At 63.1% G+C, this 56,577-nt stretch carries 53 protein-coding genes and 1 other RNA gene (1 of these 54 only partly in view); 15 read left to right on the forward strand and 39 right to left on the reverse strand.

Features of this window, described 5'->3' with window-relative positions:
* Positions 1–269 precede the first annotated feature (269 nt).
* The 23 genes from EOA13_RS22945 to mraZ all read right to left on the reverse strand — a co-directional run bounded on the left by EOA13_RS22945 (position 270) and on the right by mraZ (position 27,687).
* Entirely contained in the window at positions 270–566 is a 297-nt protein-coding gene (locus EOA13_RS22945) for an AzlD family protein (protein WP_127296001.1), read from the reverse strand.
* Positions 563–1,291: an AzlC family ABC transporter permease gene (locus EOA13_RS22950; protein WP_127296002.1), complete on the reverse strand. Its 729-nt coding sequence runs from the start codon at positions 1,289–1,291 to the stop codon at positions 563–565. Before EOA13_RS22950 ends, EOA13_RS22945 begins: the two co-directional genes overlap by 4 nt.
* Before the next feature lie 165 nt (positions 1,292–1,456).
* Positions 1,457–2,149, reverse strand: a complete 693-nt coding sequence (locus EOA13_RS22955; RefSeq protein ID WP_127296003.1) for a TIGR02453 family protein — start codon at positions 2,147–2,149, stop codon at positions 1,457–1,459.
* Positions 2,146–4,350 (reverse strand): NAD-dependent DNA ligase LigA, encoded by a 2,205-nt coding sequence (gene ligA, locus EOA13_RS22960; protein ID WP_127296004.1) that lies wholly within the window; start codon positions 4,348–4,350, stop codon positions 2,146–2,148. The genes EOA13_RS22955 and ligA overlap by 4 nt, the downstream gene beginning before the upstream one ends.
* Before the next feature lie 170 nt (positions 4,351–4,520).
* A complete protein-coding gene (recN, locus tag EOA13_RS22965; protein WP_127296005.1) occupies positions 4,521–6,194 on the reverse strand; it encodes a DNA repair protein RecN in 1,674 nt (557 codons plus the stop codon).
* Between the two features lie 219 nt (positions 6,195–6,413).
* Entirely contained in the window at positions 6,414–7,283 is an 870-nt protein-coding gene (locus EOA13_RS22970) for an outer membrane protein assembly factor BamD (protein WP_023813133.1), read from the reverse strand.
* Positions 7,284–7,546: 263 nt separating this feature from the next.
* Positions 7,547–8,497 carry a UDP-3-O-acyl-N-acetylglucosamine deacetylase gene (lpxC, locus tag EOA13_RS22975; RefSeq protein ID WP_023813134.1) on the reverse strand — a complete coding sequence of 317 codons (951 nt, stop codon included), beginning with the start codon at positions 8,495–8,497 and terminating at the stop codon, positions 7,547–7,549.
* A gap of 281 nt (positions 8,498–8,778) precedes the next feature.
* A complete protein-coding gene (gene ftsZ, locus EOA13_RS22980; protein WP_127296006.1) occupies positions 8,779–10,458 on the reverse strand; it encodes a cell division protein FtsZ in 1,680 nt (559 codons plus the stop codon).
* A 68-nt stretch (positions 10,459–10,526) separates the two neighbouring features.
* Entirely contained in the window at positions 10,527–11,834 is a 1,308-nt protein-coding gene (gene ftsA, locus EOA13_RS22985; RefSeq protein ID WP_023813136.1) for a cell division protein FtsA, read from the reverse strand.
* The gene (locus EOA13_RS22990) at positions 11,831–12,772 is read right to left on the reverse strand and encodes a cell division protein FtsQ/DivIB (RefSeq protein ID WP_127296007.1); all 942 of its coding nucleotides are present in this window, start codon (positions 12,770–12,772) and stop codon (positions 11,831–11,833) included. Before EOA13_RS22990 ends, ftsA begins: the two co-directional genes overlap by 4 nt.
* Positions 12,760–13,686 (reverse strand): D-alanine--D-alanine ligase, encoded by a 927-nt coding sequence (locus EOA13_RS22995; protein WP_127296008.1) that lies wholly within the window; start codon positions 13,684–13,686, stop codon positions 12,760–12,762. Before EOA13_RS22995 ends, EOA13_RS22990 begins: the two co-directional genes overlap by 13 nt.
* 312 nt (positions 13,687–13,998) lie before the next feature.
* Positions 13,999–14,964, reverse strand: a complete 966-nt coding sequence (murB, locus tag EOA13_RS23000) for a UDP-N-acetylmuramate dehydrogenase (RefSeq protein WP_127296009.1) — start codon at positions 14,962–14,964, stop codon at positions 13,999–14,001.
* Positions 14,961–16,367, reverse strand: a complete 1,407-nt coding sequence (gene murC, locus EOA13_RS23005; protein ID WP_127296010.1) for a UDP-N-acetylmuramate--L-alanine ligase — start codon at positions 16,365–16,367, stop codon at positions 14,961–14,963. Before murC ends, murB begins: the two co-directional genes overlap by 4 nt.
* Positions 16,364–17,491: an undecaprenyldiphospho-muramoylpentapeptide beta-N-acetylglucosaminyltransferase gene (gene murG / locus EOA13_RS23010; protein ID WP_127296011.1), complete on the reverse strand. Its 1,128-nt coding sequence runs from the start codon at positions 17,489–17,491 to the stop codon at positions 16,364–16,366. The genes murC and murG overlap by 4 nt, the downstream gene beginning before the upstream one ends.
* 1 nt (position 17,492) lies before the next feature.
* The gene (ftsW, locus tag EOA13_RS23015; protein WP_023813142.1) at positions 17,493–18,644 is read right to left on the reverse strand and encodes a putative lipid II flippase FtsW; all 1,152 of its coding nucleotides are present in this window, start codon (positions 18,642–18,644) and stop codon (positions 17,493–17,495) included.
* Entirely contained in the window at positions 18,644–20,044 is a 1,401-nt protein-coding gene (gene murD, locus EOA13_RS23020; protein WP_127296012.1) for a UDP-N-acetylmuramoyl-L-alanine--D-glutamate ligase, read from the reverse strand. Before murD ends, ftsW begins: the two co-directional genes overlap by 1 nt.
* An 8-nt stretch (positions 20,045–20,052) precedes the next feature.
* A complete protein-coding gene (gene mraY / locus EOA13_RS23025) occupies positions 20,053–21,135 on the reverse strand; it encodes a phospho-N-acetylmuramoyl-pentapeptide-transferase (protein ID WP_013530954.1) in 1,083 nt (360 codons plus the stop codon).
* An 18-nt stretch (positions 21,136–21,153) separates the two neighbouring features.
* Entirely contained in the window at positions 21,154–22,587 is a 1,434-nt protein-coding gene (locus EOA13_RS23030; RefSeq protein ID WP_127296013.1) for a UDP-N-acetylmuramoylalanyl-D-glutamyl-2,6-diaminopimelate--D-alanyl-D-alanine ligase, read from the reverse strand.
* The gene (locus EOA13_RS23035) at positions 22,584–24,038 is read right to left on the reverse strand and encodes a UDP-N-acetylmuramoyl-L-alanyl-D-glutamate--2,6-diaminopimelate ligase (RefSeq protein ID WP_127296014.1); all 1,455 of its coding nucleotides are present in this window, start codon (positions 24,036–24,038) and stop codon (positions 22,584–22,586) included. The genes EOA13_RS23030 and EOA13_RS23035 overlap by 4 nt, the downstream gene beginning before the upstream one ends.
* Positions 24,039–24,092: 54 nt before the next feature.
* Positions 24,093–25,802, reverse strand: coding sequence for a penicillin-binding protein 2 (locus EOA13_RS23040; protein ID WP_127296015.1), 1,710 nt, complete (start codon positions 25,800–25,802; stop codon positions 24,093–24,095).
* The gene (locus EOA13_RS23045; RefSeq protein ID WP_127296016.1) at positions 25,799–26,194 is read right to left on the reverse strand and encodes a hypothetical protein; all 396 of its coding nucleotides are present in this window, start codon (positions 26,192–26,194) and stop codon (positions 25,799–25,801) included. The genes EOA13_RS23040 and EOA13_RS23045 overlap by 4 nt, the downstream gene beginning before the upstream one ends.
* 3 nt (positions 26,195–26,197) lie before the next feature.
* Positions 26,198–27,232 (reverse strand): 16S rRNA (cytosine(1402)-N(4))-methyltransferase RsmH, encoded by a 1,035-nt coding sequence (gene rsmH, locus EOA13_RS23050; protein WP_127296017.1) that lies wholly within the window; start codon positions 27,230–27,232, stop codon positions 26,198–26,200.
* The gene (gene mraZ / locus EOA13_RS23055) at positions 27,229–27,687 is read right to left on the reverse strand and encodes a division/cell wall cluster transcriptional repressor MraZ (RefSeq protein WP_013530948.1); all 459 of its coding nucleotides are present in this window, start codon (positions 27,685–27,687) and stop codon (positions 27,229–27,231) included. The genes rsmH and mraZ overlap by 4 nt, the downstream gene beginning before the upstream one ends.
* A 410-nt stretch (positions 27,688–28,097) precedes the next feature.
* Between mraZ and EOA13_RS23060 the strand changes: the two genes are divergently transcribed.
* The gene (locus tag EOA13_RS23060; protein ID WP_127296018.1) at positions 28,098–29,213 is read left to right on the forward strand and encodes a cystathionine gamma-lyase; all 1,116 of its coding nucleotides are present in this window, start codon (positions 28,098–28,100) and stop codon (positions 29,211–29,213) included.
* Positions 29,214–29,430: 217 nt separating this feature from the next.
* Here EOA13_RS23060 and rnpB read toward each other — a convergent pair.
* The 5 genes from rnpB to EOA13_RS23090 all read right to left on the reverse strand — a co-directional run bounded on the left by rnpB (position 29,431) and on the right by EOA13_RS23090 (position 32,723).
* Positions 29,431–29,840, reverse strand: an RNA gene (gene rnpB, locus EOA13_RS23070) — RNase P RNA component class A.
* Positions 29,841–29,890: 50 nt separating this feature from the next.
* Positions 29,891–30,616 (reverse strand): lytic transglycosylase domain-containing protein, encoded by a 726-nt coding sequence (locus tag EOA13_RS23075; RefSeq protein WP_127296019.1) that lies wholly within the window; start codon positions 30,614–30,616, stop codon positions 29,891–29,893.
* 210 nt (positions 30,617–30,826) lie between these two features.
* Positions 30,827–31,582, reverse strand: coding sequence for an N-acetylmuramoyl-L-alanine amidase (locus tag EOA13_RS23080; protein WP_127296020.1), 756 nt, complete (start codon positions 31,580–31,582; stop codon positions 30,827–30,829).
* Positions 31,579–32,298: a DnaJ family molecular chaperone gene (locus EOA13_RS23085; RefSeq protein ID WP_023813154.1), complete on the reverse strand. Its 720-nt coding sequence runs from the start codon at positions 32,296–32,298 to the stop codon at positions 31,579–31,581. Before EOA13_RS23085 ends, EOA13_RS23080 begins: the two co-directional genes overlap by 4 nt.
* A 164-nt stretch (positions 32,299–32,462) precedes the next feature.
* Positions 32,463–32,723, reverse strand: a complete 261-nt coding sequence (locus EOA13_RS23090) for a hypothetical protein (RefSeq protein ID WP_081734943.1) — start codon at positions 32,721–32,723, stop codon at positions 32,463–32,465.
* A gap of 195 nt (positions 32,724–32,918) precedes the next feature.
* Between EOA13_RS23090 and EOA13_RS23095 the strand changes: the two genes are divergently transcribed.
* The 5 genes from EOA13_RS23095 (at position 32,919) to EOA13_RS23115 (ending at position 39,398) form a co-directional block, all read left to right on the forward strand.
* Complete coding sequence (locus tag EOA13_RS23095; RefSeq protein ID WP_127296021.1) at positions 32,919–36,662, forward strand: hydantoinase B/oxoprolinase family protein; 3,744 nt, start codon at positions 32,919–32,921, stop codon at positions 36,660–36,662.
* Positions 36,663–36,693: 31 nt separating this feature from the next.
* A complete protein-coding gene (locus EOA13_RS23100; RefSeq protein WP_127296022.1) occupies positions 36,694–37,992 on the forward strand; it encodes a DUF3419 family protein in 1,299 nt (432 codons plus the stop codon).
* Positions 37,989–38,672, forward strand: coding sequence for a class I SAM-dependent methyltransferase (locus EOA13_RS23105; RefSeq protein WP_127296023.1), 684 nt, complete (start codon positions 37,989–37,991; stop codon positions 38,670–38,672). Before EOA13_RS23100 ends, EOA13_RS23105 begins: the two co-directional genes overlap by 4 nt.
* Positions 38,673–38,783: 111 nt before the next feature.
* The gene (locus EOA13_RS23110) at positions 38,784–39,080 is read left to right on the forward strand and encodes a type II toxin-antitoxin system RelE/ParE family toxin (protein WP_127296024.1); all 297 of its coding nucleotides are present in this window, start codon (positions 38,784–38,786) and stop codon (positions 39,078–39,080) included.
* Positions 39,081–39,089: 9 nt separating this feature from the next.
* Positions 39,090–39,398, forward strand: coding sequence for a HigA family addiction module antitoxin (locus EOA13_RS23115; RefSeq protein ID WP_127296025.1), 309 nt, complete (start codon positions 39,090–39,092; stop codon positions 39,396–39,398).
* Positions 39,399–39,418: 20 nt separating this feature from the next.
* Here the strand turns inward: EOA13_RS23115 and EOA13_RS23120 are convergent, their stop codons facing one another.
* Entirely contained in the window at positions 39,419–40,798 is a 1,380-nt protein-coding gene (locus EOA13_RS23120; RefSeq protein ID WP_127296026.1) for a serine hydrolase, read from the reverse strand.
* A gap of 229 nt (positions 40,799–41,027) precedes the next feature.
* Here EOA13_RS23120 and EOA13_RS23125 point away from each other — a divergent pair, with 229 nt between their 5' ends.
* Together EOA13_RS23125 and EOA13_RS23130 are read left to right on the forward strand one after the other, a co-directional pair.
* Positions 41,028–41,828, forward strand: coding sequence for a GH25 family lysozyme (locus EOA13_RS23125; RefSeq protein ID WP_127296027.1), 801 nt, complete (start codon positions 41,028–41,030; stop codon positions 41,826–41,828).
* Between the two features lie 183 nt (positions 41,829–42,011).
* Positions 42,012–43,193 carry a lytic murein transglycosylase gene (locus tag EOA13_RS23130; RefSeq protein WP_127296028.1) on the forward strand — a complete coding sequence of 394 codons (1,182 nt, stop codon included), beginning with the start codon at positions 42,012–42,014 and terminating at the stop codon, positions 43,191–43,193.
* Positions 43,194–43,265: 72 nt separating this feature from the next.
* Here the strand turns inward: EOA13_RS23130 and EOA13_RS23135 are convergent, their stop codons facing one another.
* Entirely contained in the window at positions 43,266–44,486 is a 1,221-nt protein-coding gene (locus tag EOA13_RS23135) for an alanine racemase (RefSeq protein ID WP_013530936.1), read from the reverse strand.
* Positions 44,487–44,686: 200 nt separating this feature from the next.
* Here EOA13_RS23135 and EOA13_RS23140 point away from each other — a divergent pair, with 200 nt between their 5' ends.
* Complete coding sequence (locus tag EOA13_RS23140) at positions 44,687–45,604, forward strand: DMT family transporter (RefSeq protein WP_127296029.1); 918 nt, start codon at positions 44,687–44,689, stop codon at positions 45,602–45,604.
* Between the two features lie 471 nt (positions 45,605–46,075).
* Here the strand turns inward: EOA13_RS23140 and metF are convergent, their stop codons facing one another.
* Together metF and EOA13_RS23150 are read right to left on the reverse strand one after the other, a co-directional pair.
* Positions 46,076–46,993, reverse strand: coding sequence for a methylenetetrahydrofolate reductase [NAD(P)H] (metF, locus tag EOA13_RS23145; RefSeq protein WP_127296030.1), 918 nt, complete (start codon positions 46,991–46,993; stop codon positions 46,076–46,078).
* Positions 46,993–48,000 (reverse strand): metalloregulator ArsR/SmtB family transcription factor, encoded by a 1,008-nt coding sequence (locus tag EOA13_RS23150; RefSeq protein ID WP_127296031.1) that lies wholly within the window; start codon positions 47,998–48,000, stop codon positions 46,993–46,995. The genes metF and EOA13_RS23150 overlap by 1 nt, the downstream gene beginning before the upstream one ends.
* 203 nt (positions 48,001–48,203) lie before the next feature.
* Between EOA13_RS23150 and tsaA the strand changes: the two genes are divergently transcribed.
* A complete protein-coding gene (gene tsaA, locus EOA13_RS23155) occupies positions 48,204–48,710 on the forward strand; it encodes a tRNA (N6-threonylcarbamoyladenosine(37)-N6)-methyltransferase TrmO (protein WP_164780260.1) in 507 nt (168 codons plus the stop codon).
* Positions 48,707–49,021, forward strand: a complete 315-nt coding sequence (locus EOA13_RS23160) for a DUF2293 domain-containing protein (protein ID WP_127296032.1) — start codon at positions 48,707–48,709, stop codon at positions 49,019–49,021. Before tsaA ends, EOA13_RS23160 begins: the two co-directional genes overlap by 4 nt.
* A 5-nt stretch (positions 49,022–49,026) precedes the next feature.
* On the opposite strand, the gene EOA13_RS23165 is transcribed toward EOA13_RS23160, so the two are convergent.
* Positions 49,027–49,530 carry a hypothetical protein gene (locus EOA13_RS23165; protein ID WP_127296033.1) on the reverse strand — a complete coding sequence of 168 codons (504 nt, stop codon included), beginning with the start codon at positions 49,528–49,530 and terminating at the stop codon, positions 49,027–49,029.
* Positions 49,531–49,688: 158 nt separating this feature from the next.
* Between EOA13_RS23165 and EOA13_RS23170 the strand changes: the two genes are divergently transcribed.
* On the forward strand, positions 49,689–50,651 hold the full coding sequence (locus EOA13_RS23170) for a D-amino acid aminotransferase (RefSeq protein ID WP_127296034.1): 963 nt from the start codon (positions 49,689–49,691) through the stop codon (positions 50,649–50,651).
* Positions 50,652–50,783: 132 nt separating this feature from the next.
* A complete protein-coding gene (locus tag EOA13_RS23175) occupies positions 50,784–51,623 on the forward strand; it encodes an SDR family oxidoreductase (RefSeq protein ID WP_127296035.1) in 840 nt (279 codons plus the stop codon).
* A 173-nt stretch (positions 51,624–51,796) separates the two neighbouring features.
* Here EOA13_RS23175 and EOA13_RS23180 read toward each other — a convergent pair whose 3' ends face one another.
* Positions 51,797–52,480: an outer membrane protein gene (locus EOA13_RS23180; RefSeq protein WP_127296036.1), complete on the reverse strand. Its 684-nt coding sequence runs from the start codon at positions 52,478–52,480 to the stop codon at positions 51,797–51,799.
* A gap of 173 nt (positions 52,481–52,653) precedes the next feature.
* Positions 52,654–53,271, reverse strand: a complete 618-nt coding sequence (locus EOA13_RS23185; protein ID WP_127296037.1) for an MOSC domain-containing protein — start codon at positions 53,269–53,271, stop codon at positions 52,654–52,656.
* 197 nt (positions 53,272–53,468) lie between these two features.
* Between EOA13_RS23185 and EOA13_RS38850 the strand changes: the two genes are divergently transcribed.
* Together EOA13_RS38850 and EOA13_RS23190 are read left to right on the forward strand one after the other, a co-directional pair.
* The gene (locus tag EOA13_RS38850) at positions 53,469–53,639 is read left to right on the forward strand and encodes a hypothetical protein (RefSeq protein WP_245490453.1); all 171 of its coding nucleotides are present in this window, start codon (positions 53,469–53,471) and stop codon (positions 53,637–53,639) included.
* 19 nt (positions 53,640–53,658) lie between these two features.
* A complete protein-coding gene (locus tag EOA13_RS23190) occupies positions 53,659–54,030 on the forward strand; it encodes an isoprenylcysteine carboxylmethyltransferase family protein (RefSeq protein WP_245490454.1) in 372 nt (123 codons plus the stop codon).
* 10 nt (positions 54,031–54,040) lie between these two features.
* On the opposite strand, the gene EOA13_RS23195 is transcribed toward EOA13_RS23190, so the two are convergent.
* The 4 genes from EOA13_RS23195 to EOA13_RS23210 all read right to left on the reverse strand — a co-directional run.
* Entirely contained in the window at positions 54,041–55,162 is a 1,122-nt protein-coding gene (locus EOA13_RS23195) for a beta-ketoacyl-ACP synthase III (protein ID WP_127296038.1), read from the reverse strand.
* Positions 55,163–55,338: 176 nt separating this feature from the next.
* Positions 55,339–56,130, reverse strand: coding sequence for a trans-aconitate 2-methyltransferase (gene tam / locus EOA13_RS23200; RefSeq protein ID WP_127296039.1), 792 nt, complete (start codon positions 56,128–56,130; stop codon positions 55,339–55,341).
* Entirely contained in the window at positions 56,127–56,393 is a 267-nt protein-coding gene (locus tag EOA13_RS23205) for a type II toxin-antitoxin system RelE/ParE family toxin (RefSeq protein WP_127296040.1), read from the reverse strand. The genes tam and EOA13_RS23205 overlap by 4 nt, the downstream gene beginning before the upstream one ends.
* Positions 56,390–56,577, reverse strand: the 3' portion of a protein-coding gene (locus EOA13_RS23210) for a DUF6290 family protein (RefSeq protein ID WP_127296041.1). Its footprint extends 61 nt past the window's final position; 188 of the gene's 249 nt are visible here — the last part of the coding sequence; the start codon falls outside the window, past its right edge; the stop codon is at positions 56,390–56,392. The genes EOA13_RS23205 and EOA13_RS23210 overlap by 4 nt, the downstream gene beginning before the upstream one ends.

Raw genomic sequence — 56,577 nt, forward strand, 5'->3', positions numbered from 1 at the left:
CTGCCCGGCACGGACCCCCACCCCTAACCCCTCCCCACAAGGGGGAGGGAGACTTCCGTTGGCGCTGACCCAGGAGAATCGCCTGTCTTTTCGGCGCCAAGAAGAATTAAAGGCACGCGGCAGCGTTCCCTCCCCCTTGTGGGGAGGGTTAGGGTGGGGGTTCTTCTTCGCAAGAATCCATACGTGACAGCCCGGCCGCTTACGGGGAGAAGTGCCCGGCAGGGCAATAAAGGCGGCGCTAACGTCCAAACCGATTCGCGCTTAGAATTTTACCCCACGAACTGCCGCGCCAAAATCAGCACTGCCGCACCCGCCAGAAACATCGCCATCAACCCACCGCGCAGCGAAACCACGGCGGTGACCACCAGTGCGGCCCACTCCGCCGGCCCGGCGTTCAACAGTTCCGGCGCCACCAGCGTCGTCAGCACCGCCGCCGGCACGGCGTTGAGACCGGCCTCGACGCGCGGATGGATGGTTTCGAAGCGGGAGATGACCAGATGCCCGCCGATGCGCGTCAGGTAGGTCGCGATTGCGCCGGCGATGATGATCCAGAAGGTCGTGCTCATGGCCGTGCCTTTACACCGCTGTGATGGGGAGGCAGGATGACCGCCAGCAGCACACCGGCAACAGCGCCAATCGAGACATGCCAGGGCGACCCCACGGTCTTATAGGCGATGATCGAGGCGGCAGCGCTGGCAATGACCACCGGCAGCCACAGCGGCCGCTTGCGGAAGCCCAGCACGAGACCGAGGAAATAGATCGGCAGCAGGAAATCGATGCCCAGCGCATGCGTGTCGGGGATCAGCTTGCCGAACAGCGCGCCAAGCGCGCTTTCGACGATCCAGAACAGATAGACCGGCAGGCCAAGTCCCAGATACCAGGCAAAGCCGACCGTCTGGCCCGATTGCGCCCGCGCTTCGGCTACCGCGAATTGCGGATCGGTGAGGATGAAATAACCAAGTGCCTGCTGGATGACAGGCCAGTGCGCGATGCGCCGGCCGATGCCTGCGGAATAAAGCACGTGGCGGAAATTGACGGCGAAGATCGACAGCACGATCAGCCACGGCGCCACATGCTGCCCGAACAGCTGGATGCCGACCATCTGGCTGGCGCCGCCATAGACCAGCGCGCTCATCAGGAAGGCTTCCAGGACCGAGAAACCATTGTCGACGGCGAGCGCACCGAACAGCACCGCAAACGGCGCCGACGCCACCACGACAGGCATCGACAGCCGCACGCCCTGCCAGAAATCGCTTTTATCGCTGCTCTCGGAAATTACGTCCGTCGCCATCAACCACTCCTGATGCATGTGGTCCAAAAGTGCGTAGCAGGGATAACGACATGCACAACAACAAGGGAAGCGCGGTATGTAGGTGGCGCGCCTCGCCGTGTCACACGAATTCGCTTGAGCCAAACGATCAGCGGAAATGATCGCTGGATCGGCTGAGTTAGACGCTTATTCCTTCGGGATCTTGCCCTCAATCGCCCTGCCCCAGTCGAGCAGCGGCTTGGCGCGCAAGGTGAAATCGACGAGTTCATCGACCAGATCAGCCGTATGGATTCCGGCCGGATCGATGACATGCTGGACATAGAAATGCCGGTGGCGGATGGCGGCGACCAGATCGGGATCGCTGATTTCCTCGAAGCCGCGTGGCGTACGCTTCATACGGCCTTCGGCCTCGAGTTCAAGCCGGTTCTTCTTCAACGCCGCCACCAGGGCGCGAAACTTGTCCGGCTTCGTCGCGACGGCTTTGCGCATCGCCAGCAGCAGCGCAGGCTCCGGCTGCCACCAGGCGATGTCGGCAAAGCAGCGCTCAAGCCCGATATGCACGTAGAACACGCCCTGCTCTATCTTGGTGCCGTCGGGCGACAGGATGGCCGACAAATGCCTGTTGTAGGGCCGTTTATCTTTAGCGAAACGCACGTCGCGATTGATCCGGAACAGCGACTTCTTGCGGTCGCCGCGCAGGCCGAGACCTGCCTCCGCGAAGCGCTCGGTCAGCGTCTCGACGAGATCACCGAGCGGATCGCGCAACTCCTGTTCGAAGAGGTCGCGATTCTGCAGGAACCACTCGCCGCTCTGGTGGAAATCCAGCGCCTTGAGGAACGGAATGGCTTTGGGGCCGAAGCCGCTGAACGGTCCGGTCATGCCTTGCCGATCCGCACCAGCCAGGCATCCTCATCGATCACCTCGATGCCGAGTTCGCTGGCGAGCTTCAGCTTGGAGCCGGCACCTGGCCCGGCCACGACAAGATCGGTCTTCGCCGAAACCGAGCCCGCGACCTTGGCGCCGAGGCGCTCCGCCATCGCCTTGGCTTCGGAGCGTGTCATCTTCTCCAGCGAGCCCGTGAACACGACCGTCTTGCCGGCGACCTCGCTGTCGGCCGAGACGTTGACGATATACGGCTTCGGCTTGACTTGGCGGAGCAACGCGTCAAGCACGTCGTCATTGCGCTCATTGCCGAAGAAGTCGCGCAAAGCATCGATCACGGTATCGCCGATGCCGTTGACCGAGGGGAAAACCGTATGTGGATTCTCCGCTGCCGCTGTCTCCTTACCGACGCGGATCAGCTCCTCGATGGTCGAGAAGGTGCGGGCAAGCACGGCGGCCGTCGTTTCACCGATATGGCGGATGCCGAGCGCGAAGATGAAGCGGTCCAGCTCCGGCTCGCGGCGCGAATCGATGGCGGCGAACAGCTTGTCGAGGCCCTCATAGTTGCGATCCTCGACGCTGCGCACATTCTTGCGTGTCTTGCCCGATGCGGCCTCGCGCTGCCTTGCCTGCTCCTCACGGCGCTCGGCCAGCGCCCTGGTGACAGCCGGACGGCGGTCCCTGAGCGTGAAGATATCGGCGGCGGTCTTGATCAATCCCGCATTGAAGAAAGTGTCTATGTTTTCCGCGCCGAGCCCTTCGATGTCCAGGGCGCCGCGTGACACGAAGTGGCGCAATCCCTCCACCGCCTGCGCCGGGCAGATCAGTTCGCCGGTGCAGCGCCGGCGGGAATCTTCCTTGCCGGTCTTTTCGTTGATCTCGCGCGTCGCCGGCGAGCCGCAGATCGGGCAAGTGTGAGGGAACTCGTAAGGCACCGCATCAGCAGGCCGCTTGTCGATGACGACGCTGACGATCTGCGGAATGACATCGCCTGCCCGCTGGATCACGACCGTATCGCCGATGCGCACATCGATGCCATCTCGGATCGGCTCGCCGGTGCTGTCCAGGCCCTTGATGTAGTCCTCATTGTGCAGCGTGACGTTCTCGACCACGACGCCGCCGACAGTAACCGGCGCCAGCCGCGCAACCGGCGCCAGCGTACCGGTACGGCCGACCTGGATGTCGATCTTCTGCACGGTCGTCATCGCCTGTTCGGCCGGGAATTTGTGCGCGACCGCCCAGCGCGGTTCGCCGGTGACGAAGCCCCATCGGCGTTGCAATTCCAGCTGGTCGACCTTGTAGACGACACCGTCGATATCGTAGCCGAGCGCCGAGCGCTGCTCCTCGATCCGATGATAATGCGCGATCAACTCCTCGGCCGATTTCGCCCGCACCATCAGCGGACTGATCTTGAACCCCCACTCGGCGAATTTCTGTACCGAATCATATTGGGTCGGAGCGGGATCCGCCGAGGTGTAGCCCCAGGCATAGGCGAAGAATTTGAGGTTGCGGCTGGCGGTGACGGACGGATCCTTCTGGCGCAGCGACCCGGCCGCCGTATTGCGCGGATTGACATAGTCCTGGCCGCCGGCCGCTGCCGAGCGTTGCTTCAGCGCCTCGAATTCCGCATAGGTCATATAAACCTCGCCGCGGATCTCGATGGTTTCGGGCCAGCCCGAGCCTTTCAACTTCGCAGGGATGTCGGCGATAGTCTTCAAATTGGCGGTGATGTCCTCGCCGACGGCGCCGTTGCCACGCGTCGCGCCCTGCACGAACACACCGTTTTCGTAACGCAGCGAAGCCGACAGCCCGTCGATCTTCGGTTCGGCGGTGAAGGCGATATCGAGCTCCTTGTCGCGATCGAAGAATCGCCGCCCGCGTTCGATGAAATCCGTGACGTCATCGTCGGTATAGGCCTTGGCAAGGCTGAGCATCGGCACGGCGTGGCGCACCTTGGTAAAGCCTTCCGCGGGTGCTGCACCAACCCTCAGCGATGGCGAGTCCTCGCGAACCAGCGCAGGAAAGCGCTCCTCGATGGCAAGGTTGCGCCGTGCCAGCGCATCATATTCCGCATCGGTGATAACTGGCGCGTCTTCGGTATGGTAGCGCCGATCGTGCTCGGCGATCTCTTCCGCGAGGCGCTTCAGCTCAGCTTCGGCCTCGCTTTCGGTCAGGGCATCGACTGGTTTTTCGGACATGGTTTTGCACCTGGCTGCTGTTGGCCCGGGACAATAGATCAGGATTCGGATGGAAGGGAGCTGAATTCTGACAAAACCACGCCGAAACAGCAGGATGGAGCCATATGCTGACTCTGTTCGTGCGTCGAATTTCACCAGTTAGAGGCACCCCCGATCGGGAAGCAGCGCCATCAGGAAACGGCGGTATTCTCGCGCAGCAATCGCTCGGCGGCGGCGCGCGCCTCGTCGGTGATGGTGGCGCCGGCCAGCATGCGCGCGATCTCTTCCTGCCGCGCCGGACGGTCCATCTGGGCAATGCCGGTGGCGACACGGTCGGTGGTGCCGGATTTGGAGATCAGGAAATGCGTCGCCGCGCGCGCCGCCACTTGCGGCGCGTGCGTCACCGACAGCACCTGAACGCGCTTCGAGAGCCGCGCCAGCCGCTGGCCGATGGCGTCCGCCACGGCGCCGCCCACGCCGGTGTCGATTTCGTCGAAAACCAGCGTCGGCGCCGAGCCACGGTCGGCAAGCGCCACCTTCAGCGCCAGAAGGAAGCGCGAAAGCTCGCCGCCGGACGCGACCTTCATCATCGGCCCGGGCCGCGTGCCTGGATTGGTCCGCACCCAGAATTCGATCTGATCGATCCCCTCTTCCATGCGGCTTTCGACCTCGCTCTTCATTTCCACGATAAAGGCGGCGCGTTCGAGCTTCAGAGCCGGCAATTCCGCCATCACCGCCTTGGTCAGGCCGACCGCCGCCGCATGGCGAAGCGAGGACAGCTGCGCGGCGGCAATGTCATAGGTCTCGCGCGCGGCGGTGGCCTGCTTTTCCAACCCGTGCAGGCGCTCCTCGCCGGCATCGAGATCGGCGATATCGGCCGACATCGTGTCGCGCAGCTGCGCCAAATCGTCGACGGCGATACTGTGCTTGCGCGAGGCCGCGCGCAGCGAAAACAGCCGCTCCTCCGCTTTCTCCAGCCGCTGCGGATCATATTCGGTGGCGCGCAGTGCAGCCTCGACGCCCGATTGCGCCGCGTCGAGCGACAGCATCGCCTCATCGAGCGATTTGACGACATCGTCGAGCAGGCCGGGCGCCTCCGTCACCTTGCGCTGCAGCCGCCGCAGCAGGCTGGCCAGTTGCGGCAAGGGCGAGGACGGGCCGGACAGCACATCCTGCGCATCATGGATTTCGGAAGCGATCTTCTCCGCTCGCATCATCGACGCCCGCAGTTCGGCAAGGTCCGTCTCCTCGCCCGGCTGCGGATCGAGCTTCGTCAGTTCCGCCACCGCAGCCCGCAGATAGTCGGCCTCGCGCGCGGCCGCCGCCACCTTGGTGCGGTGGCGCGACAGCTCCTGCTCGCAGGCGCGCCAGTGCCGCCATGCCTCGCCCGTCGAACGGACGGCGCCGAGATGACCGCCGAAAGCGTCGAGCACCTCGCGGTGCGCACCGGGATCGACCAAAGCGCGTTCATCATGCTGGCCATGAATCTCGACCAGCGCGCGCCCGACATCGCGCATCAGGGTGACGCTTGAAGGCTGATCGTTGACGAAGACGCGGGTGCGGCCGTCCGCCGTCTGCAGGCGGCGCAGGATGATGTCGCCGTCATCCTCGATCGCATTGTCGGCAAGCAGCGTACGCGCCGGATGGTTACGCGGCACGTCGAAGACGGCGATGACCTGCCCCTGCGCCGCGCCATGGCGCACCAGCGAAGCATCGCCGCGCGCTCCGAGCGCCAGCGACAAGGCATCGAGCAGGATGGATTTTCCGGCACCGGTTTCGCCGGTCAGCACCGAAAGACCCGGCTGGAAGTCGATATCCAGCTTCTCGATCAGGACGATATCGCGGATCGACAGTCTGGAAAGCATCAGAACCCAAATCTAGAACGGCACGCGACCGTTTGGAGTCGCAGCGCCGCACTATCTTTTTGTTTGAGCACCGGATCAATCCGAAAAAGCGCACGCTTCGATCGGAGTGCTCCAGGCAGGTTCCGCAAAAGTGTCGTGCGGCTTTGCGGCTAGAACCCGCGACAAGCAACAAAACCAGGCAGACGGCGCGTTGGTGAAGCCTGCAACGTCTGCTTGGGATCAGGCGCCGGTGATCATCTTTCCGGCCTTGGATATCCACGACCCGGCATTTTCGCGCGGTGCAAGTCCATTGCTCTGCAAGAGCTTGTATGAATCCTTGTACCATGAACTGTCAGGGTAATTGGTGCCGAGCACGGCGGCGGCGGTCTGCGCCTCCGAGGTCAGACCCATCGCGTAATAGCTTTCGGTCAGGCGGGCGAGCGCCTCCTCGACATGGCGGGTGTTAGAATAGTTCTCGACCACGGTGCGGAAGCGCTTGACGGCGGCGATGTATTCACGCCGCTCGAGATAGTAGCGGCCGATCTGCATTTCCTTACCGGCCAGTTGATCGTTGGCGAAGCGGATCTTTTCCTTGGCGTCGTCGACATATTCCGATGTCGGCCAGCGCGTGACCAGATCCTGCATCGTCTGCACGGTCTGGCGCGCTTCCTTCTGGTCCTGCGTCACATCCTTGATCTGGCGGTAGTAGCTCAAGCCGATGATGTACTGCGCGTAGGCGGCGTCATCGGTTGACGGATAGAGCGTGAGATAGCGTTTGGCCGAGCCGATCGCCTCGTCATAATTGCCCTGGCGGTAATCGGCGAACGCGCCCATCACCATCGACTTGCGGGCCCACTCCGAATAGGGGTGCTGGCGGTCGACGGCGTCGAACTTCTTGCTCGCCTCCTGCAGGCGCCCGGCATTGAGATTGGCAAGGCCCTGATTGTAGAGAACATCGGCCGGCTCGGTCTGATCGACATAGGTCGACAGGTCGATATCTTTCTCCGACGACATGCAGGCCGACAGAAAGAGCGATGGAACAACTACTGAAAGCGCCAGGAAAACAGCCCTCTGCGGTGCTTTCAATTGACCAACTCGCTTGAAGAACATGATTGGATCTCGCCCTTTCGGCGCTATTTCAATGCCAGTTGCATGCCATTGTTTCAAAACTGGTCCCCACGTTTGAACGACATGCATTAATCGACGGCAGCAGCCATAAACCATAACCGCCTTGCCCGGCAACGCTATCTCCGGCCAATCGCACATTTTTGTGGCGGCCGGACGCAGCTTGGACGTCAATGCAATTTCACTGGCGAGTGGTGCATTCCTGCCACACGCGATACCGCCCATGGAAGCCGAAAAACCCCGGGAAATCAGATCATCCACGGCGCGTAGAGTGGCGCGTTGACGGCGTTCATCTCGGCGCTGCGGCCACGCTCACGGCGCGTCGTCTCGACGATCTCGAACGCCGTGCGGTCCGACAGCAGGCGGCGCAGGGCCGCGGCATTCATCCTGTGGCCGCCGCGATAGGAGCGGAAGCAGCCGATGAAGCGGGCGCCGGCCAGCGCCAGGTCGCCCATAGCGTCCAGCGTTTTATGGCGCACGAATTCGTTGGGATAGCGCAGGCCGCCCATATTGATGACGCGGTTGTCGTCGCCGATGACCAGCGAGTTCTCCAGCGAGGAGCCGAGCGCGTAGCCTGCAGCCCACAGCCGCTCGACATCCTTCATGAAGCCGAAGGTGCGGGCGCGCGCGATGTCGCGACGGAAAATATCGGCATTGAGGTCGGAGGCAAACAGCTGACGGCCGATCGCCGGACTTTCGAAGTCGATCTCGATCTCGAAACGGGTCCCGTCATAGGGGCGAAACTCCGCCCACGAGGCGCCGTTCTCGATACGGACCGGCTTGATGACCCTGATATAGCGCCGCTTGACCGAGAGCGTCTCGATACCCGCCTGGTCGATGGCTTCGACGAACGCCATGGCGCTGCCATCGAAGATAGGAACCTCGGAACCATCGATCTCGACAGCGACATTATCGATGCCGAGCCCAAACAGCGCCGCCATGATGTGCTCGACCGTGGCGATATGCTCGCCGGCGGGATCACCAAGCATGGTGCACAGGTCGGTAGCGCCGACTTCCGAAACCAGGGCACGAAACTCGCGGCCCTGCTCCGCACCGTTGAAAAGCTGGAAAACGATGCCGGTGTCGGCATCCGCGGGCACGAAGCTGATGGACACTTCCTTGCCGCTGTGGACGCCGGTGCCGGTAAGCGACGCGCGCGTCTTCAATGTCGTCTGATAGTCGTGCAAGACAATCCCCATAAGCCCGTAATGCCTAGGTCCGCTTCTCCAGCCCGAGGGCGCGGCTCTTGTGTGAATCGGCTGGCAGGGTGACTTCCCCCGAAATCCCGGCAAACCGATGATGGTAGGCAGCGAAGATAATGTCCCGTTAGGGAGACTCCAAATCACGGTTTCTTACTCTGTGTAACCGCAAAATAGAATGAGTACGAATTGGTAAGTCGTTGAAATCCCATCATTTAAAACGTTAACAGGCAAGCGATTCCTCGCTTGCCTGTTAACAAATGTTACAGTCCGTTTACCAATCAGTTGGCCTGGCGGCGCAGGAACGCCGGAATCTCCAGCTGATCGTCTTCCTGAGTCGTCCTCACCTGCGGCGTCAGGCGGCCCTGATCGTCGAGCTGGCCACGGCGCGGCGCATAGAGCTGCGCATCCTGGCTGGCGAGACGGCGCACTTCGGGCGCGGCCTGGCGCAGCTTGGGCTCGCGCGGCTGCGCCGGCTGCAGTCGTGCGGGTTCTTCCTCGCGGCGGGTCAGACCATTGGTCAGGCGCTTCAGCAGGCCCATCGGTCCGCTGTTGTTCTCGTGGTCGACTGGGCGGCTCTTGGCGTCCACCTCGGCCTTGACGACCGGCGGAAAGTCCTCGACGCGCGGCATACGCTGCGGCGCCATGGCAACCGGCTGCGGGGCTTCGCGCAGCATCTCGCGCGGCGGGGGGGCCGGCTGCATCTGCTGGACCACGGGATGCGGCATAGGCTGTGCTGGCGGCGCCTGGAAGATCTTGCTCTGCGGGCGGAAATCTTCAGCGTGGGCGACCGGAGCCGGGCGCGCCTGCGCCATGGCCGCGGCATTTGCTTCAGCCAGTTGAATGGCTTCCGCGACCGGGTCGACAGTGCGTGGCTCGTATGCCGCCTGCTGAACAGGCGCCGGACGAACCTCCGCGATCTGAGCCGCCGGGCGGCTGGCCGGCTTCGGAGGCGCCGTGCGGATCGAGATCGGCGCGGCGGCGATTTCAGCCGCCGACTTGTCGATGCCGGTGGCAACTACCGAGACGCGAATGACGCCTTCGAGTTCCTCGTCGAAGGTGGCGCCCAGGATGATGTTGGCGTCCTGGTCGACTTCCTCGCGGATACGGGTCGCGGCTTCGTCGACTTCAAACAGCGTCAGGTCGCGGCCGCCGGTGATCGAGATCAGCAGGCCCTTGGCCCCCTTCATCGAGGTCTCGTCGAGCAGCGGGTTGGCGATCGCCGCTTCGGCGGCGGCCATCGCGCGGCCCTCGCCAGAAGCCTCGCCGGTGCCCATCATCGCTTTGCCCATCTCGCGCATGACGGAACGGACGTCGGCGAAGTCGAGATTGATCAGGCCTTCCTTGACCATCAGGTCGGTGATGCAGGCGACACCGGAATAGAGCACCTGGTCGGCCATGGCGAAGGCGTCGGCGAAGGTGGTCTTGTCATTGGCCAGCCGGAACAGGTTCTGGTTGGGGATGACGATCAGCGTATCGACGCATTTCTGCAATTCCTCGATGCCGAAATCCGCGGTCTTCATGCGGCGCTGGCCTTCGAAGTGGAACGGCTTGGTGACGACGCCGACGGTGAGGATGCCCTTTTCGCGCGCAGCGCGGGCAACGACGGGAGCAGCACCGGTGCCGGTGCCGCCGCCCATGCCGGCGGTGACGAAGCACATATGGGTGTTGGTCAGGTGATCGAGGATTTCATCGATGCACTCTTCCGCCGCCGCACGGCCGACTTCCGGCTGCGAGCCGGCGCCAAGGCCTTCGGTGACATGCGCGCCGAGCTGGATTAGGCGGCCCGCCTTCGACATGGTCAGCGCCTGCGCGTCGGTGTTGGCCACCACGAACTCGACACCGCGCAAACCGGCGGTGATCATGTTGTTGACGGCATTGCCGCCACCGCCGCCGACACCGAACACGGTGATGCGCGGCTTAAGCTCGGTGATGTCCGGCTTTTGCAGATTGATGGTCATTGTCTCCGTCCTTTGCCTTTCACGCCGCTTCGCCGCCGCGGCCGCCTATGGGGCTGTCCCCGTCAATTTTAGAAACTGTCTCTCAACCACTGACTCATGCGATGCAGTTTTCCGCCCGTTCCGGTCATTTTGAGACCGGAAATTCCTTTCGCAGGATGGCTCTCGAAGCTCGCCATCTGCGGATAGATCAGAAGCCCCACCGCGGCCGAGAAGGCCGGCCCCTTCGCCGCTTCCGGCAGGCCGGCCACGCCGAGCGGGCGGCCGATGCGCACATTGCGTCCCAGGATGCGGCGCGCCGCCTCCGGCAGGCCGGCAAGCTGGCTGGCACCGCCGGTAAGAACCACACGCTTGCCCACTGCATTGCCATAGCCGGACCTGTTCAGCCGGTCGCGCAGCAGTTCGAGCGTCTCGTCGATGCGGGCGCGCACGATGCGCGTCATCACCGAGCGCGGGATCTGCAAGGGCACGTCGCCATCGTCGCCGATCGGCTGGATCGAGACCAGGTCGCGGTCGTCTGCGCTGCCCGGCAGCGCCGAGCCATGCATCACCTTCAGCCGTTCCGCGGCATCGAGCGAGGTCGACAGCCCCTTGGCCATGTCCAGCGTGACGTGGTTGCCGCCGATGGCGATGGCGTCGCCATGGACGAACTTGCCTTCCGAAAACACCGAAATCGTCGTCGTGCCGCCGCCCATGTCGATGCAGGCCGCACCCATTTCCAGCTCGTCGTCGACCAGGGCCGCCAAACCGCTGGCATAGGGCGTCGCCACCATGCGCTCGACCGACAGATGCGAACGGTTGATGGAAAGCTCCAGATTGCGCATCGGCGCGGCGTCGCCGGTCAGCACATGCATGTCGACGCCGAGTGCGTCGCCGACCATGCCGCGCGGATCGCGCACGCCGCGTTCGGCATCCAGCGAGAAGCCGACGGGAAGCGAATGGATCACCTCGCGCTCGGCCTTCAGCGCCTGCTTGGCGCCAGCACCGAGAACGCGCTTGATGTCGGCCTCGTCGGCCTCATGGCCGCCAAGATTGATGGTGGCGGAGAAGGCTTCGCTCTTGAGCCGGCCGGCCGTCATGTTGACGATCAGAGAATCGACCGTCAGCCCGGCCATGCGCTCGGCCGCGTCGACGGAAAGGCGGATGGCGTGCTCGGCGCGGTCGAGATCGACGATGACACCCGACTTCACGCCTTGCGACTTCTGGTGACCGATGCCGATCACCTGGATCCGGTGCGAGCGACCGCGCAGCAGCTTGCCGTCATCGCACGGCTTCAGCTTGGCCACCATGCAGCAGACCTTGCTCGAACCGACATCCAGCACCGTCAGGGTGCCGGACCGGCGCGACGCGGCATCGCCAGGACCGCCAAGCCAGTTCATATCTTCGTCTCCGGCTTGCGCTTCAGGCTCTTGGGTTTCTCGTTGAGGGCGGCTTCGCGCTGCGTCGCCGCTTCCGCCGTCAACTGCACGACCAGCCGGTCCGTCAGGCGCATGTCGACGGCGGCGATGTCGCGCGACAGCAAGCCGCTGTCATGATCCATCTTCACGAGTTCGGCGAGCGCCTGTTCCTCGTCATCCTCGGGAAGCTTGATGGTGATGCCATTGTCCAGCTTCAGGTCCCAGCGCCGCTCGCCGACGCGGATATACCCTTTGATCCGGCTCGCGAGCTCGGGATATTTTTCGACCTTGGCCAGGAAATCGGGCGCGCTCGCCGGCGCGCCGGTGCCGATCAGCAGCGGCAGAAGCACCTGCTTGCCGCCCGAGAACGGCGCGATCATGGCACCATTCCTCTCGATGACCGAAAGCTCGTCGCCCTGCTGCCAGAGCGCGAAAGCCTCGCGCTCCTCGACACGTACTTCCAGCGTGTGCGGGTAGACCTTGCGCACCGCCGCAACCTCGATCCACGGCAGGCCGGAGATCCGTTCGCGCGCTGCCTCGGCATTAAAGCCGATCAGCGACGTCCAGCCGTCGAGTTCAAGCCTGTCGAGTATATCGATTTCCGAGGTCTGGCGATTGCCGACCACCTTGACCTGATCGACGGCAAAGCCGGTACGGGCGGTGATGCTCTGCACGATACCGTCGACATGACCGCCGAGGTAGGCACCATAGGCACTGCTCGAGAAAATCAGCACGGCCGACATCATGACCGCGGAAAAGCGCGGCGCCTGGAATTCCCCGACGCCCAGGCGCGCCAGAATGCGCACCGGGCGGCGAAGCATGCGCGGCAGTACGAAATGGTCCAACGACAACGACAGGCCGAACAGCGCCGGCCCGGCCGCGCCCCTCTCCCTACCTTGTCCCCATTTCAACGCAGACACGAAGCGTCCTCCACCATCCAACTCAACAAATCGCCAAACGAGTGCCCGGCATGGGCGGCGATTTCAGGCACCAAAGACGTCGGCGTCATACCCGGCTGGGTGTTGACCTCGAGCCAGACAATCTCGCCGTTTTCGGAATGACGATCGTCATAACGGAAGTCCGAACGGGAAACGCCCCGACAGCCGATCGCTTGGTGAGCCTTGAGCGCCAGTGTTTGTATTTTTTGGTAAATATTCGGTGAAACTTTTGCGGGGCATTCGTGCTTTGATCCCCCGGCGACATATTTTGAATCATAGTCGTAGAAGGAATGGCCGGTCGGGATGACCTCGCAGACCCCCAGCGCCACATCGCCCATCACCGCGCAGGTCAGCTCCCTGCCGTGGATGTAGCGCTCGACCATGACGGTATCGCCATATTTCCACTCCGACGAGCCAAGAACCTGCGGCGGATGCGACTGGCCCTCATGCACGATGACGACACCGAAGCTCGAACCCTCATTGACCGGCTTGACCACATAGGGCGGCTTCATCGGATGTTTGTTCTGGATGGCAAAGCGGCTGGCGACCTTCGATTCGGCGACCACGATGCCGACCGACTTGGCAACCCGCTTGGCCTGCTCCTTGTTCATGGCCAGAGCCGAGGCGAGCACGCCGGAATGGGTGTAGGGAATGCCGAGATATTCAAGGATGCCCTGAATGGTGCCGTCCTCGCCAAAAGGGCCGTGCAGCGCATTGAACGCGACATCGGGCTTGAGCTCGGCAAGCACGGAGCCGACATCGCGCCCGACATCGACACGGGTGACCTGGTAGCCTTCCTTCTCGAGCTCATCGGCGCAAGCCTTCCCCGACGAAAGAGACACGGGCCGCTCGGACGAAAAACCACCCAGCAGGACGGCCACATGCTTGTTTTTCATTCCCCGGCATCCCCTCTCTCACGGCGGACCAAAATCAGATTTTCCGCAACATTGAGTCAGAGTCTCCCGGCAGGTTGCCCCCCAGACGGAAAACGCTGAAAACGCGTCGAACGACTCAAATCAGGAAACGCTTTCGAGCAGAGAATCAGAGAGTTGATTCACTGGCAAGTGCTTACGATTCCGAGAGATTCACTTTCTGAGAAAATGGATGCGAAAAGCGTGTCGTTGAGTCTTTGCGGCAACGGTCGCCGACCGTTTCGGCCGCGTTGAAGTTCATGCATCACATGAACTTCAACGCGCGCAAAGTGCACCTTAAAGGAGCTGCCCTAGAAACTCCTGCACGGCATGCCCCGGCCGGAAATTGCCGATTCGCTTGATTTCCCATTGCAGCCGGATACCGGAATTCTCCAGCACCCGCGTGCGCACCGTCTCGCCGAGATATTCCAGGTCGTAGCCGGTCGCGGTTCCCGTGTTGATCATGAAGTTGCAATGCATCGGCGACATCTGGGCGCCGCCGATCATCAGGCCGCGGCAGCCCGCTCTGTCGATCTCCTTCCAGGCCGACGTGCCTTCCGGATTCTTGAAGGTCGAGCCACCGGTCTTCTCGCGGATCGGCTGCACGGTCTCGCGATGGTTCTGCACGGCCTCCATCGCCGCCTTGATCGCCGTTTTGTCCTCGGCAAAGCCTTCGAACACGGCCGAGGTGAAGATCAGCCCGGAGGGCGCCGCTGAATGGCGATAGGCGTATCCCATATCGGCATTGCTCAGCGTCTGCACATTGCCCTTGCGGTCGAGCGCCCGCACTTCGACGACGCGCTCGCGCGTCTCGACACCATTGGCGCCGGCATTCATCCGCAGCGCACCGCCGATTGCACCCGGAATGCCGTGGTAAAAATGAAAGCCGCCAATGCCGGCCTCGAGCGCCACCGCTGCGACGCGCTTGTCGGGGGTCGCAGCTCCCGCCTTGATCCTGATCGGCGAAATCAACTCGGCCTCGCCGAAGCCCTTGGCCGAAAGGCGGATGACAAAGCCCTCGATGCCGCCGTCGCGGACCAGCAGGTTGGAGCCGACGCCAACGACGGTAAGAGGTATTTCTTCAGGAACGGCTTTGAGGAACACTGCAAGATCCTCCTCATCGGCCGGCTGGAACAACGCTTCAGCCAGACCCCCGGCACGGAACCAGGTGATTTTGTCCATCTCGGCGTTCGGCGTGAGACGGCCGCGCAGGCCGGCAAGCCGGTCGCCAAGTCTGTCGATCAGGGCCTGGCCGTGCATCATGAGACGGTCCCGCCAAGCTCCTTGGGCAACGCATAGGCCCATTGGGTGATGTTGCCGGCGCCCAGGAAGACGACGAAGTCACCCGGCTTGGCCAGATCACGGATGACGGGCGCGATCGCCGCCGGACCCTCGATGTAGCGCGCGTCGCGATGGCCGCCGGCGCGGATGCGCGACACCAGCGCGTCCGAGCTGACGCCGTCGATCGGCTCTTCGCCGGCCGCGTAGACCGGCGCCACCATCACTGTGTCGGCGTCGTTGAAGCAGGTGGAAAACTCGTTGAACAGATCATGCAGCCGGGTGAAGCGATGCGGCTGGGCAATGGCGATGACGCGACCCTGGGTGGCGCTGCGCGCCGCCTTCAGCACCGCCGAGATCTCGACCGGATGGTGGCCGTAATCGTCGAATATTTCGACGCCGTCCCACGAACCGGTATGGGTGAAGCGGCGCTTGACGCCGGCGAAGGACGACAGGCCCTTCTTGATCGCCTCGGCCGACAGGCCGAGCTCATGCGCGACCGCGATCGCTGCCGTCGCGTTGGAGACGTTGTGGCGGCCGGGCATCGGCAGGCGCAGGCCTGCTATCGTCGTCTGGCCGCCTGTCTTGCGGTCGCGGATCACCACGTCGAATTCCGAAATGGCACCTGCCATGCGGTGATTGGTAAAGCGCACGTCGGCCTGCGCATTCTCGCCATAGGTGATGACCCGGCGGTCCTCGATGCGGCTGACCAGTGCCTGCACCTCGGGGTGATCGGTGCACATCACGCCAAAACCATAGAACGGCACGTTCTCGACGAACTGGCGGAACGCCTCGCGCACCTTGTCGAAGCTGCCATAGTGATCGAGATGCTCGGGATCGATGTTGGTGACGACCGCGATCTCGGCCGGCAGTTTCAGGAAAGTGCCGTCGCTCTCGTCGGCCTCGACCACCATCCACTCGCCGTCGCCCATGCGCGCATTGGTGCCGTAGGCATTGATGATGCCGCCATTGATGACGGTCGGATCGAGCCCACCGGCATCGAGCAAGGTCGCCACCATCGAGGTCGTCGTCGTTTTGCCATGTGTGCCGCCGATCGCCACCGCCTGGCGAAAGCGCATCAGCTCGGCCAGCATTTCGGCCCGGCGCACGATCGGCAGCAGCTTTTCGCGCGCGGCCTTGAGCTCAGGGTTGGATTTCTTGATCGCCGTCGAGACGACCACCACCTCGGCATCGCCGAGATTCTCGGCCCTATGGCCGACGAAGCATTCGATGCCCTTGTCGCGCAGCCGTTGCACATTGGCGCTTTCGGCCTGGTCGGACCCTTGCACCTTGTAGCCGAGATTGTGCAGCACTTCGGCAATGCCGCTCATGCCGATGCCGCCAATGCCGATGAAATGCACAAGGCCGATGGTCTGCGGCATCTTCATGCTTGCGTCCCCTTCCTGAAATCCGAAATGGTTTTTTTGGACGCAATAGCCTCTGTAAGATCAGCGAGCAACCGGGCCGCGTTCGGCCTGCCGGCCGATTTCGCACCCGCCGCCATCGCCGTCAGCCGATCGGGGTCGTCCATCAGCTCGCCAATGAGCGCTGCGATGCGTTCGGACGAGAGCGAGGATTGCGGGTGCACTTCGCCGCCGCCGGCAGCGGCAAGAGCCGCCGCGTTCGCCGCCTGATCATGGTCGAGCGCATAGGGATAAGGCACCAGCAGCGCCGGCCGGCCGATGACGGCGATCTCCGAGACGGTCGAGGCGCCGGAGCGCGAGATCACCAGATGCGCCGCCGCCATGCGCTGCGCCATGTCGGTGAAGAAGGGTGAGACCTCGGCAGCAACGCCAAGCGCGGCATAGGCCGCCTTGACCCGCGCCACGTCATCCGCGCGAGCTTGTTGGGTGATGACCAGCCGCTTGCGCTGGGCATCGGAAAGCAGCGCAATGGCTCCCGGCACGGCATCGGAAAAGAACTGGGCGCCCTGGCTGCCGCCGAACACCAGCAGGCGGAACGTCTGTTCCCCGGTCGACGCCGCATAAGCCGTCCTGGCCGCTTCCAGCACGGCAGGCCTGACCGGATTGCCTGTCATCACCGTCTTGACGCCGGCAGCACTGGTGTCCTGCGGCAGGAAGCCGCCGGCGATGGCGTCGACACGGCCGGCCAGCGCCCGGTTGGCGCGCCCCATCACCGCGTTCTGCTCATGGATCAGTGTCGGCACCTTGCGCCGTGTCGCCGCGTAGAGCGGCGGCAAGGTCGGATAGCCGCCAAAGCCGACGACAGCATCCGGCTTGATCCTGCCGATGACGGCGGAAGCCTGGCGCACGCCGCGCCAGATCTTCCAGAAGGCGCCAATTAGGGCAAAAGGGTTTTTCGAGCCCATCGTCGCCGACTGGATCGGGTGGACGGCGGCGGCCGGAAAATGGCCGGCGAAACGCTCGGCACGGTCGTCGGTCGCCAGATGCACCGACCAGCCGCGCTCGTTCAGCTCATGCGCCAGCGCTTCGGCCGGGAAAAGATGCCCACCGGTGCCGCCTGCCGCGAGAAGGATGACGCCTCTGGCCATATCACTCCGCCGGCACGGCGCGTTGCGACAGGCCAAAGCCCATCTGCTTGCGCTTTTCCGGCCGTTTGCGTGTCAGCGCCAGCACCATGCCCATCGAGATGGCGATGGCGATCTGCGAGGAGCCGCCATAGGAGATGAACGGCAGCGTCATACCCTTGGCCGGCACAAGCTGGAGATTGACGCACATGTTGATGACCGCCTGCAGGCCAAACACGGTGACGAGGCCGCCGACCGCATAGCGGGTGAAATCGTCATGCTCCTTCAGCGCCGTGTTGAGGCCGCGCAGCACGATGAAGGCGAAGATCGACATGATGAAGAAGCACATGATCAGCCCGAACTCTTCGCCCGCGACCGAGAAGACGAAGTCGGCATGGCTGTCGGGAATGACGCGCTTGACTGTGCCCTCGCCCGGCCCGACACCGAACCAGCCGCCATTGATCAGCGCTTCGCGCCCCATGTCGACCTGGAACGTGTCGCCCTCGCCGGTGAGGAACTTGTCGATGCGCAAGGCAACGTGCGGGAACACCGTATAGGCGGCAAAGACGCCGCCGACGCCGGCCGCGCCGAGCGCGACGATCCACAGCCAGGGCAGCCCGGCCATGAAGAACATGATGCCCCAGGTGCCGGTCGTCAGCATGGTCTGGCCGAGATCCGGTTGCGCCACCAGCAGCGACACGACCAGCACCAGCAGCAGCATGGCGAACAGATTGCCCGGAATGTCAGGCTGGCGCTTGTGCTCGGCGAACAGCCAGGCGCACATGATGACGAAGGCGGGCTTCAGGAATTCCGACGGCTGGATCGACAGGCCTGCAAGCGACACCCAGCGGCGCGCACCCTTCACCTCGACGCCGATGTAGAGCACCGCCACCATCAGCACCAGCATCAGGCACAGGATGACCAGCGCCATGCGCCGGATCTGCCTGGAATCGAGGAAGGAAACGGCCAGCATCACGCCGAGCGCCGGCACGGTGAAGATGATCTGCCTGGTGGCAAAGTGGAAACTGTCGAGGCCGATGCGTTCGGCCACCGCCGGGCTGGCAGCGAAGGACAAGACGATGCCAAGCCCCATCAGCGACAGGAAAGCCGCCAGGAACCAGCGATCGATCGTCCACCACCAGGTCGCAACCGGACTTTTGTCGAGACGGCTCTGCATTATCGTGCCCCTCCGATGGGTTTCACACCCTCGATAGCATTCGCAGCTTGCCTGAAGGCTTCGCCGCGGACTTCGAAATTCTTGAACTGGTCGAAACTGGCGCAGGCCGGCGACAGCAGTACCACCGCTTCGCCGCTGTCGTCCCGGGCCGCATCATGCGCGGCGTGTTCGACCGCCGCGGCCAGCGTGCCTGAAATCTCGTAGGGCACGGCCTCGCCCAGCGTCGCCGAAAAGGCCGGCGCCGCCTCGCCGATCAGATAGGCCTTGGCGATGCGCGGGAAGAAGCCGCGCAACGGTTCGATGCCGCCGTCCTTGGGCAGGCCGCCGGCGATCCAGTAGATGCGCGCAAAGCTGGACAGCGCCGGCGCCGCCGCATCGGCATTGGTCGCCTTGGAATCGTTGATGAACAGTACATGGTCCTTGCGGCCGACCTGCTCCATGCGGTGCGCAAGGCCGGGAAAGCTTTCCAGCCCGGACTGGATTTCGCCAAGCTCAAGCCCGACCTTGAGGCAAGCGGCGACCGCCGCCAGAGCGTTTTGGGCATTGTGCTGGCCGCGCAGCGAACCGATGCCTTCGAGGAAGGCGACACGGCTGTAACGGCCATGCACCGCTTCCATCAGGTTGCTGCCATCGGCGAAATAGCCATCGGTCAGCGGCAGCCGCTTGGAAATGCGGATGACATGCCGCCCCGCCCGCTCCAGCCGCTCGGCGATCTGCGCGCACCAGGAATCGTCGATGCCGACGATCGCCGTCTCGCTGCCGGCCACCAGCCGCTCCTTGATCGCGGCGTAGTGCTGCATGGTGCCGTGGCGGTCGAGATGATCGGGCGTCAGGTTAAGCAGGATGCCTGCCGTCGGATTGATCGAAGGCGCGAGGTCGATCTGGTAGGACGAGCATTCGACCACATAGTGCCGATCGGGCTCGAGTGGATCGAGCGTCATCACCGCGCGGCCGATATTGCCGCCCATCTGGGTGTCGCGTCCCGCGGCTTTCAGGATATGCGCGGTCAGCGCGGTCGTCGTCGACTTGCCGTTGGTGCCGGTGACGGCGATGAAAGGCGAATTTGGCGCGCTCAGCATCCGCTCGCGGCAGAAAAGCTCGATGTCGCCGATGATCTCGACGCCCGAACCGCGCGCCAGCTCCACCGTCCAATGCGGCTTGGGATGCGTCAGCGGCACACCCGGCGACAGCACGAAGGCCGAGAATTTCGCCCAGTCGGCGCCGCGGAGGTCGGCGGTTGCGATGCCGGCAGCCGTGGCCTTGGCCACGCTTTCGGGATTGTCGTCCCAGGCCAGCACGTCCGCGCCGCCCTCGATCAGTGCGCGCGCCGTAGCGATCCCCGAGCCACCGAGCCCGAAGAGCGAAACGCGCTTGCCTGAAAAGGATGCGGCGGGGATCAAATGGCTTCCTATCTCAGCTTGAGGGTCGACAGGCCGACCAGCGCCAGGATGACGGCGATGATCCAGAAGCGGATCACCACCTGGCTTTCGGTCCAGCCGAGCTTTTCGAAATGATGGTGGATCGGCGCCATCAGGAACACCCGCTTGCCGGTCATCTTGAAGTAGCCGACCTGGATGATGACCGACAGGATTTCCACGACGAACAATCCGCCGACGATGACCAGAACGATCTCGTGCTTGGTGGCGACCGCAACGGTGCCGATCAGGCCGCCCATGGCCAGCGAGCCGGTGTCGCCCATGAAGATCGCCGCAGGCGGCGCATTGAACCAGAGGAAGCCCAGACCAGCGCCGATGACCGCGCCGAGCACGACCGCCAGTTCACCGGTGCCGGGCACGAAATGGATCTGCAGATATTCGGCGAACACCGCATTGCCCGAGAGATAGGCGATGACGCCGAAGGAGGCAGCCGCGATCATGATCGGCACGATCGCCAGCCCGTCCAGGCCGTCGGTCAGGTTCACCGCATTGCCGGCGCCGACGATGACGAAGCAGGAGAACGGAATGAAGAACCAGCCGAGATTGACGATGAATTCCTTGGCGAAGGGAAATGTCAGCGACGACGAGAACGGCGCCTGGCCGTTATGCATGATTACCCAGGCGGCGATGCCGGCGATGACGAATTCAAGCGCCAGCCTTGCCTTGCCGGAAAAGCCGAGATGCGACTGCTTGGTTACCTTGAGATAGTCGTCGTAGAAGCCGATCGAGCCGAAGCCCAGCGTCACCAGCAGCACCACCCAGACATAGATGCTCGACAGGTTCGCCCACAAAAGCGACGAGCCGATGATGCCCGACAGGATCATCAGGCCGCCCATGGTCGGCGTGCCGGCCTTCTTGAAATGTGTCTGCGGCCCATCGGCGCGGATCGGCTGACCCTTGCCTTGCCGCAGCCGCAGCGAATTGATGATGGTCGGTCCGAAGATGAAGACGATCAGCGCCGACGTGATCAGCGCCCCGCCGGTGCGGAAGGTGATGTAGCGGAAGACATTGAAGACCGAGACCTTGTCCGCAAAATCGACGAGCAGTGTAAACATGCGTTTTCGTCCCCCGACCTAGGTCTGTTTTCTGGCTGTCGATTCAGCCGGGAATTTGCCCAGCAGCGCATCGACCAGTTTTGCAAAACCGATGCCCTTCGACGATTTGATCATCACCACGTCACCCGGCTTAAGCGCGGCAAGCAGCACCGGCTTCAGCTCCTCGACACCAGCGCGGTATTCCGTCTTGATCTCAGCCGGCAGCGCTTCGGCCAGCGCCCGCATTTCCGGGCCGCCGAGGAAGACGGTCTGTGTCCCGGTGCCGACGATGAGTTCGGCAAGGACTGCATGCAGCTTGGGCGAATGGTCGCCGAGTTCGAGCATGTCGCCGAGCACGGCGATGCGGCGGCCCTCGCCCGTCACAGGCGTCGCGTTGAGCAATGCCATCGCAGCAGCCATCGATGCCGGATTGGCGTTGTAGCTCTCGTCGATCAGCGTGATCGGCCCGCCGGGGAGGCGCAGCACATGGCGCTTGCCGCGCCCGCGTTCGGCCGAAAGATCGGCCAGTGCTGAAGCCACCTTGTCGAGATCGGCGCCGACCAGATGCGCCGCACCCAGCACCGCCAGCACGTTCTGCACCATATGGCGGCCGGGCGCGCCGATCCGCGCCGACACTTCGTGGCCGCCGATCCTGGCGATGATGTCGGAATGATCCGCATGCAGTTCGCATTTGGTGAGCTTGAAGGTAGAGCGCGCATTCTCGCCGAAGCCGTAGATGTGCTCGACACCGGCGGCATGGGCCATCTTGTCGAGCAGCTTGAAGCGCGTATCGTCGCGGTTGAGGACGGCGGCCCCCTCGGGCTCCAGCCCCTCGAAAATCTCGGCCTTGGCCTTGGCGATCTCGTCCAGATTGCGGAAGAAACCTAAGTGGGCGGCCGCGATCATGGTGACGATGGCGACATGCGGCCTCACCATCTTGACCAGCGGACGGATCTCGTCGGGATGGTTCATGCCGATCTCGAACACGGCATAGTCGCAATCATCGGGCATGCGTGCCAAAGTCAGCGGCACGCCCCAGTGATTGTTGAAGGACTGCGCCGAGGCATGCACCTTGCCGGCGGCTTGCAGCACATGGCGCAGCGCTTCCTTGGTGGTGGTCTTGCCGGCCGAACCGGTCACAGCGATGATTTTCGCGCTCGAGCGGGCGCGCGACGCAACTCCAAGCTTTTCCAGCGCGACCAGCACGTCCTCGACGACGATGATCGGCGCCGTCAGCCGGCCGAGCGACGGCAGCTTGCCTTCGGCCACCACCAACACGCCGGCGCCGGCCTTGATGGCGGCGGTTGCGAAGTCATGGCCGTCCATCGCCTCGCCCTTGATGGCGAAGAAGGCGTCGCCCGGCTGCAGGCTGCGGCTGTCGATCGAAATGCCTGAAATGCCGTCCGGCATCGGCCCGAGCGGCCGCCCGTCCATGGCGGCAACCAGCGCCTCGGAGGTCCACAGCAAGCTCATGCGGCACGCTCCACGAGTGCCGCGCGGACTTCCTCGTGATCGGAGAAATGCAAGGTCTCTGAGCCGACCGTCTGGCCCTCCTCATGGCCCTTGCCGGCCACGATCAGCGTGTCGCCGGCATGCAGCATGGCGACCGCCTCGTGGATCGCGTGGCGCCGGTCGCCGATCTCGATGGCACCTGGAGCAGCGGCCAAAATAGCGGCGCGGATCGTTTCCGGCACTTCGGAGCGCGGATTGTCGTCGGTGACGATGACGACATCTGCAAGCCGCGTCGCAATCTCGCCCATGATCGGTCGCTTGCCGCGGTCGCGGTCGCCGCCGCAGCCGAACACGACGATGACGCGGCCGGTGGTGAATGGGCGCACCGAGGCCAGCACGTTTTCCAGCGCGTCGGGCTTGTGGGCATAATCGACATAGACCGGCGCGCCGCTGGCGGTGGTGCCGACGAGGTCGAGCCGGCCCGGCGCGCCCTTCAGTCTCTCCAACGCCATCAAGGCCTTGGCGACAGGTGTTCCCGTGGAGATGGCAAGACCCGCCGAAACCAGCGCGTTCGAAATCTGGAAATCACCGGCCAGCGGCAGGTCGATCTCGTAGAGCACGCCATCGGCCTCGACCTCGGCCCGCTGGCGATGGCGTTCATGCTCGACCCGCTTCAGCCTGAGGAAATCGCCATGGCGGCCGACCGTCAGCACATTGAGCCCGGCGGCCTGTGCGGCCAGGGTCGTCGGCGCCGACCATGGATCGTCGGCGAAGATCACGGCTGGTGCGCCCTTCGGCAGCAGCGTGTCGAACAGACGCAGTTTGGCGCGGTGATAGTCTTCGATGGTCGGATGATAGTCCATATGGTCACGGCCGAGATTGGTGAAGCCGCCGGCGGCCAGCTTCACGCCGTCGAGGCGGCGCTGGTCGAGCCCATGGCTGGAGGCTTCCATCGAGGCGTGGGTGACGCCGGAATCCGCCAATTCCCGCAGCAATTGGTGCAGGGCGACCGGATCGGGTGTCGTCAGCGAGCCATAATCGTTGCGTCCAGGCGCCACCACGCCGGTGGTGCCGATCGAAGCGGCGGCATAACCGGCCTGCTCCCAGATCTGCCTGGTGAAGGCGGCGACCGAGGTCTTGCCGCTGGTGCCGGTCACCGCGACGATGGTCTCAGGCTGCTTGCCGGAATAACGGGCGGCACTCAGCGCCAGCGCCAGGCGGGGATCGTCGACCGCCAATACCGGAACCGACAGCCCGGCAATGGTGCTGCCCTTGCCCGCCACGATCGCGGCCGCACCGCGCGAGGCGGCGTCGGCGGCATAAACGGCACCATCGGCCTTGGTTCCGGCGAGCGCAAAAAAGACAACGCCCGGTTTTACCTGGCGGGAATCCGAAGAAATCCCTGTAACCTCCAGATCGACGGAAGCGATTCCCTCGACGGGCAGGATACCGGCTAGATCTCTGAGCTTCATCGAGTCCCGTTCACCGCAACAAAATAGCGCGCTGTTGCCGGCGCGCCCTAAGAATCACTGATAGGAAACCAGCGTTGCACCATTTTCATGGCTGAAATCTGGCTTCACGCCAAGCATGGCAGCTGAACGCCTGATGATATTGCCGGCCATGACCCCAGCATTTGCGGCCGCGACATCCGTCATACCAGGCTTTTCCGGGTGCGGGGCATCGGCAATGGTAAACACCAGATACTGCGGATCGTCCATCGGGAAGGCGGCGACGAAAGTGTTGAAATTCAAGTCCTTGGAGTAGCGGCCATTGACGACCTTCTCGGCCGTTCCGGTCTTGCCACCAACGCGGTAGCCAGGGACTCTGGCGTTTCGGGCAGAGCCCTTCTCGGCATTGAGCGAATAGAGGTAGCGCATGCCTTCGACGGTCTTTTCGCTCACCACTTTCTTGGCGGTGGCCATCGCTTCCGCCTGCGTCCGCACCAGAAAGGTAGGGTTCATCAGAAAGCCGCCATTCATCAACGCCGCGCAGCCCACAGCCGCTTGCAGCGGCGTCGTCGACACGCCATGGCCGAAGGCGATGGTGAATGAATTGACCTGTTTCCAGACCTTCGGTTCAGTCGGACGGGCAGTCTCCGGCAATTCGGTCTGCATCCTGTCCAGAATGCCAAGGCGGTGCAGGAATTCGCGATGCCCCTCGATGCCGACCATCTCGGCTTCCCTGGCCGACCCGATGTTGGACGAGTAGAGGAACACCTCCGGCAACGACAGCACACGGTTCTTGCCGTGGAAATCGTGAATGGCCTGATGACCGACCCGGATTGGATGCGAAGCATCGAAGCGGCTCGCCATCGTCGCCTTGCCGGAATCGAGCGCCATGGCTGAGGTGAAGCTCTTGAAGGTCGAGCCCATCTCGTAGAGGCCCGCCGACATGCGATTCAGCCGGTCCTTGTCCTGTGCATTGTAGGGATTGTTCGGATCGAAATCCGGCACCGAGGCCATGGCCACCACTTCGCCGGTCTTGACGTTGAGCACAACGGCGCCGGCGCCCATGGCACGATAGCGCTCCAGGCCGGCGGCGATCTCGTCGCGCACCACATGCTGCACGCGCAGATCGATCGAAAGCTTTACCGGCTTGAGATCCTTGGCAATGGCAAGGCCCGATGCCTGCAAGTCGCTCAGCCCCTGCTCGTCGACATATTTCTCCATTCCGGAGATGCCCTGGTTGTCGATGTTGGTGAGGCCGACAATGTAGGACGAGGTCTCGCCGCTCGGATAGAAGCGGCGCTTTTCGGTGCGGAAGCCGAAACCGGGAATGCCGAGTTGCATGATGTCGGACTGTTGCTTGGGCGTCAGCTGCCGCTGCAGCCAGACGAAACCGGCGCCGCTCTTCAGCTTATGATAGGTCTGCTCATAGTCGATGTCCGGAAGCACCGTCGACAGCTTCTCGATCGCCTCGTCGGCGTCGACAATCCGGCGCGGTTCTGCAAACAGCGACGCCGTCTTGATATCCGTGGCCAACACTTCGCCGTTGCGGTCGACGATGTCGGGCCGCGATGCCGTCACCCGGCTCTGCGGACCGCCCGACATATCAGGGGTCTGGAAGCCGAGATAGACCAGCCGCCCTGATATGGTCGAGAAGATGCCGAAGAACACCGCCATCGTCATGACGATGCGCGTCCTGCCCTTGCCGCCGGTCGCCTTGCGGGCGCCCTCGACCACGATCGATCCATCTTCACTCGTCCTGGAGCGACGCTTCAGCAGTTTGCCGATCATTGGGCGATGCCTCCAGTCACGACGGGATCCTTACTGTCCGAAGGCGCTTGGTCGGAATTGTCGGCCATACCACCTTGGCGTCCGTTCAGGATGTCCTGAATGTCCAGGGATTTGGCCGGCAGGTCGCCGATGCCGCCTATCTGGCGGGCGCTGACCGGCTCGAGTTCGAGCTGCGACTTGTAGAGTTCAGCCAGCTTCTGCAGCCGCGACGGCTGGGTAAGCAGGCTCCAGTCGGCCTTGAGCAGGTCGATCGTGTCCTCCTCATAGCGTATCTGCGCATGGATCTTCTGCACCGAAGCCAATTGTTCCTCGGCCTCGCGCTTGGCCTTGTAGGTAAGGGCCGCGACCGCAACCATGACGGCGATCAGGACAATGTCGCTGGTACGAAACACGTGTTACCTCTCCCCCGGCCGGTCGATACCGGGAAGCTTTGGAAGGCCGAAAATCGAAAAATCACTGCTGCGCGCCGAGGCCTCGGTGCGGATCGCCGCGCGCAGCCTAGCCGAACGGGCGCGCGGATTGGCCGCCACCTCGGCGTCGCCGGCCGTCACGCCGCCGCCCGCCTTGCGGAAAGTCGCGGTACGCGCATGCGCCTCGGGCAGGTGACGCGAGCCGGTCGCGACATCGGCCCGGTCGGCGATGAAACGCTTGACGATGCGGTCTTCCAGCGAATGGAAGGTCACCACGGCGAGCCGACCGCCCGGCTTCAGCGCACGTTCGGCCGCAAACAAGGCCTTGGCAAGTTCGCCAAGCTCGTCATTGACGAAGATGCGCAGCGCCTGGAACACGCGCGTCGCCGGATGGATCTTGTCCTTCGGCGCCCGGCCGATATGCGTCTCGATGGCGTCGGCGAGTTCCAGCGTCCGTTCGAACGGACGCTTTTCGCGGCGCGCCTCGATCATGCGGGCGATGCGTCCGGCATGGCGCTCCTCGCCGAGGAAGCCGAAGATACGGGCAAGGTCGCCTGGCTTGAAGGAATTGACGACGTCGGCGGCGCTCAAACCAGCCTGCGCCATGCGCATGTCGAGCGGCCCGTCGGCGCGGAACGAAAACCCGCGCTCCGCCTGGTCGAGCTGCATAGAGGACACGCCAATGTCGAGCACGACGCCGTCGGCGCTCTCGACATGTTCGTCCAGCGTCGAGAACGGCGCCTGCACCAGCCGCAGCCGACCGCCCGACTGCACTTCCAGATCGCGCCCGGCATCGATTGCATCCGGATCGCGGTCGATCGCCACAACCGAGGCGCCCGTCGCCAGAATGGCCCTGGTGTAGCCGCCGGCGCCGAACGTGCCGTCGATGATGAGGTCGCCCTGCGCCGGCGCCAGTGCTTCGAGCACTTCGGCAAGGAGAACCGGAATGTGGCGGGCCGATCCGCCAACGGCGTGCCCACCTACGGCGTGAGGAAGGTCATCGCCGTGGCCTGCCGTCATTCCGGTCGCTCCCCAGGCTTCGTCCCCTGCCGAAGCTGCAAAAGCCGTGCGCGCGCCTGCGCCCCATAGGCGGCAAGCCGTCCCGGCTCCCAGATCTGAAAGAAATTGCCGCGCCCGACAAAGGCCACTTCCGCCGAAATGCCGGTGTGTTCGCGAAGGAAATCGCTCATCGTGATGCGGCCGTCCTGGTCGAGTTTCAAGAAGGTTCCGTCGCCATGGCAAAAGAACGACATATCGTCCGCCGTCTGCAGGAAGGGATCCTCGAGCGCGATGCGCTGCTCGTAGCGGTCGAGCAGATCGAGCCCGCCGACATCCATCGCCGGCAGATCCAGGCAGCGCAGCGCATAGAGTTCCGAATAGCCGCGCTTCTGCACGACCGCACGGAAATGCGCGGGAACGGACACCCGTCCCTTCGCATCGATCCTGCTCACCGTGTTTGACAGAAACCGGTCCATTAAACGCTACAGCCGCTTTCGCCGCCGCACCCCTCTCCATCTTGTCGCCCGCGCCGCCGCGGCGCGTTCCCTGCCCCGTATCAGCCTCGTCCGCACGGGCAAAAACTGGCAAACGCGCAGCCGCCGCGGCTGCCCGATTGGCGTACGCTTTACCCTGACACGGAACGAAGGCTTTGATGTCTGGATGGGATATCATGGGGCACTATGGGCGTCAACGGGAGTAGGCTTCACAAACACGCGCGCCGCGACCAATGAGAGCAGCCTCGCCGACATGTCTCGTCTTTATGGTCTATTAAGCCTAACGAACCGTTTAGAGCCGCCTGGCCCAACCGGACGCGCCTTGCCGCGCGCCGCTGCCGGGCATAGCGTCTCGCCACATATCGCCGGTCGCAAACAAGGTTGGAAATTCGATGTCCGAAACAGCAAAGTCACGCGCTGCAGCGCTTCCTCATCTGCGTCACAGCGGGCTTGCCATGGGCGATTCCATTCCCCTGCCCCTGACCATGGCCGCCATCTTTCATGCGCCCGGCGACGCCACCGGTTTCAACCAGTACGGGCGATTCAGCAACCCGACCTGGGACGCAGTCGAACATATGCTGGCTCATCTGGAGGACGCACCTTGCGTCGCCTTCCCTTCAGGAATGGCGGCAATCTCGGCGGCGTTCTTTGCCGTGCTCAAAACTGGCGACCGTATCCTGCTGCCTTCCGACGGCTATCACACGACGCGGGCTTTGGCCGATCGCTTCCTCAAGCCGCTCGGCATCACCTACGACGTCAGGCCGACCTCGACCTTCCTCGATGGCGGCTTCGATGGCTATCGGCTGGCGTTTGTCGAAACCCCTGCCAATCCGGGGCTGGATATCTGCGATATCGCCGCCGTTGCCGATGCTGTTCACAAAGCCGGCGCGATCCTTGTCGTCGACAACACGACCATGACACCGTTCGGCCAACGGCCGCTCGACCATGGCGCCGATATCGTCGTTGCCGCCGACACCAAGGCGCCCAACGGCCATTCCGATGTGCTGTTCGGCCATGTCGCCAGCCGCAATGCCGATATCATCGCCGCCGTGACCGGCTGGCGCGAGGTTTCCGGCAGCATTCCCGGACCGTTCGAAGCCTGGCTGGTGCATCGCGGCCTGGAGACACTGGATGTGCGCTTCGATCGCATGTGTTCCTCGGCGGAAGTCATCGCGCGGCGGCTGCAGGGCCACCGAGCAATCAGCGGCCTGCGTTATCCCGGACTGGAAGGCGATCCGTCGCACAACCTTGCCCGTGCCCAGATGGAGCGCTTCGGTTTTCTGATCTCTTTCGAGCTCGCCTCGGAGGACAAGGCCGAGGATTTCATCAACAATTGCGCCTTGATGCAGGCCGCGACATCCTTCGGCGGCGTCCACACCTCCGCCGAGCGGCGCTTGAAGCGAGGCGATGCTGTCCCTGCCGGCTTCGTTCGCCTCTCGGTTGGCTGCGAACCGGTGGAAGAGCTCTGGAAGGCGATCGAGACGTCACTGGACAAGATCAGCGGCTGACCGGACCTATCACGGGCCGAGATCGTCGGCTTCGATGTTGCGATGGCCATGCAGCACGCGGATGATTTCGACCGCGTCGCTACCGACACGATACGAGGTGAGATAGTCGCCGACGACGAGCTGATGACGGATGCCGGGCTGAACAGGCTTGAATCAACAGGCGCACCCAAGGGCGCAACCTGCCGATCTCAAAGACTTTTCTTCGATCCTGGAGAGAATTGCCAGCTGGCCTGTAAGCCGGGTTCTGTATGGCCCTCGCCCCTTGCGAGGCGAGAACGTGGCGGCCATTCATCTTGGGCGCATGTTGCCATGTGCCTCACGCAACCTACCCGGACGGTGAGCCGGAAACAGCCCTCGAGGGTTTCCCCCCGCACCGCCCCTATTCGGTCTTGCTCCCGGTGGGGTTTACCGTGCCGCTCCTGTTGCCAGTCGCGCGGTGGGCTCTTACCCCACCCTTTCACCCTTACCCTGAATCCGGCAAGCCGGATCGTGGCGGTTTGCTTTCTGTGGCACTTTCCCTGGGGTCGCCCCCGCCGGCCATTAACCGGCACCGTGTTTCCATGGAGCCCGGACTTTCCTCACCCACGACCTTTCGGCGTTTGCGGGTGCGGCCGCCCAGCCAGCTGGCAGAGCGTATAAAAGGGTTCACGCCCGAAAACGCAAACGAAAAAGCAGACTTATGCGGGCGATCCCAGCGCAGCCATCTGCACCTTCACCTTGCCGCAATAGGCTGCCGACACCGGGTTCATCCGCGTTGCGGCGTGGCCGGCATTGTATTTCAGAATTGTGCCGCAGGTCGTGCCGCCGCCGAGGCTCCGCGCCATGGCAAGGTATTTCATCCCGTATTTGATGTTGGTGTCGGGATCGAACAGACCCTTGGCGGAGCCGCTATAGCCCATCATCCGAGCCGTGGCCGGCTTGATCTGCATCAGGCCGATCTCGCCGGCGCCGCCGACGATGTTGGGCCGATAGTTGCTTTCGATCTGGATAACCGCCGAGGCGAGCGATACCGGAACGCCTTCGATCGCCGCATAGCGGGCAACGATTGCGGAATACTGCCCGCTGCTGGCCACCGCGGCCGCCGAGGCTGCCGCGTTTCGGACACCGATCGACGCCGTTGCCGTCATGTCGACGGTTTTTCGGCCACGCTTAGTCTGCTTTCTGGCGGACTTCTTCGGCTTGGACCAGCTTGCTTTTTCCATTTTCGCGGAAGCCCGCTTCGTCGCCTTGGCGTCCTGGCCTGCCTTGCCGCTTCTGGCCTGTGGGGCCTTGCCGCTTTTCGCGGATGCCACGACAGGCCCTTGATCGGCTCGCGGGCTGAGGGGCGCGGCATCTGCGGCACTGAAGGCAAAAGTCATTACGCCGGCAGCAAGAGCTGCCGTTAAAACGGTAAATTTCTGCATGTGATCCTGTTCTGTCTGAACCGCGCGAAGATGTTCGCGCAGCAACGCCTAACCAACGTCGGAACAACCCGGGGGGCTTGGGGTCCGACATCTACACGTCAGCCGTTTGACGCCCGAATTGGTGTCAAACAAGGCCAGGCAAGTCACTTTGAGTGACAGCTTGTAACTTAAGGATGGGAAAGAATTGCTTGAGAGAGGCCTCCCAGGGGGTCAGCGCCTCACCGAAGCAAGCAGCCTTTGCAGCGTCCGCAGCGTCGAGCCGTCGGCAACGCCGTCCACCTTGCGCGGCCGGAAATGCCGCTGGAAGGCCTCGACCACCGCCTCGGTCTGCCGGTCGAAAACGCTGGATATTTCAACGCCATAACCGTAGAGCGCCAGCATCGACTGCAACGCTTCGACGTCGCCGCCGGTGTCGCCGGTTGTCAGAGTGGCGCCTCGCCTGACGGGTGCGGCCGCCACGAGATGACCGACACCGGCTTCGAACAGCGTCCGCCACGGAAACTTCTCGCCGGGATCGATCTTGCGCCCCGGCGCAATATCGGAATGCGCGAGTACCCGCTCGGCGGCGATCGAATGCCGACCGGCGATCCCACGGCACAGCCCGATCACCGCATCGATCTGCCGCCGGGGAAAACCGGGATAGCCCAGCGAATGCCCCGGATTGACGATCTCGATGCCGACCGAACAGGAATTGATGTCGGCGCGTCCGAACCACGAACTCTTGCCGGCATGCCAGGCGCGGTCGCTTTCCCTGACCATCTGCACGATATGGCCATTCTCGTGGACGAGATAATGCGACGAGACCTCGCTGGCCGGGTCGCAAAGCCAAGCCTCGGCCCCGGCGCCGGTCGCCATACCGGTGTAGTGCAGCACGATCATGTCAGGCCTGGGCGTCTCGCGCCGCGGGCCGAAATTCGGCGATACCCTGACTTCGGCACGTGGCTCGTCGGGCAGAAAGCCGCTCATGCGTGGCGCAGGCCCCGCTCGATCATCTCGTAGGCGGCGTTGATCGCCGCCACCCTGGTGGTCGCGATCTTGATGAATTCCTGAGGCAGGCCGCGCGCGATCAGCCGGTCCGGATGATTGTCGGAAACCAGCTTGCGATAGCGTTTCCTGACCTCTTCGAACGGCTTGCCGCGCTCGATGCCAAGCACGACATAGGGATCCCCGGCGCCGAGATTGACGTGCCGCGCCATGATGGCCTCGTAATGCGCTTCGTCGATGCGGAAAATCTCGGCGATGCGGTGCAGGAAGTGGCCTTCGCGCTCGTGCACCAGCCCGTCGGCCTTGGCGATGTGGAACAGACCGTCGAGTATGTCTTCCAGCATCACGCAATTGGAATGCCCGGAACCGCACATCTGCGCCATCCGCTCGGCATAGGTCTCGAAACCGGCCACGTCGCGCTGGGCGAGATCGAACAGCCGCGCCACATTGCGCGTCTCCTTCGGCGGCACTTCGAATATTTCCTGGAAGGCGCGCACCTCGTCCTGGGTGACGATGCCATCGGCCTTGGCCATCTTGGCCGACAGCGCGATCATCGCCACCGAAAAGGCGACACGCCGGCGCAAATCCGCATCGCCGGCGAAAACCGTGCGCACGGCCTCGACCACGTCGGCGACACCCGACGAGGCTGAGGATGAAACGCGGGTGATGAATTCGCCGAGGCGATCCCAAATGGACATGGCCTGCTTCTTAGAGCCACCGCCCGCTCCTATCAAGCCGGGACAGTGCCGCAGGCTTTGCGCGACAAATCGATCGGACTCGAACGCCACGGCGCTCGGACAATATGAGAAAGGCCGGCGCGAGCCGGCCTTTCTCATTCATCACACGAAGTACTGCTTGCTCACTACTGCGCGGGCGCAGGAGCTGGTGTTGCCGGAGCCGGCTCGGCAGGCTTCTCGGGTGTGATGCTCTTCGTGGTCGAATTATCCGTTGCCGGAGGCGTCGCGGCCGGCGGCGTGGCTTCCGGGGTAGCCGGCTTCATCGGTTCCTCGGCGGCCGGCGGATTGGTGCTCTGGGTGGTGGTATTGTCCGTACCGCTGTCACTGCAGGCGGCGACGCCAAGCAAGGCCAGAGCGGACACGGACGCGAGAATGAGCTTTTTCATTTTGTCTCTCCTTCAACACACGCTCACGTTGCCGTGAGCGGTCGAAGGACAAATGCGTCAGATGACCATGAGTTTCGTAACGTTGCGTTTCCGCATGTAACATCGTCTGGTTCATTTGCGATTGCCGCTCGGGCCATGGCCAACTAACAGCATGTGCCGAACCACCGATCGAACAGAGGAGCGCCAGGGGCTGTCATGACCGAAAAATGGGATTTCTGGATCGACCGCGGCGGCACATTCACCGATATCATCGGCCGAGATCCGGAAGGCGGGCTGCACCCGCGCAAGCTTCTCTCCGAAAACCCCGAAGCCTATAACGATGCCGCCATCCAGGGCATTCGCGACCTTCTCGGCTTGTCGGCCGGCGACACGATCCCGAGCGGCCTGATCGGCGACATCAAGATGGGCACCACGGTCGCCACCAATGCGCTGCTGGAGCGCAAGGGCGACCGCGTGCTTTTGCTCATCACCAAGGGCTTTCGCGATGCGCTGAAGATCGCCTACCAGGCGCGTCCGGACATCTTCGCCAAGGAGATCATCCTTCCCGAACAACTCTACGAGCGCGTCATCGAAATCAACGAGCGCGTGCGCGCCGATGGCTGCGTCGAACAATTGCTCGACATCGCCGCCTGCCGGCCGGCGATCGAACAGGCCAGGGCCGATGGCATCGATGCGGTCGCCATTGTCTTCATGCACGCCTGGAAATACCCCGACCACGAGAAGGCTGTGGCGAAAGTCTGCCGCAAACTTGGTTTCAGCCAGGTCTCGGTCAGCCATGAAGTCTCGCCACTGATCAAGCTGGTCGGCCGCGGCGACACCACCGTGGTCGACGCCTATCTGTCGCCGATCCTGTCGCGCTATGTGCAAAGGGTGGCGGGAGAGCTGGGCGTGGCGCCCGGCCAATCGCCTCGCCTCATGTTCATGATGTCGTCGGGCGGTCTCACCGCCGCCGACATGTTCCAGGGCAAGGACGCGCTGCTGTCAGGACCGGCCGGCGGCGTCGTCGGCATGGTCGAGACAGCCAGGCTCGCCGGCTTCGACAAGGTCATCGGCTTCGACATGGGCGGCACCTCCACCGATGTCGCCCACTATGACGGCGAATACGAACGTGCCTTCGACACCGAGGTCGCCGGCGTGCGCATCCGCGCGCCGATGATGCGCATCCATACCGTCGCCGCCGGCGGCGGCTCGATTCTGCACTATGAGGCCGGCCGTTTTCGCGCCGGACCTGACTCGGCCGGCGCCAATCCCGGCCCGGCAGCCTACCGGCGCGGCGGCCCGCTCGCCGTCACCGACGCCAATGTGATGCTGGGCAAGCTGCAGCCCGATTTCTTCCCGGCGATTTTTGGGCCCGGCCAGGACCAGACGCTCGACGTCGACACAGTGCGCGAAAAATTCTCCGCACTCGCCGCTGAAATCGGCGATGGCCGGTCGCCTGAGACTGTCGCCGAAGGGTTCGTCACCATCGCCGTGGAGAACATGGCCAACGCCATCAAGAAGATCTCCGTGCAGCGCGGCTACGACGTCACCGAATATCTCCTGAACTGTTTTGGCGGCGCCGGCGGCCAGCACGCGTGCCTGGTCGCCGATGCGCTCGGCATGGAAGCGGTGCTGATCCATCCCTTCTCTGGCCTGCTGTCGGCCTATGGCATCGGCCTGTCCTCGGTCTTTGCCTCGCGCCAGCAGGCGCTGCTGAAGCCGCTTGTCGAAGAGTCCAGAACCGAGATCGGCAACCTCATCGCCATCTTGAGAAAAGCCGTCATCGCCGAGCTCGCGGCGCAAGGCATCGGCGAAGATACGGTCGCCACGAAGCCGGTGCTGCACATTCGCTATGACGGCACCGACACGACACTGCCGGTGAATTTCGAGGCGGATTCGATTTTCCAGGCCAGGCGCGATTTTGAAATCGCCCACAAGGCGCAGTTCGGTTTCGTCTATGACGACAAGCCGATGATCGTCGAGACCGTCGGTGTCGAAGGCACCGACACCGGCGGCACCGGGCGCGACGAAACTGAATCGCGAACCGAAGACCTTGCCGTAAGTCCTTCGCAAACCCGCGAAATCTTCACCGAGGGAGAGTGGCGCACTTCACCCATCTTCCGCCGCGAGGCGCTGAAGCCGGGAAACAGGATTGCGGGACCTGCCTTGATTATCGAGCCGAACCAGACAATCGTCATCGAGCCGGGCTGGCAGGCCGAAATCACCGCCAGGAACCATGTGCTGCTGCGCCGTGTCGAGAAAAAGCGCCGGCAGGCAGCGCTCGGCACCGAGGCCGATCCGGTCATGCTGGAGGTCTTCAACAACCTCTTCATGTCGATCGCCGAGCAGATGGGCGTGACGCTGCAGAACACCGCCTATTCCGTCAACATCAAGGAACGGCTGGATTTCTCCTGTGCCGTCTTCGACCGCCATGGCGCGCTGGTCGCCAATGCGCCGCACATGCCGGTGCATCTCGGCTCGATGGACCGCTCGGTCGAAACCATCATCCGGCTGAATTCCGGCGACATCCACCCCGGCGACGTCTTTGCCCTCAACGCGCCCTACAATGGCGGCACGCATCTGCCCGACATCACCGTGGTGACGCCGGTGTTTTCCCTCCCCCTTGAGGGGAGGGTGGCCGCGCAGCGGCCGGGTGGGGTCCTCTCAGAAGACACCACAAGAACGTCGAGCACTGCCTCACCGACCCCCTCCACCGCCTTCGGCGGCACCTCCCCCTCAAGGGGGGAGGAAATACTTTTCTACGTTGCCTCGCGCGGCCATCATGCAGATATCGGCGGCACAGCCCCCGGCTCGATGACGCCGCTCGCCACCACGGTCGACGAGGAAGGCGTGCTGTTCGACAATTTCCGCATCGTCGATCGTGGAAAATTCCGCGAGAAGGAGTTGGAAACGCTGCTCACCGACCACCGCTACCCGGCCCGCAATCCGCACCAGAACATCGCCGACCTCAAAGCGCAGATCGCCGCCAACGAGAAGGGCGTCGCGGAACTGCGCAAGATGGTCGCGCATTTCGGCCTCGATGTCGTCGAAGCGTATATGGGCCATGTCCAGGACAATGCGGCTGAAAGCGTGCGCCGCGTGCTGGAGCGGCTGCCCGACAGTTCCGAGTACGAATACCCGACCGACACCGGCCAGATCATCAAGGTGAAGATCACGGTCAACCGGCAAAAGCGCGAGGCGACCGTTGACTTCACCGGCACCTCGCCGGTCATGAAGAACAATTTCAACGCGCCCGAACCCGTCGCCCGAGCGGCCGTGCTCTATGCTTTCCGCGTCATGGTCGAGGACATGATCCCGATGAATGCCGGCTGTCTGCGGCCCATCAACATCATCATTCCCGATGGCTGCATGCTGAAACCCGCCTACCCCGCCGCCGTCGTCGCCGGCAATGTCGAGACCTCGCAGCACGTCACCAACGCGCTGTTCGGCGCCATGGGCGCCATGGCCAACGCGCAAGGCACGATGAACAACCTGACCTTCGGCAACAAGACGTACCAGTATTACGAGACGATCTGTTCCGGCTCGCCGGCCGGCCAGATGAACTCAGGTCGCGGCTTTGCCGGCACCTCCGGCGTCCACACCCACATGACCAACTCGCGCCTCACCGACCCGGAAGTGCTGGAATTGCGCTTTCCCGTGCTGCTCGAGGATTTCCACATTCGGGAAAACTCCGGCGGCAAGGGCAAATGGAGCGCCGGCGACGGCACAAAACGCACCATCCGCTTCCTCGAAAGGATGGAATGCGCGATCCTGTCCTCGCACCGCAACCGCCCGCCGCAAGGGCTGGACGGCGGCGGCGACGGCGAGGTCGGCTCGACCAAGATCCGCCGCAACGACGGCACGGTCGACGTGCTGAAAGCCTGCGATCAGACCGTGCTGCAGGCCGGCGACGCCGTCATACTGACGACGCCGACGCCGGGCGGATTTGGCAAGCCGTAAGGAGGCATCAACAGGCTGTCACCGGCCTGTCATGACCCTGGGTTACCCGCTTGCGGCAAAGCAAATGGGGAATCATCTTGCCATGACGGACGTTTCCGCAGATCTGGTTTTTCGCCGCGGCAAGGAAGTTGGAAAGGCCGTCTACCAGAACCGCCCGCTGTCGAAGGCCGGCATTTCGGAGCGGCTGTTCGCCTTCCTGTTTTCCGGCCTCGTCTATCCGCAGATCTGGGAAGACCCCGATGTCGACATGGAGGCGATGCAGCTTGGCCAGGGCCACCGCGTCGTCACCATCGCCTCCGGCGGCTGCAACATCCTGGCCTACCTCACGCGCTCGCCGGCCCGGGTCGACGCTGTCGACCTCAACACCGCGCACATCGCGCTGAACCGCATGAAGCTGGAGGCGGTGCGCCATTTGCCATCGCAGGGCGACCTGTTCCGCTTCTTCGGCGCCGCCGACACCAGCCACAATTCGAAAGCGTATGACCGTTTCATCGCGCCGCATCTCGATCCGGTCAGCCGTCACTACTGGGAGCGCCGCAACTGGCGCGGCATCAGGCGCATCACTGTGTTCGACCGCAATTTCTACCAGACCGGCCTGCTCGGCCTGTTCATCGCCATGGGCCACCGCACGGCAAAATTCTTCGGCGTCGACCCTGCCGGCATCATGCAGGCCAAGAACATCGGCGAGCAGCGCCGCTTCTTCAACGAGGAGTTGGCGCCGGTCTTCGACAAGAAGCTTTTGAAATGGGCGACGTCGCGCAAGGCCTCTCTGTTCGGCCTCGGCATTCCGCCGGCGCAGTACGATTCGCTGATCACGTCTGGCGACGGCACCATGGCCAGCGTGCTGAAAGCCCGGCTGGAAAAGCTCGCTTGCGATTTTCCGCTGGAGAACAACTACTTCGCCTGGCAGGCCTTCGCCCGGCGCTATCCGAACCCCGGCGAGGCCGCCCTGCCCGCCTATCTCGAAAAACAGAACTACGAGACCATTCGCGGCAATGTCGACCGCGTCGCCATCCACCATGCCAATCTGATCGAGTTCCTCGCCGGCAAGGACGCAGGCTCCGTCGACCGCTTCGTCCTGCTCGACGCTCAGGACTGGATGACCGATGACCAGCTCAACGCGCTGTGGGCGGAAATCACCCGTACGGCTTCGGCCGGCGCCCGCGTGATCTTCCGCACCGCCGCCGAACCCAGCCTGTTGCCGGGCCGCGTCTCCAGCTCGCTGCTCGACCAGTGGACCTACCAGGATGAGGCTTCGCGCGAATTCTCGGTCCGCGACCGTTCGGCCATCTATGGCGGCTTCCATCTCTATGTGAAGCGTGCGGCATGAGCACGACCGAGTTGCCGGCCAGCCCCGAATTCAAGGCCAGTCATGCCGAATTGATGGACGGCGTCTACCGCTGGCAGCGCCACATCTATGACCTGACCCGCAAATACTACCTGCTTGGCCGCGACCGGCTGATCGCAGGGCTCGATGTGCCCGCCGGCGGCACCGTGCTGGAACTCGGCTGCGGCACTGGCCGCAACATCATCCTGGCCGCGCGTCGCTACCCCGACGCCGGCTTCTTCGGCCTCGATATTTCAGCCGAAATGCTGGAGACGGCCAGCGCCGCGATTGCCCGCGAGGGCCTGGTCGATCGTGTCACGCTCGCCCAGGGCGACGCCACGGGATTCGATGCCAAGGCGCTGTTCGGGCGCAATAGCTTCGATCGCGTCTTCGTGTCCTATTCGCTGTCGATGATCCCCGGTTGGGAAAAAACTGTGTCGGCAGCGCTTGCCGCCCTGTCGCCGAACGGTTCGCTGCACATCGTCGATTTCGGCCAGCAGGAAGGCCTGCCCGGCTGGTTCCGGACCTTGCTGCGCGGCTGGCTGAAAAAATTCCACGTCGCGCCGCGTGAATCGTTGCGCGAAGTGCTGGAGTCGGAATCTCGGCGAACCAGCGCAAGCTTCCGTTTCCGCACGCTTTATCGCGGCTATGCCTGGCTGGCGGTTATCAAGATCACTTCCTGAATATTGCCGTTGGGAAAGGCATATAAAGGCGAAGCAGCCACGATCCGTTGGATCAACGTTGCCTTATGACCCCGAGAGCGGTACACTATCTCACATGTATGGAAGCATGTGGTGATCATCGGCTTCAGGGATGAATGGCTGCGGGCCTTCTTCGTGGAAGACACCCATTCTCGCAACATTCCGTCCGATCTCGAAAGCCGTTTGTTCCGCAAGCTCCAGATGATTGACGACGCGATGATCGATCAGGATTTGCGTGTGCCGCCCAGCAATCATTTCGAGAAGCTGCGCGGCATTCTCGAAGGCTTCCATTCAATACGCGTCAACAAGCAATGGCGGCTGATCTTCCACTGGGACGGTGGCCGCGGTGAGGCGTCGGACATCTATCTCGACGACCACAGCTATAGATGAGGTGAGAACATGTTGATGACCACACGCAAGCCGGCAACGGTTGGCGAAATTCTCACGGAAGAATTCATGCAGCCGCTTGGCCTTACGCAGGCAGCTTTGGCCGAGGCGATGGGGGTCCAGCGCAAACATGTGAACGAATTGTGCAACAACCGCCGCAACGTGACGGCGGCGACCGCGCTCATTCTGGCACGGGTGTTCGGCAACAGCCCGGATTTCTGGTTGAACGTCCAGCGCCGCAGCGATCTCTGGCAGGTCATGAACTCGCCCGACGAGCGGGCGCGGGTTGACCGTGCCAAGCCTTTGGCCACTGCTGCATAGCAAGAATTGCGGCGCCTGGTCTAATGCAGCGCCTTCACCAGCGCTCCGACCATCGTCTGCGGCCGGTAGCCGAGCTTGGCCGGCGTCAGCCCCAGCCGCACGACCACCAGTTGTTCCGAGGGAATGATGGCGACCGTCTGCCCGTCATGACCTTCCATCCAGTAGGTGTCCTTGGGCAGGCCGGCGGCGACGCCCGCGCCGGGGTTTTCCTCATCGCCAGGGGCCTCGATCCACAACTGGCCCTTGCCGTAGACTTTCGAGGCAGCTGCCGGCTCCCGCATCCAGTCGACGAAGCCGGCCGGCAGGATCTGGTTGCCGTTCCACACCCCGCTTTGCAGCAGGAACTGGCCGAAGCGCGCCCAGTCATGGGCAGTCGCGTAGAGATAGGACGAGCCGACGAAGGTGCCTTGCTCGTCGGTCTCGAGCACCGCGCTGTGCATGCCGAGCGGCTCGAACAGCGCCGTGCGCGGCCACGTCAGCGCCTTGGCCTTGTCGCCGATCGCGTCCTGCCAGAGGCGCGACAGCATCACCGCCGTGCCGCTCGAATAGGAAAACTGTTTGCCGACCTCTGCAGCCAGCGGCTTGGATTCGGCGAAGCCCGCCATGTCTGGTTCGAGATAGAGCATGCGCGTGACGTCGGCGACGTCGCCATAATCCTCGTTGAACTCCAGCCCGCTCGACATCGCCATCATGTCGGCGAGGCTGATGGCAGTGCGGCCGTCCGCCTTCCACGGCGCAAACAGGTTTTTGTCGTCGAAAGCAATCTTGCCGTCCTTGACCAGCGTGCCGACGATGGCGGCGTTCACCGTCTTGGTCATCGACCAGCCGAGCAGCGGCGTCTTGGCGGAAAAGCCATCGCCGTAGCGCTCGCCGACGACGCGGCCATTCTTGACCACCACCACCGCGCGCATGCCGGTGCCGGTCAGCGCCGCATCGTCGAGCAGTTTGGCAACAACCGGATCCTGCGATGCCTCGACCCGCTCGCCTTCCGGCCACAGGTCGCCCATGGTGGCCGCCGACGGCTCCGCCTGGATCGCGGTCCGCCGCGCCTTGCCGACATCGCCGTCCGGAACCGAAGCGCAGCCCAACCCGTCGCGGGCGACGGCGACGCTCTTGCCGAGGATCCCGAACAGGCCCGCCGACACCGTTCCCCTGTTCTTGTCCACCGAAACCCGCATTAGCCGCAGCAGGGGATGCCCGGGCGCCTGCACGTCGACGGCGAGCACCTCATTGGCGTCCCGGCCGGCGATGAAGACATTCGAACAGACGATCTTGGCCGAATAGCCAGAGCCGACCCTGATCAACTCCGGCGGCGCGATATAAAGCCAGGCAAAAAGGGCGGCGATCGCCAGAACGATCAGGCCAAGCAGCCATTTGACGATCTTGACCACGATCCGCATTTATTTCCTCCGGGCCCTGCGCGACCCTTATGTCATCGATTTGCCGCCATTGCTTCCGCAAATCACAATGCTTGTCGAGCGCCATCAACGGATTATCAACCATGATCGGCGATCACAGGATATGCTGAGCGATGCTGTGGGGCGATCGCTCGGAGGGGGCCCGATCACAAAACCGGCCATCAGTGTATAGACCCATCAGCGACCGGCTGAATCCGGCTCGGGAATTGCGATGCGCCGTCTTGCGGGCCTCATCATGCTGACGCTGCTTGGCGCCTGCTCGACCGTGGACGATCTCTCGCCGCTGTCGCCGTCCGCTTCGAGCAGCCCGACGGTTGCCGTGCGCGCGCCGCGCTTTGCCGATTCCAAACCGCATGAATGGGAAAGCGGCGCGCCGTGGAACTATGCCGTCCACGGCACCGATGTTTCCAAATACCAGACCTCGGTCGATTGGCCGGCGGCCAGGGCCAGCGGCATCTCCTTCGCCTTCATCAAGGCGACCGAGGGCGGCGATCGCTTCGATGAATACTTCAACGAGCATTGGGCGCACACGAAGGCCAACGGGATTCCGCGAGCCGCCTATCACTTCTACTATTTCTGCACCCCGGCTGCCGTGCAGGCGCGCTGGTTCATCCGCAACGTCCCCGTCGATCGCTCGGCAATGCCGCCCGTCCTCGACATGGAATGGAACCCGCAGTCGCCAACCTGCAGGCTGCGTCCCGACGCCGCCACGGTGCGCGCGGAGATGACCACCTTCCTCGAGATCGTCGAACGGCACTACGGCAAAAAGCCGATCATCTACACCTCGGTCGACTTCTTCGACGACAACGGGCTGGCGGGGTTCCGCGGCTATCCCTACTGGCTGCGTTCCGTCGCCGGCCATCCGCGTGAGAAATACGGCAGCCACCCCTTCACATTCTGGCAGTACACCGGAACCGGGATCATTCCGGGTATGACCGGCAAGGCCGACATCAACGTCTTCAACGGCAGTGAAGCCACCTGGAACAAGTGGCTGCGGCAGAACACCCGTTGACACGGGGTCAACGGCAGCGAAGCCGCAGGGAATAAGTGGCTGCGGCAGAACACCCGTTGACACCGGGCCTGCCGCCTGCTTTTCGACACAGCCAGCGGTGAAAAGTGCAACCGCCAGTAATTCAGGGCGTTGGGCTTCCGGGGAGCACAACAACTGCCCGCTATTCGTTTCGAGAGGAAGCTGATGCGACTGCGTTCCAAAGTCCTCGCGGCTGCGCTGACCTTGTGCGCCACGGCCTTGCCGGCGATGGCGCAGGAATGCGGCGGCGACTTCGAATCCTGGAAGCAGGGCGTCGCTGCGGAAGCCAAGGCGGCTGGCGTAGGTACAGCGGGTCTCGACGCCCTTGAAGCGGCAACCATCGACGACAAGGTGCTGGCGCGCGACCGCGCCCAGGGCGTTTTCACCCAAACCTTCGTCGAATTCTCCAGCCGCATGATCTCGGCCTACCGGCTGAAGCAAGGCGCGGCAAACATGAAGAAATACGCCGACGTCTTCGCCCGCGCCGATCAGCAGTTCGGCGTCCAGGCGCCGATCATCGCCGCCTTCTGGGCGCTGGAGACCGATTTCGGCGCCGTGCAGGGCGACTTCCACACGCTGAGCGCCTTGGTGACGCTTTCCCATGATTGCCGCCGGCCGCAACTGTTTCGGCCTCAGTTGATACCGCTTCTGCAATTGATCGATCGCGGCGTGCTGCCGGCCGATGTCACGGGCGCCTGGGCCGGCGAAATCGGCCAGACGCAGATCCTGCCCTCAGATTATCTGGCACGCGGCGTCGACGGCGACGGCGACGGCAAGATCGACCTGCGCGGCAGCGTGCCCGATGTGATCATGACCACCGCCAACAAAGTGCTGTCGCGCGGCTGGAAACGCGACCAGCCCTGGATCCAGGAAGTCCGCGTGCCCGAAGACATGCCGTGGGACCAGACCGGTCGCACCAACAAGCTGCCGCTGTCGCAGTGGGCGCAATGGGGCGTCACCTACCCCAGTGGCGCGCCGCTGGTCGACAACGGCCTGAAAGCAGGCCTGGCGCTGCCGATGGGCCGCAAGGGGCCAGCCTTCCTCACCTACGACAATTTCGACGTCTATCTCGAATGGAACCAGTCCTTCACCTATGCGCTGACGGCAGCCAACCTTGCCGCACGACTGGCAGGCGCGCCGCCGCTCGACCCGCGCAATCCCGAGACCGGTCTCAACAACGAGCAGATGAAGGCGCTGCAGACCAAGCTGGAAGCCAGGGGCTACAACGTCGGCACGGTCGACGGCATTTTGGGTACCAACACCCGCGAGGCGATCCGCAAGGAGCAGATGCGGCTAGGCCTGCCGGTGGATGGCTGGCCGACGCCGGAGCTTCTGGGGAAATTGTAGGCAGTAGGCAGTAGGCAGTAGGCAGTAGAAAATTACTCGAAAGCCGTGCCTGCCACCCCTATTCCCTATTCGCTAATCCGCCATCGTCTCCAGACTCGCAAACCCCTGCGGCGCGTCGCCCTCGTCGAACGGCGTCGTCACCTCGACGAAGGTGTCGGGGTAAAACCCGTTGAATCGGGTCCTCAGCGAGAGCGAATAGGCGCCGATATGGCCGATCTCGATCCAGTCGCCGGTATCGACCGTTTCCGGCAGCCAGAATGGCCGCGACAGGATGTCGACGGAATCGCAGGTCGCCCCGCAGACCTTGAACGGCACGATGTTCTTCTCCTCGCCATTGCGCGAGCGGATCGCCGGATCGGGAATGAAGCGGGCCGGCAGCGTGATCTTGCCGGTCCATGAATCCGACAGCGACGCCCAGATGCCGTCATTGATGTAGAGCCGCTTGCCCTTGCGCAGCAGCACCCGCACGATCAGCGACAGGCAGCGCGCCACGATCACCCTGCCCGGCTCCGCCACCAGCGGCATCTGGTCGAACTGATACTCTTTCAGATCGCCCGAAAGCCGCGACATGATCTGGCCGAGCGACGGCATCTCGATCTGCTTGCGATTGGGGTCGTGGCCGTATTCGGCCGGGAAACCGCCGCCGACGTCGAGCCCGGCAATATCGAAGGTCAGCCGGTTGCGCACCCAATCGGCGGAAGCCAGCGCCCGCTCATAGGTGTCGGGATCCTCGATCTGACTGCCGACATGGAAACACAGACCAACCTTGTAGCCGGTGCGGTTGAGCCGCTCGGCCAGTTCGACCGCATAGGCCGGCCCGGCGCCGAACTTCTTCGACAATTCGTAGGCGGCATGCCCCTTGGTCTGCACCCGCACGAACACGCTGATCGAGCCCGGATCGATGTCGAGCGCCCGCACCACTCGCGTCAGCTTGGTGATCTCGTCCTCATGATCCAGCGAAATGACGCGGATGGCGTATTTCTCCAGCGCCAGCTTGATGTCCGACTGCGCCTTGACCGGATGCATGTAGAGCATCTCGGCATCGGGAGAGACAGCGCGCACGGCGGCGAACTCGCCCGGCGAAGCGACGTCGAAAGCCTTGACGCCGGCTTCGACCAGGGTCTTCAGCACGATCTGCTCGCCATTGGTCTTGACCGCATAGGCGGTCTTGCCCGGGAACATGCCCATGAACTGTCTGGCATCCGCCATCAGCACCTGCGGGCGGAAGCAATAGACCGGATCGTCCGGGCGAAGCGCCAGTGCCGCCTCGCGGGCATTCTCGAATCGCTGCATCGACGAATCCTTGATCTAGCCTGCGCACAATTAATCCAAGCTAGCGGCTAATGAAAACAATTCTGTGTCTCGTACGGCTGACGCTGGGGCGCTAGGTCTTGGCGGCAGGCGTTTGCCATCAATCACGTTTCGGGTGGCCCTTGTCTCCGAACCGGATATGGCTTCTGCCTGACTGGCATACGTCTGGGAGGGCGACTCACATGGCAATGGCCGCGACATCCGCACCACGCGGGCCGATGGTGCTCAAGGATTGGGGGCAACTCCTGCTGCTCGGCGCGATCTGGGGCGGCTCGTTCTTCTTTGCGCGCATCGCGGTGGCGGAACTCCCCCCGCTGGTGCTGGTGCTGTTTCGCGTCGCCATCGCCGCGATTGCGCTGCAGATCTATCTCGGTCTGCGTGGCCCGTCCTTCCGCCTCGCGCTTCCGCATGCCGGCCTGTTCTTCCTGCTGGCGCTCACCAACAATGTCGTGCCCTTCTCGCTGATCTTCGCCGGCCAGACGGAACTCGGAGCCGGCATCGCCTCGGTGCTCAACGCAACGACGCCATTCTGGACGCTGATCCTCGCCAACGCGCTGACATCGGACGAAAAGCTCTCCTGGAACAAGCTCGCCGGCATTGCGCTCGGCATCGCCGGTACGGCCGTCATGATCGGCCCCGGCCTGCTTGCCGGGCTCGGCGGCCCGGTCTGGGCCAAATTCGCGCTGATCGGGGCTTCGCTGTCCTATGCCGTCGCGCTGATGGTCGCCCGCCGCTTCAGGGGCGTGCCCTCGCCGGTCATCGCCACCGGACAGTTGACGGCATCGACCATCATCATGATCCCGATCGTGCTCTTTACCCACGGTCCATCCGGTTTGTTTTCGGCCTCGCCCCCGGTCTGGGCGGCGGTGCTGGCGCTGGCGCTTCTGTCCACCGCCTTCGCCTACATCCTCTATTTCAACCTCGTCGCTTCGGCCGGCGCGACCAACGCCTCGCTGGTCACGCTTGTCGTGCCGGCCAGCGCCATGCTGCTCGGCTTCCTGTTCCTTGGCGAGCGGCTGGAGCTGTTCGAAATCGGCGGCGTGGTGCTGATCGCGCTCGGCCTCGTCACCATCGACGGACGGCTGTTCGGACGACGTTAGAGCGCCGCGCGTCCACTGGACGCGCAAAGGATGCTCTAACCACCTGATTGCCCCCCGCATCGCGAAAGCCGAATTCGACTTTCGCAGCGGTAGCGCTGCCATGACACAGCAGCGACACGAGTGGGCCACATTTTATTCACAGGTCTGAAGCCGGTTTTGCCTAGGAGTTTCAAAGCCTAACGGCAAAAGACATGTCGCGGATTTCACAATCACGTCGCAATGCAGCACATTTTCCGCTTGCCTGTGGCACAAATGAACCTAGACTCCATGACATAGCTCTTTAAGAGGAGGCTATGTCATGGGACTTACGAGGCCTATCAACGCATTGATGATCTGTGCTGCGTTCGCCTTTATCGGAGCCCTTATTATGGGCTTCCTTCCCTGACCGCCAAAGCGGGGAAGACCAGCACCCAAATAGTCCAACCAATTCGAAAGGCCGGGTTTTTCCCGGCCTTTTGTTTGAACCCGACCTCAGGCCGCGGCTGATCCGGCGGCCGCCGCCTCGTGCGAGCGGATGCCGATCATATGGCAGATGGCAAAGACCAGATCGGCGCGGTTCATGGTGTAGAAGTGGAAATCGCCGACGCCGCGCTCGACCAGGTCCATCACCTGTTCGGCCGCCACCGCCGACGCCACCAGCGCATGCGTCTGCGGGTCCCGGTCAAGGCCTTCGAACCGTTCCGCCAGCCAGCCCGGCACATGCGCGCCCGCCCTCGCGGAAAAGTTCGCGACCTGCCTGAAACTGTGAACCGGCTGGATACCCGGCACGATGGGAATGTAGATGCCGGCGCGGCGGACGCGCTCGACATAGCGCTCGTACAGATCGTTGTCGAAGAAGAACTGGGTGATGGCGCGCGTCGCGCCATTGTCGACCTTGCGTTTCAGCATCTCGATATCGGTAGCGAAATCGGGGCTTTGCGGATGCTTTTCCGGATAAGCCGCGACGGAGATGTCGAAATCCGCAATCGTCTTAAGCCCGGCGACCAGCTCGGCGCCATTCTCGTAGCCACCGGGGTGAGGCCGATAGGGTTCGCCGACGCCGGAAGCCGGGTCTCCGCGCAGCGCCACGAATCGGTTGATGCCGATCGACTTGTAATCATGGATGACCGCGTTGACCTCGTCGCGCGTTGCACCGACGCAGGTCAGATGTGCTGCGGCAGGAATAGCGGTTTCCGTCAGGATGCGCTTTACAGTGCGCGCGGTGCGCTCCCGCGTCGAGCCGCCGGCGCCGTAGGTCACCGAGACGAATTTCGGCTTCAGCGGCTCCAGCCTTGTCACAGTCTCCCACAGCCTCGCTTCCATCTCGTCGGTCTTCGGCGGGAAGAATTCGAAGGAAACCCTAACCTTGTCGCCAATGTCGGGGCGGCGGGAAAAGCGGAACTGGTTCATCAGGCGGTTTCCCTTATCTGCCTTGTGTCGTTGGAAGGATCGGCGATCAAGAGGCGCCGGTCACGGCCGAGCCAGAGCTTTACCGTGAGCCTGGCCTCGTTGCCGCCGCGCGGCTCGAACTCTTGCGCATCTTCGAGATCGAGGCCGGCTTCCGAAAACCAGTCGGCGATCTGCCGGTCGGAAAAACCGAGCCGCATATGTGCGTGTTCCTCGCGCAGGAATTCCAGCGCATGCGGCGCGAAATCGACGATGACCAGGCGTCCGGCCGGACGCAAAAGCCGCGCCGCCTCGTGGATGGCGCGGGCGGGATCGTCGAGATAGTGCAGCACCTGATGGATGGTGACGAGATCGAAGGCATCGCGCTCGACCGGCGGTGCGAAGATGTCGCCCTGCCGAACCTGTGCGTTCGAAACCCCGGCCTTGTCGAGATTGGCGCGCGCCACGGTCAGCATCTCGCGCGACATGTCGATGCCGACACCACGCCGATAAAGCGGCGAGAAGATCTCGAGCAGCCGCCCAGTGCCGGTGCCGAGATCGAGCATCGACTGGAACGGCCGCTTGCCGACCAGTTTCAGCATTGCGGCTTCGACGGCGCGGTCCGGCACATGCAGCGAGCGGATATGGTCCCAGCTCGCCGCATTCACCGAAAAATACGCGACCGCCCGGTCCTGCCGCTTGCGCTTGACCGAGACCAGGCGCTCAAGATCGCGCTCGACCTGCGGATCGGCGCCGCGAATGCCGGAAACCAGCCCCATGACGAAGTCACGCGCTGAATCCGCATCAGACAGACGGAAGAAGGCCCAGGACCCTTCCTGGTAGCGGCCGATCAGCCCTGCCTCCAGAAGCAGCTTCAGGTGCCGCGAAACGCGCGGCTGCGACTGGCCGAGAATTTCGGTAAGATCGGAAACCGTGAGGTCACCGCGCGACAGAAGTGCCAGTATGCGCAACCGGCTGGATTCGGCCGCCGCCTTTAACGTATCCACCATAGTATCGAGCGAGACATGCATCAGCGTATTCTCTTTGAAAAGATATAAACATATGTTTATGTCGATTTTCGAGACCTTGCAAGCGCAATGTCGCTTCCGGACAAGAAAATGCCGCTTGCGTGGCCCCTGGGTGCATGTGTCCCAAAACTGGGCTGCGGTTTTGGGACAACGACATGCACGAACAAAAAATGCGGGATGAGAGCAGGATGACCGGAACGCGCGAGATGTTCGAGACGCGCGAAGGCGAGCAGAGGCTGGAAAACGATCCGGCCCTGATGCCGCCTGATGGCGGCATCGTCTTCATCGGACGCATTGCCTCGCCGTGGACGACGCGCGAAACCTGCCCGAAGAACATGCGCGCCGCGCGCGAGACCGGACAGAAGGCGGTGCTGACCATCGACGCGCCCTACCGAAGTGGCCTGCAGGGGCTGGAGCGCGCCAGCCACGTCATCATCCTGTCCTGGCTGCATCATGCGCCGCGGGACCTGATTGTGCAGAAACCGCGCCATGCCGCTGAAGCGAAAGGTGTATTTTCGCTGCGCTCCCCTGCCCGGCCGAACCCAATTGGGTTGCATGTGGCCAAGCTCGTCGGGCTTGACCAACACACCGGCCGCGTCGATCTCGACGCCATCGACGTGCTCGACGGCACGCCGGTCATCGACCTGAAACCCTATTTCACCTCGACCGACGCTATTGCCGAGGCGACCATCGAAGGGCGCGATAAGCAATGACGGCGCCGACCGGCCGCCGCCGCGCCATCGCCAAGGCGCTGACAGCACTTCTGCCGCTGGCGCCCTATGCCGATATGGAGAAGATCCGCATCGACGCCGGCGCGGTCCACATGAAGACCTTGCCGCCGGGCATCGCCGTATGGTTGGCGACCATTGCCCATATTCGCCACATGCACACCGATTACGAAAAACTGCTGAGCGAAGGCTATGACCGCGACTCGGCGCGTTTCTTCGTCATCGAGCAGACCAACATCGTGCTTACCCGCTGGCGCGCAACCCGCCTGCTCGACGCCGACGACGAGGAGGAATGATACGGCTACTTCCGTTTTAGAACTGCGACCGCGTTATAGGGCTGGCCATCAGCGTGGCCGATCCAAACCCAGGACAGATTGCCCTTGTAAAACCTGACGGTGATGTTGCCGCCGTCGATGCACTTGTCCTGACCGTAGGTGATGCTCTCGTGGTATTCCGCCGAAATGTCGTCCCTTGATGTCTGCGACAGCGATCCGCCGCAGCCGAGTGACGGATAGTCGATCGACGCGCTGCCATCATTGATGGTCATGGCGATCGCCCAGTCGGCGCCGGCATCGCCAGCCGGGCTCTGGTGGCCATTGCCGAGCCAGGTGCCGCTCAGCGACGGCACGTTCACCGCGCAAGGCACATTCTGGAAGATCGGTGCCAATTCGCCGCCGGTTTTCTCGCAGTGATAGGTCTGCCCGCCCTGGCACAGTTCCTCGCCTTCGCGCGCGCACTGGGCGCTGGCTTCGCCCGTAGCAGCGAACATCATCATTGCCGCTGTGACGGCCCCAAGCCTGCCCATCTTCCCCCTCCCGTTCAGAGCGCGCAATCTAAGGCAATTCCGATCCAATGTATCGGCGAGATCGTCATCGAGGCCGAACAGCACCGGGAGGGTGGCTCTATGCCTTCTGTCCTGCGCCGATAGCCTGCTGATCTCGCCTTGCGCGACAGGAGGCACCGATGAGCCACACGGCGACGACACAGGACGAGAAGCAACTGCCCGTGGTTGGTGGCCGCCATGTCGACCCGCACTCCTATCCCGAGGGGGTCGCTTTCCTCGACGGCCAATACCTGCCGATGTCGCAGGCCAAGGTCTCGGTGCTGGACTGGGGTTTTCTGCATTCCGACGCCACTTACGACACCGTGCATGTCTGGAATGGCCGCTTCTTCCGCCTCGATTTGCATCTCGACCGCTTCTTCGGCGGGCTGGAAAAGCTGCGCATGACGATCCCCTTCGACCGCGAAGGCGTAACCGAAATCCTGCACAATTGCGTGGCGCTGTCGGGTCATCGCGCCGCCTATGTCGAAATGCTGTGCACGCGCGGCGCCTCGCCGACCTTCAGCCGCGACCCGCGCCAGGCGGTCAACCGCTTCATGGCATTCGCCGTGCCGTTCGGCTCGGTCGCCAACGCCGAGCAGTTGCGGCGCGGCCTGCGCGTCGCCATCAGCGACAAGGTACGCATTCCGCCGGCCTCGATCGATCCGGCGATCAAGAACTACCACTGGCTCGATCTGGTGCGCGGCCTCTACGACGCCTATGACCGCGGTGCCGAGACCGCGCTCATTCTCGACTTCAATGGCAATGTCGCCGAGGGTCCGGGCTTCAACGTCTTCTGCGTCAGGGATGGCAAGCTGTCGACGCCTTCCATTGGCGTGCTGCCCGGCATAACCCGCCGCACCGTCTTCGATCTCTGCGCCGAACAAGGTCTTGCCGCCACCGCGACCGATGTCAGCGTCACCGCATTGCGCGAGGCCGACGAGGTCTTCATCACCTCGACCGCGGGCGGCATCATGCCGGTGACCGAGATCGACGGTGTTCGGATCGCCGACGGCAAGGTCGGCGCGATCACCAGCCGGCTGATGGCGCGCTACTGGCAAAAGCACGATGACGCGGCCTGGTCGTCTCAGGTGAATTATCCCTGATAATTCAGGCGTCTTTTCAAAACATTCCCGTCGGCTCTGGAAAATCAGAGGATCGACCGTATATGCCCGAAAGCGGAGAAGCCTCCGCTTTCGCCAGAAAATCACGCCCGCTGCGGCAAGGACTCCAAGATCATGACAAACAAGGTTTGGTTCATCACCGGATCGTCGAAGGGCTTTGGCCGCGTCTGGGCCGAGGCGGCACTCGCGCGTGGCGACTTCGTCGCGGCGACCGCCCGCGATGCCGGCACGCTCGCCGATCTCGTCGAAACATACGGCGACAATATCGCAGCGATGAAGCTCGACGTCACCGACAAGAAGGCCGTCGATGCAGCTGTCGCCGAGGCGCACAAACGCTTTGGCCGGCTCGACGTCGTTATCAACAATGCAGGCTACGGCCATTTCGGCGCCATCGAGGAGGTCAGCGAACAGGAAGTCCGCGACCAGATCGAAACCAATGTCTTTGGCGCGCTGTGGGTCACTCAGGCCGCACTGCCGATCATGCGGGCACAGCGTTCCGGCCACATCATCCAGATCTCGTCGATCGGCGGCGTCAATGCCTTTGCCTCGCTCGGCCTTTATCACGCCTCGAAATGGGCGCTGGAGGCCTTCAGCCAGTCGCTGAGCATCGAGGTCGCGGAATTCGGCATCCACGTGACGCTGGTTGAACCGGGCGGTTTCTCCACGGACTGGGCCGGCCCGTCTGCAAAGGTGTCCCAACCGATCGAGGCCTATGCACCGGCTCGCGCCAAGATGGCTGAGCGCCGCGCCAAATCGGTCGCCGGCGATCCCGAGGCCACCGGACCGGCGATGCTGGCCATTGTCGATGCCGCCGAGCCGCCGCTCAGGGTGTTCTTCGGCGACGGCGGCCTGCCGATGATCAAACAGGAATACGCCAACCGCATCGCCACCTGGGAGAAGTGGGACGACGTCTCCATCATGGCGCAAGGCGTGAAGAAGAACCGCAAGGCTTGAGAGCCGAAATCCGCTTCGTCGCCTTCTGGCGACGCGGCCCCGCCTTCGGACTACATCGAACATGTAGTGGGATTATCAGGCTGGGCTCCGCAACAGCAAGAACCCGTAGCTCCTTTCAGAACCACGGGCTCAATGGGCTTTGATCGCGTCGGCAGTCGTCGTTGCGTCGAAGTTCAGAATTTGTAATTCACGCCGAACCGCACCGTATTGACGGAACGATCCACCGTCATGCGGTAACCATCTTCATTCGTCGATGTCACATCGCCGAAATCAGCGTAGAGATACTCCGCCTTGGCCGTCCAGTGATCGGTAAGAGCATATTCAATGCCGGCACCTGCCGTCCACCCCGCCTCGGCACCGCCGAAATCCGGCCAGCTATCAGTGGGGTCCGCAGTCTCGGTCCATTGATGCTTGAAATTGGCGACCGCAAGACCGCCCGTGACATAAGGCAAGAAGCGGTCAAACGCATAGCCCAGGCGACCGCGCACGGTGCCGAAAAGATTCATCTTGTTCGTGAGATCGACACGGCCGGAATCTGGCGCATCAAAGCTCTTACTATTTGATGTGTAGGCCAGGTCGGCTTCGAAACCGAGAACAACGTTGTTGGTGAACTGATGGTTGTAGCCCACCACACCGCCCAACAAGACGCCATCCGAGCCGGCGTCGTATGAACCGCCACCCCAGTCATCATCAATATCATGCCAATCGCTTTTCAACTGCGACCAGCCGATATTCCCACCGACATAAACGCCCGACCAATTGTAGGCAGCAGCGCCCTGTTCGACCACAACGTCAGCCGCCGACGCGGCACTCGCAAGGCCAAGAAAACATGTAGTGGCTAGTAAAATCTTCTTCATTGCAAAATCCCCACTCGTGAACCCCTTATCACAATTTCCGAAAAGGACATTTCGCAAGAATGGGGTGATCTAAAAATAAACCGATGTGTTGCAATATTGCCATACCCGCGATTATAGGCCGCTTGGAGAGATCAGGCGCCTCCAATAGTACATTAGCACTAGCTAAATCTAGGCTATATTCGATAAATCCACTGCTCCGGCACGCGCAGCGATATCTCTTCGCCTGCCCTAATCGTGCCTGGCTTCTCTACCCAGGCGACAACGCCACGCAGCCGCTTCGCCGCTTTCGGGAACAGCAGCGCGCCGGCTTCGACGTCGGCCATTCCGGCGTTTTCGGCGATCGACCGGCCGGCGATGCGGCAAGGTCCGTTCTGTGCGTCGACCTTGATGGTCGCGCCGCCCTTGAAGAACAGCAGCGTGCCGGCCGGCAGCATCGAGAGGTTCGGCACCCCTTCGATCACAAGATTGGCGCCGATCCACTCCGGCCTGATCTCGGCCAGGCCCATGCGTTGGGCAACAACCGCCAGTTCGTCCGCTGCCACTATGGACAATTGCCGTTCGTTGCGTATTTCCGTGCCGCGCGGATACCAGGGCTCGCGCCCGCCCGAGCGCCGTGTCGGTCCGGCATGGAAATCGCCTGAAATGCCGTCGAAACCCAGCCGCAATTCGTCCACCGGGCGGGTCTGAAAATGATCCGCCGGCGCCACGTAAAGCGCTGCCGCCCTGGCGGCAAGCTTTCGCGCGGGGATGATTTCAACCGGCTTTTCAGCCTCGGGGAAGAGATTCGACATGGCGTTCTTTCCAATCGTCATTCGACGAGTTAGCCGGGCGGGCTCCGGGGCGTCCAGTCGAAAGTGCTGATCGTCCGATCAACAGCACCGATAGGATCGCGATCACGCTTTTCTTACCTTTCATCGATTTCGCGCCGCATTGCCGCCGCGCGGTGCCGGTTTCATGGTTACGTCCAGACAGTTTGCGGAGGCTGATCATGCGACCCGTGACGGCAATCACGTTGCTTTGGTTGATCTGGGTGGTGACCTGGGCCGCCGCCGCCCTATGGTCCGACCCTGCCCAGAAGCGCGCCGGGTTCAGGGCGGAGGCCCGCTATCGGGGTCTCTGGGTGGCCGGCGCGGTGCTGCTGTTCATTCCGGCGTACTGAAGGCCGGCTCAGGCTGTGGATGCCTGATCTCCCCGAAGCCTGGATTTGTGTCGCCCTGATCGCCATCGGCATCGCCTTTGCCTGGTGGGCGCGCCTGCATCTCGGCAGGCTATGGTCGGGCACCATCACCGCCAAGGCCGGGCATCGGGTCATCAATACAGGCCCGTATGGCCTTGTCCGGCATCCGATCTACACCGGATTGCTGCTGGCGATCCTCGCCACCATGGCGGCCAAGGTCACGGTCTGGGGCATAGCCGGAACCGCCCTGCTCATCATCGGCATCGTGACCAAGGCAAGACTGGAAGAAAGCTTCCTGCGCGGCGAGTTGGGCAGTGCCTATGACGACTATGCCAGCCACGTTCCAATGCTGGTGCCGTTCGCACCAGTTTGACCAGACAAGCTCAAAGCATCCGCAACAGCGCACCGCCTATCGAATACCCCGCGCCAAAGGCGCAGATCAGGCCGAAATCGCCGGGCTTCATGTCGGCGTGGTTCTCCGACAGCGCGACGATGGCGCCGGCGCCCGCCGTGTTGCCCAGCCGCTCCAGCACCATCGGCGCCCGGTCGTGGTCGACCTCGTGGCCGAACGACAGTTTCAGGATCATGGCATTCATCCGCGCATTGGCCTGATGCAGCCAGAAGCGCCTGATCGCCTGCGGCGTCAGCCCGTGCTCGGCGAGGAATTCGACGATGAATTTTTGCCCGGCGACAGTGACTTCCTTGAACACCTTGTTGCCGACCTGCTTGATCAAATTGCCTTCCAGATTGATCATGTAAGGATCTTCCTGGGCGGTGCGGGTGTGATAGCCCAGATTGGTGCGGATGTTGTTCGACATCTGCGTCCAGACGCGCGTGTCGAGCACCTCGAAGCGCCCCGGCCGCTTGTCGCCCTTGGCCAGGCCTTCGACCACCATCGACACCGAAGCGTCGCCGAAGATGAAATGCGTCTGCCGGTCGCGGAAATTGAGGTGGCCGGTGATGATCTCCGGCGTCGTCACCAGAATGCGCTTGTGCGCGCCCGACCGCACCAGGTTGACGGCGATGTGCAAGGCGGCCGCCGCCGACGAACAGCCAAGCCCCATGTCGAAGCCGGCACCCTTGGTGCCCAGCGCCTCCTGCATCTCGATGGCGATCGCCGGATAGGGCCGCTGGTGATGCGAGGCCGAGCAGATCACCAAGTCGATATCGGACGGTTTCAGCCCGGCATGGTCGAGAGCCTTTTTGGCCGAGGCGATGCCGAACTCGGCCTCCAGCGACAGCGCGTCGTCGGGCCGTGCCGGAATGCGCGGCGACATCCGGGTCGGATCGAGAATGCCTTCCCGCTCGATCACATGGCGGGTGCGCACGCCCGACGCATGGACGATGAAGTCGCTGTCCGATTTCGGCAGCGGCGGCTCGTCGGTGCCCAGGCGGCGCGCATTCTCCGTGTCGACCCAGGCATTGAAGCTGGCGACCAGCTCTTCATTGGTGATCTTGGCTTCAGGGATTTCAACGCCGATGCCGCTGATGATGACGCGATGCATATATCCAGTCCGTCCCATCCGCAGGCGTTGCGGGCTTCATGTGGGCGCCGGAACGCTCCGGCGCAACAGTTTTCTCACCGCGGCGGTTTACGCCAGCTTAAACCGAAGGTTTAGCCGCCTTGAACCAGATTTCACCAGGCGCACGGCTTGCTGCTGGTCCACGGGTGCGTGGACAATCAGGCCCGTTTAGCGACGATGAAGATGCGCGGAAAGCGCAAAAGCACCTTGCCGCTTGCCGTCTTCGGATAGGCCTTGGCGATCCTGGCCGTGTAGCTGTCGAGGAACATCGTCCGCTCGTCGGCGCCCAGCGGATCGAGGAACGGTTTCAAGCCCGTCGACTTCACCCATTCGACGATCGCCTGCGCATCGGCAAGCGGGTGGTTGTAGATGGTGTGCCAGATATCCAGCCGATCGCTGAGCGGCGACAGAAGATCATAATAGAACGACACCGGCGGCAACGGCCCGCGTGCCGCGCCCTTGAGCTTTTCGGCAAACGCCATCTCGGCGGCGGTCTCCCGCATCAGGCGGTGGGAGTCCTCGCCCAGATTGTCAGGCATCTGGATGGCGAGCGCGCCCCCTGGCGCGAGAAAGCCCATCAGCCGCTGGAAGACCGCGGGATGCTCGGGCAGCCATTGGAGCACAGCATTGGCGAAGATCACGTCGACCGGCTCCGCCGGCTGCCATTTGGAGGCATCGGCCAGATCAAAGGTGACCTCGGGCAGGCGCGCCCGCGCCTTCTCGATCATGTCGGGCGAAGTGTCGAAGCCGCTCACCTCAGCATCCGGCCAGCGGCCGACAAGCAGTTCGGTCGAGTTGCCCGGCCCGCAGCCGATGTCGACGACCCGGCGCGGGAAGTCGACGGGGACCTGCGCCACCAGATCCCGCGCGGGACGCGTGCGCTCGTCTTCGAATTTCAGATATTGGGCGGCGGACCAGTCCGGCTTTTGCGAAACGGCGCTATTGTTCATCGGTAGACCTCGCGACGGTTGCCTACTTCCACGACCAGGACGACAAGGCGACTATCCCAGAACTGGACGATGATCCGGTAGTCGCCGACGCGAAACCGCCAAGCTTCTTCTTTGGTCGCAGTAAGGCGTTTGGCAAGAACTCTTGGATCGGGATGCGCCGAAACTCTCCCGGCGAGGAATTCGAGGACACGGCGTTGGTCCTTCGTCGAAAGCCGCTCAATGTCCTTTTTAGCGCCCGGCGTGAACTCGACACGCCAACTCATTCAGCGGCGGGCTTGTTGCTACGTTCGTCGCGTTCACGAAGTTCAAGCTGGCGGACCATCTCCTCCAGCGGGATACGAACACCGTCGTCATTCCGGACCCGTTCCTCGGCAATCCTGGCGTCCTGCCAATCCTCGATGGCCTCGAGGATCGCGTCGACTGCGACCTGATCGGTCGTGCGGCCGC

This window comes from Mesorhizobium sp. M7A.F.Ca.US.011.01.1.1, assembly GCF_003998295.1.
Taxonomy (GTDB): Bacteria; Pseudomonadota; Alphaproteobacteria; order Rhizobiales; family Rhizobiaceae; genus Mesorhizobium.

Excerpts from the sequence above, each read along its gene's own strand:
- EOA13_RS22945 (WP_127296001.1), bottom strand. The coding sequence starts at position 566 with ATGAGCACGACCTTCTGGATCATCATCGCCGGCGCAATCGCGACCTAC.
- EOA13_RS22950 (WP_127296002.1), bottom strand. The coding sequence starts at position 1,291 with ATGGCGACGGACGTAATTTCCGAGAGCAGCGATAAAAGCGATTTCTGG.
- EOA13_RS22955 (WP_127296003.1), bottom strand. The coding sequence starts at position 2,149 with ATGACCGGACCGTTCAGCGGCTTCGGCCCCAAAGCCATTCCGTTCCTC.
- ligA (WP_127296004.1), bottom strand. The coding sequence starts at position 4,350 with ATGTCCGAAAAACCAGTCGATGCCCTGACCGAAAGCGAGGCCGAAGCT.
- recN (WP_127296005.1), bottom strand. The coding sequence starts at position 6,194 with ATGCTTTCCAGACTGTCGATCCGCGATATCGTCCTGATCGAGAAGCTG.
- EOA13_RS22970 (WP_023813133.1), bottom strand. The coding sequence starts at position 7,283 with ATGTTCTTCAAGCGAGTTGGTCAATTGAAAGCACCGCAGAGGGCTGTT.
- lpxC (WP_023813134.1), bottom strand. The coding sequence starts at position 8,497 with ATGGGGATTGTCTTGCACGACTATCAGACGACATTGAAGACGCGCGCG.
- ftsZ (WP_127296006.1), bottom strand. The coding sequence starts at position 10,458 with ATGACCATCAATCTGCAAAAGCCGGACATCACCGAGCTTAAGCCGCGC.
- ftsA (WP_023813136.1), bottom strand. The coding sequence starts at position 11,834 with ATGAACTGGCTTGGCGGTCCTGGCGATGCCGCGTCGCGCCGGTCCGGC.
- EOA13_RS22995 (WP_127296008.1), bottom strand. The coding sequence starts at position 13,686 with ATGAAAAACAAGCATGTGGCCGTCCTGCTGGGTGGTTTTTCGTCCGAG.
- murB (WP_127296009.1), bottom strand. The coding sequence starts at position 14,964 with ATGATGCACGGCCAGGCCCTGATCGACAGACTTGGCGACCGGCTTGCC.
- murC (WP_127296010.1), bottom strand. The coding sequence starts at position 16,367 with ATGAAGATGCCGCAGACCATCGGCCTTGTGCATTTCATCGGCATTGGC.
- murG (WP_127296011.1), bottom strand. The coding sequence starts at position 17,491 with ATGGCCAGAGGCGTCATCCTTCTCGCGGCAGGCGGCACCGGTGGGCAT.
- ftsW (WP_023813142.1), bottom strand. The coding sequence starts at position 18,644 with ATGCAGAGCCGTCTCGACAAAAGTCCGGTTGCGACCTGGTGGTGGACG.
- mraY (WP_013530954.1), bottom strand. The coding sequence starts at position 21,135 with ATGTTTACACTGCTCGTCGATTTTGCGGACAAGGTCTCGGTCTTCAAT.
- EOA13_RS23030 (WP_127296013.1), bottom strand. The coding sequence starts at position 22,587 with ATGAGCTTGCTGTGGACCTCCGAGGCGCTGGTTGCCGCCATGGACGGG.
- EOA13_RS23035 (WP_127296014.1), bottom strand. The coding sequence starts at position 24,038 with ATGAAGCTCAGAGATCTAGCCGGTATCCTGCCCGTCGAGGGAATCGCT.
- EOA13_RS23040 (WP_127296015.1), bottom strand. The coding sequence starts at position 25,802 with ATGATCGGCAAACTGCTGAAGCGTCGCTCCAGGACGAGTGAAGATGGA.
- rsmH (WP_127296017.1), bottom strand. The coding sequence starts at position 27,232 with ATGACGGCAGGCCACGGCGATGACCTTCCTCACGCCGTAGGTGGGCAC.
- mraZ (WP_013530948.1), bottom strand. The coding sequence starts at position 27,687 with ATGGACCGGTTTCTGTCAAACACGGTGAGCAGGATCGATGCGAAGGGA.
- EOA13_RS23060 (WP_127296018.1), top strand. The coding sequence starts at position 28,098 with ATGTCCGAAACAGCAAAGTCACGCGCTGCAGCGCTTCCTCATCTGCGT.
- EOA13_RS23075 (WP_127296019.1), bottom strand. The coding sequence starts at position 30,616 with ATGCAGAAATTTACCGTTTTAACGGCAGCTCTTGCTGCCGGCGTAATG.
- EOA13_RS23080 (WP_127296020.1), bottom strand. The coding sequence starts at position 31,582 with ATGAGCGGCTTTCTGCCCGACGAGCCACGTGCCGAAGTCAGGGTATCG.
- EOA13_RS23085 (WP_023813154.1), bottom strand. The coding sequence starts at position 32,298 with ATGTCCATTTGGGATCGCCTCGGCGAATTCATCACCCGCGTTTCATCC.
- EOA13_RS23090 (WP_081734943.1), bottom strand. The coding sequence starts at position 32,723 with ATGAAAAAGCTCATTCTCGCGTCCGTGTCCGCTCTGGCCTTGCTTGGC.
- EOA13_RS23095 (WP_127296021.1), top strand. The coding sequence starts at position 32,919 with ATGACCGAAAAATGGGATTTCTGGATCGACCGCGGCGGCACATTCACC.
- EOA13_RS23100 (WP_127296022.1), top strand. The coding sequence starts at position 36,694 with ATGACCCTGGGTTACCCGCTTGCGGCAAAGCAAATGGGGAATCATCTT.
- EOA13_RS23105 (WP_127296023.1), top strand. The coding sequence starts at position 37,989 with ATGAGCACGACCGAGTTGCCGGCCAGCCCCGAATTCAAGGCCAGTCAT.
- EOA13_RS23115 (WP_127296025.1), top strand. The coding sequence starts at position 39,090 with ATGTTGATGACCACACGCAAGCCGGCAACGGTTGGCGAAATTCTCACG.
- EOA13_RS23120 (WP_127296026.1), bottom strand. The coding sequence starts at position 40,798 with ATGCGGATCGTGGTCAAGATCGTCAAATGGCTGCTTGGCCTGATCGTT.
- EOA13_RS23125 (WP_127296027.1), top strand. The coding sequence starts at position 41,028 with ATGCGCCGTCTTGCGGGCCTCATCATGCTGACGCTGCTTGGCGCCTGC.
- EOA13_RS23130 (WP_127296028.1), top strand. The coding sequence starts at position 42,012 with ATGCGACTGCGTTCCAAAGTCCTCGCGGCTGCGCTGACCTTGTGCGCC.
- EOA13_RS23135 (WP_013530936.1), bottom strand. The coding sequence starts at position 44,486 with ATGCAGCGATTCGAGAATGCCCGCGAGGCGGCACTGGCGCTTCGCCCG.
- EOA13_RS23140 (WP_127296029.1), top strand. The coding sequence starts at position 44,687 with ATGGCAATGGCCGCGACATCCGCACCACGCGGGCCGATGGTGCTCAAG.
- metF (WP_127296030.1), bottom strand. The coding sequence starts at position 46,993 with ATGAACCAGTTCCGCTTTTCCCGCCGCCCCGACATTGGCGACAAGGTT.
- EOA13_RS23150 (WP_127296031.1), bottom strand. The coding sequence starts at position 48,000 with ATGCATGTCTCGCTCGATACTATGGTGGATACGTTAAAGGCGGCGGCC.
- tsaA (WP_164780260.1), top strand. The coding sequence starts at position 48,204 with ATGTTCGAGACGCGCGAAGGCGAGCAGAGGCTGGAAAACGATCCGGCC.
- EOA13_RS23160 (WP_127296032.1), top strand. The coding sequence starts at position 48,707 with ATGACGGCGCCGACCGGCCGCCGCCGCGCCATCGCCAAGGCGCTGACA.
- EOA13_RS23165 (WP_127296033.1), bottom strand. The coding sequence starts at position 49,530 with ATGGGCAGGCTTGGGGCCGTCACAGCGGCAATGATGATGTTCGCTGCT.
- EOA13_RS23170 (WP_127296034.1), top strand. The coding sequence starts at position 49,689 with ATGAGCCACACGGCGACGACACAGGACGAGAAGCAACTGCCCGTGGTT.
- EOA13_RS23175 (WP_127296035.1), top strand. The coding sequence starts at position 50,784 with ATGACAAACAAGGTTTGGTTCATCACCGGATCGTCGAAGGGCTTTGGC.
- EOA13_RS23180 (WP_127296036.1), bottom strand. The coding sequence starts at position 52,480 with ATGAAGAAGATTTTACTAGCCACTACATGTTTTCTTGGCCTTGCGAGT.
- EOA13_RS23185 (WP_127296037.1), bottom strand. The coding sequence starts at position 53,271 with ATGTCGAATCTCTTCCCCGAGGCTGAAAAGCCGGTTGAAATCATCCCC.
- EOA13_RS38850 (WP_245490453.1), top strand. The coding sequence starts at position 53,469 with ATGCGACCCGTGACGGCAATCACGTTGCTTTGGTTGATCTGGGTGGTG.
- EOA13_RS23190 (WP_245490454.1), top strand. The coding sequence starts at position 53,659 with ATGCCTGATCTCCCCGAAGCCTGGATTTGTGTCGCCCTGATCGCCATC.
- EOA13_RS23195 (WP_127296038.1), bottom strand. The coding sequence starts at position 55,162 with ATGCATCGCGTCATCATCAGCGGCATCGGCGTTGAAATCCCTGAAGCC.
- tam (WP_127296039.1), bottom strand. The coding sequence starts at position 56,130 with ATGAACAATAGCGCCGTTTCGCAAAAGCCGGACTGGTCCGCCGCCCAA.
- EOA13_RS23205 (WP_127296040.1), bottom strand. The coding sequence starts at position 56,393 with ATGAGTTGGCGTGTCGAGTTCACGCCGGGCGCTAAAAAGGACATTGAG.